Below are 57,671 nucleotides of genomic sequence, written 5' to 3' on the forward strand. Positions count from 1 at the left end.
GGGGCGTGCTCATGCGCCTTTCCTGGGCTTCCGGGTTGGGCGGGTCGTTGGGCCGGGGGCCGATCGCACCGCCCCATCCGGAAGCCGGCGCGATCTCGCGCTGTGGTCGCCTCGGCAGGGTGAGTTGGGGGAGGGGACGCGCAGTTGGGTCGGGGGCGAGCAAAGGTGAGTGACCAGGAGGTGGCGAGCAGGAGGGGGTGAGCGAGGGATAGGCGAAGTAGCCGGGCGGTGGGTTATCCGCCACCGCGATGCGACCAGGCGCCGATCTCGGCGCGGTCGGCCAGGTCCAGCGAGGCCAGCAAGCGGCGAGCAGCAGGTGGGCGAAGTGACCGGGCGGTGGGTTACCCGCCACCGCGATGCGACCAGGCGGCGATCTCGGCGCGGTCGGCCAGGTCCAGCGAGGCCAGCAAGCGGCGAGCAGCAGATAGGCGAAGTAGCCGGGCGGTGGGTTACCCGCCACCGCGATGCGACCAGGCGGCGATCTCGGCGCGGTCGGCCAGGTCCAGCGAGGCCAGCAAGCGGCGAGCAGCAGATAGGCGAAGTAGCCGGGCGGTGGGTTACCCGCCACCGCGATGCGACCAGGCGCCGATCTCGGCGCGGTCGGCCAGGTCCAGCGAGGCCGGCAAGCGGCGAGTAGCAGGTGGGCGAAGTGTCCGGGCGGGTGAGTTACCCGCCGCCGCGGTGGGACCAGGCGGCGATCTCGGTGCGGTTGGCCAGGTCCAGCTTGGCCAGGATGCTGCGGACGTGGCTCTCCACTGTGCGTTCGGAGACCACGAGCCGCTCGGCGATCGCGCGGTTCGCCAGCCCGTCGGCGACGAGGCTGGCGATCTCGCGTTCACGCGGCGTCAGCGGTCCGGTCGTGCTCAGCCGGCCCAACAGCGCCTGGGCCTCGGCCGCGGCGCCCGGCATCACGAGCCGGCGCGCTTCGTCGAGGGCCTGACGCGCCAGGGAGCGGGCCTTGCCGGTGTCGCCGAGGGTCGCGAGCACCGCGGCCAGCCGCAGGCGGTTCTGCGCGACGAACGGCCGCGCGCCGACCCGCACGTTCGCCGCGATCGTGGCCTCGAACAGCCGCGCGGCCTCCTCGGCCCGGCCGAGCACCACGGCGAGGCGCGCCAGCCAGCTCGTGCCGCAGTCGCTGCAGTACACGCCCGCGCCGCTTGACAGCACCCGCTCGGCGGCCCGCAGCACGGGCTCGAGCAAGCGGGCCGTCTCGACGTCGCCGAAGGCCTCCACCAGCACCATCAGGTTCGGCGCCACCCCGCTGGACCGCAGGTCGAAGCCTTCTTGCCGCGCGAGGTGGCGCACGGCCTCGTACCCCGCGAGCGCCGCCTCGTCCTCCCCGAGGACGACGTGCACGAGCGGCCGGGACACCACGGCGATGGGCAGGGTCGGCACGGTGGCGAGCACCTCGTCGTAGTGCTCGTCGATCTCGGAGACGTCGCCGGTCACGAGCGCGAGCTGCAGGCTGAACGCGGACGACATGCCGAGCGCCGAGCGGTCGTCCGCCAGCTCGGCCACCGCCAGCTCCCTGGCCTGCCGGTTCAGCTCACGCGCCTCGGCGAACGCGCCGCGGAACGCGAGCAGCGACGTGCGCAGCCGCAGGTCGTGCCAGCGCACCAGGGGCAGCCGGCTCGTCGCCGCGAGTGCCGTCACGGCCGTGATCTCGTGGTCGACCACGGCCATCGCCCCGGTCTCGAACGCGGCGTCGATGCGCCACTTGTGGCCCCACAGCGCGGAAAGCGGCTGCCGGTTGCCGAAGCGCACGGCCAGGGAGCCGAGCCGAAGGCGGTCGTCGAGCGGCAGCTCGATCGGGAGGACCTTGAACCGCGCACGCACGGCGTCGAGCAGGGCCTCGTCGTCGGTGCCGCGTTCGGCGAGCGCGCGCGCTTCGTCGGCCAGCCGGCGGGCCTCCTCGGTGTGCCCGACGTCGGCGGCGACCGACGCGGCCTGCGCGAGCAGCCGGGCGCGCAGGGCATCGGGCACTTGCGCGCCGAGCGCCGTGTCGGCGAGTTTGCCCAGCCGGGGCAACAGTTCCGGTGCGGACAGGTCTCGCACGACGAGTGCCGCGGCGGCGAGCGTCTCGGGAGTCTCCGCGCGTTCGGCCGCCTGTTCCGCGTGGTCGAGGGACGGGCCGAAGCGGCCCGAGCGGTACTCGGCCGTGGCGAGGTCCACGAGCAGCTCGGCAAGCCCGTCGGTCCGGCCCGCTCGCCGTCGCGCGTCCACGGCGAAGGTCAGAAACCTTGCTGCCTCGGCGAAAGCCAGCGTCCGCGTCGCCTCGCGCGCGGCGACCACGGCCCAGCCGGCGGCGCGGCCCAGCGTCGCCGGGTCGGCGGCCGACCGCAGCCAGTGCACCGCGACGACCCCGGCGTGGGCGGAATCGGCTTCGGCTCGCGGGGTCAGCGCCAGCGCCGCCTGGGCGTGCAGGGCCTCGCGCACGCCCTGGTCGAGGTCCTCGTAGACGCCGTCGCGCACCACGGCGTGCGCGAACCGGCGCCGCCCGGCCGCGACGGGCACGAGCACACCCGCGCGCACGACCTCGTCCAGCAACGGCACGACCTCGGCGACCGGCCGGCCCGCGACGTCGGCGACCACGCCGCAGTCCACCTCCTCCCCCAGCACCGCCGCCACCGCGACCAGCTCGCGCACCTCCGGCGCGAGCCCGGCCACCGACGTCCGCACGAGGTGGCGCAGCTCGGCGCGCCCGCCGCCGGACCCGGCCGAGCGCGCGACCGCCCGCAGGTACAGGGGGTTGCCACCGGAGCGGCGCAGTGCGTCGCACACCTCGGCGTCGCCGACGGCCGCGCCCGCGACCTCGGTGAGGTACCTCCGCACGTCGGGCTCGGCCAGCGGCGCGACCGTGACCGCGTGCGTCGCGGGGCCGCCGAGCAGCTCGGGCAGTGTTTCGTCGAGCGTGGGGCCGGTGTCGCGGTAGGTCGCGAGCACCACCAGCCGCGAGCGGCGCAGCTCGCCGGCGAGGTGGCGCAGCAGCCGCAGCGACGCTTCGTCGGCCCAGTGCAGGTCCTCCAGCACCACCACGAGACCGCCGGGCTCGGCCGCGGCGACGAGGGCGTCGGCCGCGGTGGCGACGAGCCGGAACCGCGCCGCGACGAGGTCCGTACCAGCGCGTCCGTCCAGGTCGGCGACGGCGCGGGCGACCTCGGCACCGGCCGTGGGCAGGGCCGACAGCACACGACGCCACGGCCACAGCGGTGGCGCGCCGGGATCGTCCACGCAGCGGCCCCACACCGTGGCGAGGCCGACGGTGGCGGCCTCGGCGAGCGTGGTCTTGCCGATGCCGGCGGGCCCGCCGAGCAGCACCAGGGCACCCGTGCCCGCCGCGCCGGCGGCGAACCGGCCGCGCAGGTCGGCGAGCACCCCGGCCCGGCCGACGAACGGCACGGAGCCTGTCACGCAGGCAAGTATGCGCCCGGTTTCAGTGGTCCGTCTGCGTACTGGCACTGATGTCCGCAACGTCCGCGCGGCCGAAGGTGGACCTCGTCGAACTTCCCACCCCAGGCCGAAGGAGCAGCATGTACGCCACCGTCCACCAGTTCCGGCGGAACACCGCCACCGAGAGCGGCGACTGGGGCCGGGCCCTCGCCGCGGAGCTGCACCCCGGCCCGGCGGCCCTCGGCGGGTGCGTGCTCGGCCAGGTCGCCGGCGTGCTCGGCGCGGCCGTCGCGTTCTGGCCCGACGTCGTGTCGGCGGACGAAGCCGCCGCGCACACCCGTCCCGGCACCACGTGGCTCGACACCGACGTCTACGAGGTCGTCTCCGCCGAGTTCGCCCCGGGTGCGCCGAACTACGCCCAGGCCAGCCGGTTCGCCGGGCCGCGCGACGAGGCGCAGGTCCGCGCCGAGGACTTCGCGGGCCGCGAGCGCATCTGGCCCGCGGCCCGGCAGGTGCCGGGCATCGGCCCAGTGTTCGTACTGCGCGCCGAAGACGGCGCCGGGCTCGTGCTCGGGTTCGCCGAGTCCGTCGCCGCGATCGAAGCCGTCCAGAAGGCGGTGCTGAGCACCGAGCTGCTGCCGGACGAGGACCCGGCCCTGCTCACCGGTCCCGAGCGGATCGACCTGCACCGCGTTTTCCACCACACCCTGCCCGCATCCGTCACCACCGGAGGTACCCGATGAGCACCCCCACCACCACCCGTCTGCGTCCCGGCACCTGGACCGTCCACACCGGACGGACGTCGGCCACGTTCACCGTGCGCAAGCTCGGTTTCCACCTCGTGCACGGCTCGATCCCCGTCCGGTCCGCGACGGTGCACGTGAACACCGCCGGCACGCCGACCGCCCTGCGCGCGGAGCTCGACCTGTCCGCGATCGACACGGGGAACCGCCGCCGCGACCGCGACCTGCAGAAGTCCCAGTGGCTCGACTGCGGCACTGAACCGACGCTGACCTTCGCGTCCGGCGACATCACCACCTGCCCGGAAGGCTGGGCGGCGCAAGGGTTCCTGAGCCTGCGCGGCACCACGTGCCCGCTCACGCTCACCGTCGAACGGCCCGCCGACACCGGCCGCGGCTCGGTGCGCCTCCAGGCCCGCGCGACGCTCGACCGGGCACCGCTCGGCATGAGCGCGCCGCGCGCGATCGTGGGGCGCTACCTGGAAATCGGCATCGACGCGGTGCTCGTGGCGCCGCGCTGAGCACTCAGGCGGTCGCCTCGATCACGCGGCTCAAGACGGCATGGAGGGCCTCCAGTTCGGAGACCTCCATGCCGAGCGTCTCGACCACGCGGTACGGGATCTTCTCGGCCTCGGCCCGCAGCGCGAGGCCCTTCTCCGTGAGCTCGACGGTGAGCTGCCGCTCGTCGGAAGCCTTGCGGCCGCGGGTGACGTAGCCCATCGCTTCGAGCCGCTTCAGCAACGGAGACAGCGTCGCGGGTTCGTGCCGCAGCGTGGCCCCGAGGTCCTTCACCGACCGCGGGGCTTTCTCCCACAGCGCGAGCATCACGAGGTACTGCGGGTGCGTCAGCCCGTACGGCTCCAGCAGGGGCCGGTAGACCGCGATGACGCTGCGCGAGGCGACTGACAGCGCGAAGCACACCTGGCGGTCGAGCTTCAGCGGGTCGTCGCCCAAGTCGATCTCTGCCACGGGGTCCTCCTCCTGATCCGGGCCACCTTAACGGCTTCGGGTGTGGCCTCGGCTACCTTATCGATTAGCGCACTAATGATTAGTGTACCCTGAGGACAGCCGACAAGGAGGCGTGATGGACCGTCCGGGAGTCTTCCTCTGGTTCTGGTACGCAGTAGGCGGGCGTCTGCCCGAACGCTACCGGGACTGGATCCTGCACGACACGACGTCGAAGCACTGGAAGGCGCGGCACGTGCTGCGCAGTTCCGTGGGCCTCATCCCGCTGTGCCTCGTGTGGCTGCTGTTGCCGGGCCCGCTGGCGCTGCGGCTCGCGATCGTGCTCATGGCGGCGCTGGTCGCGTACTTCTACTCGTCGGTGTACATGGAGGAAAGCATCGAGCACCGCCTCTCGCGCAACGGCTTCCCTCCCGGCACGGGCAAGCGCCTCCGCCGCGAGGCCGCCGAAGCCGCAGACGCCGACGCAAAGGCCCGCTACATCGCGATCTACCGCCAGAACACCGGCGAGTGACCGCTCCCGGCAGCGGTGCCGCCGGCCACGACTAGAGTCGGCGTCCGATGAGACGCAAGCTTCGCGGCCCGCTGCCGCCGCGCCACGGGCTGGACCCGGCGCGGCTGAGGATGCCCGACGAGGGCCCGTGGGGCACGTTGCTGGAGCACCTCGTGGAGCGGCTGCCGCGGGTGGACCCGGCGCGGATCGAACAGATGCTGCGCGAGGAGCGCATCTTCGGCCTCGACGGGCCGCTCGGGGTCGACGCGGCGTTCGTGCCCGGCTCGTTCATCTGGTTCCACCGCGACCTGCCCGACGAGGTGGCGGTGCCGTTCGACATCAGGGTCGTGCACCGCGACGAACACCTGCTGGTGGTCGACAAACCCCACTTCCTCGCCACGATCCCGCGGGGCAAGCACATCCTCGAAACCGCGTTGGTGCGATTGCGGCGCGACCTGGACCTGCCGGCGTTGTCGCCCGCGCACCGCCTCGACCGCGTGACCGCGGGGCTGGTGATGTTCGTGATCACACCCGAAGTGCGCGGAAAGTACCAAACGATGTTCCGCGACCGACGCGTGAAGAAAGAATACGAAGCGATCGCACCGTACGATCCTTCACTGGAGCTGCCGCGCACAGTCCGCAGCCACATCGTCAAGGAACGCGGAGTGCTTGCGGCACAGGAGATCGAGGGTCCGGTGAACGCCGAGACCCGCGTGGAACTGATCGAACACCGCGACGGGCTCGGCCGCTACCGCCTGCTGCCCGCCACCGGCCGCACACACCAGCTGCGCGTGCACCTGTCCGGCCTCGGCATCCCGATCCTCGGCGACGACTTCTACCCCGTGCTGACGGAAAAACCGCTCGACGATTTCACGAAACCGTTGCAGCTGCTGGCCAAGGTGCTGGAGTTCGACGATCCCGTGAGCGGCGAGCACCGCCGGTTCACGAGTTCCCTGCGCTTGACGGCGTGGGACTCACCGGACGAGTGGGCGGCGCCCCCGGCGCACTGAGCCCGAGGACGCCGCGCCGAACTCACTTCGTCCAGAACTTCACACCGCTCCACTGCACGGTGATCGGTCCCGCACCACTGCTGGTGCGGTACGAACCGAACTTGTCGTAATAACTACCGCTCGGGCTGTCGATGGTCTGCTTGAGCGAACCGTTGATGTACACCTTGTGCGTGCTGCCCACCTGGTTGATGGTGTTGACCCGCACGGAAGTGCCCACGGTGGCGCCGCTGGCGAGCGTCTGACCGCCCTCCACCGCGTACATCCGGCCGCCCTTTTCCACCGCCAGCAGGAAGTACGGTCCGGCGTTCGACCCGTCGCGGAAGGTCTGCTTCACGCTGATGCGCGTGCCGCTCATGCTGGTGACCTTGAAGGAGCCCTCGAACTGGTGCGTGCCGCCGGTGTAAGTGTCGTACCGGCGCTCGGCGCGCTGGTCACCGCTGCCCGTGGAGCAGGTGAGCTGGAACGTGAGCCCGTTGATCTGCCCGCACCCGCGCTCCTGCTCGGAGAACCCCGGCGACCACGACTTCCACGGACCGGTACCGACCTGAGCATCGGCCACCGGAGCCACCACCGCGAGCCCGCACACGACCCCCGCGAGCACCCCGCCGAGGCGTAGTCTTCCTCGCACTTGCCAACCTCCGTACAACTCAGGGCGGCGGTAGGGGGACAGGTCCAGACCACTACGTCGAACCTGGATGATCACTGTACGAGCACGGACGAAAACAGACAAGAGCCGGATTCACGACTCTTGACAGCTTTGTTTGTCAATGCTTGGCTCGGACCGTGCGGGACGTCGAGGTGATCGAGGACCCGGCTGTCGCGGCAGCCGCGCTGGACCCGGTCCGTGCGCGCCTGCTGGCGGCGCTGGCCGAACCCGCGTCGGCGGCCTCGCTCGCCACGCGCGTCGGACTCACGCGCCAGAAGGTGAACTACCACCTGCGCGCGCTGGAGTCCCACGGTCTCGTCGAGCCCGCGGGCGAGCGCCAGTGGGGCGGGCTGACCGAACGCCTCTTCGCCGCCACGGCCGCGTCGTACCAGGTCTCCCCCGCCGCGCTCGGCGACGCCGGCACGTCGGCGATGCAGCCAGACCGGCTCTCCTCGGCGTACCTGCTGGCGGTCGCCGGCCGGACCGTGCGCGAGGTCGCCGGTCTCGTGCGTCGAGCGGCGCGCGCCGGCAAACCGCTGCCGACTCTGGCGCTGGACACGGAAATCGCGTTCCGCTCGGCGCGCGAGCGGGCGGCGTTCACCGACGAGCTGACCACGCTCGTGGCCGGGCTCGTCTCGCGCTACCACGACGAATCGGCTCCGGGTGCGCGAACGCACCGGCTGGTGGTCACCGCGCACCCGAAGCCGGCCGATCCGCCTACGCCGGCTGGATGATCACCTTCAGCGCCTGGTGGTCGGCGGCGTTGCCGAACACGTCGTAGGCCTGGTCGAGCTGGTCGAAGGTGAACGTGTGCGTGCCCATCTTCTCCGCGGGGATGCGGCCGCTCGCGACCATCTTCAGCAGCGTCGGGATCGACACGGTGTCGACAAGCCCCATCGTGAGCGTGATGTTGCGGATCCACAGGTCCTGCATGGGGAGTTCCACGCCCACGCCGTGCACGCCGATGTTCGCGACGTGCCCGCCGGGCCGCACTAGCGCGGCGGCGGTCTGCAGGGTCTCGGGGTAGCCGACGGCTTCGATGGCGACGTCGACACCGAGCCCGTCGGTGTGCGCGAGGACCTCCGCGACGGTGTCGGGCCCGGCGGCGACCGTGTCCGTCGCGCCGAACTCGAGAGCCTTCTCGAGCCGGAACTTGTTGGCGTCGATGGCGATCACCTTCGACGCGCCCCACAGGCCCGTGGTCAGGATCGCGGCGAGCCCGACCGCGCCGGAACCGACGACGGCGACCGTGTCGCCCGGCCGCACCTCGCCGGCGAGCACGCCGACCTCGTAGCCGGTGGGCAGGGAGTCGGCGAGGAAGATGGCCTGCTCGTCGGTGACTTCGGCGGGCACGTGGTAGAGCGAGGTGTCCGCGAAGGGCACGCGGACGTACTCGGCCTGGGTGCCGTCGATGAGGTGCCCGAAAATCCAGCCGACGCCACCGACCGTGCGGCAGTGCGAGGGCATGCCCCGCTGGCAGTAGTCACAGCGGCCGCAGCGCGTGACGGCCGGCACGAGCACCCGGTCGCCGACTTTGAAGCTGCCGACGGCGTCGCCCACCGCCGTGACCGTGCCGACGGCTTCGTGGCCGAGGATGCGGCCGTCGGTGACCGCGGCGACGTCGCCGTGGAGGATGTGGAGATCGGTGCCGCAGATCGTGGTGGTGTCGACTTTCACCACGACGTCGGTCACCTCTTGGATCGTCGCGTCGGGAACGTCTTCCCACGCCTTGTTTCCGGGTCCGTGGTACACCAGTGCCTTCATCGCCACCTCCGGGTCGGGACCGACTCTCGACGCTACGACGGGTCCGCGGCGTCGCCGGTCTCAAAATCAGACACCCGAACAGGTGTTCGATCCTCGTGTACGGTGGGGGCATGAGTCACGCACTTCAGGGATCGCTCTTCGGGTCCGGCTTCGAAGGCGCTGCTTTGGGTTCCCTCAACGGGATCCGGCGCACCGACCTCGGCCGCGGCGCGTGGGTCGACGTGCTGCCGGGCTGGCTGTCGGGGTCCGACGAGATTTTCACGCGCCTGGTCGCCGACGTCCCGTGGCACGCCGAGCAGCGGCAGATGTACGACCGTGTCGTCGCTGTGCCGCGCCTGCTCTGCTTCTACCGCGAAGACGAGACGCTGCCGCACCCGTTGCTGACCTCGGCGCGCGACGCGCTCTCCGCGCACTACGCGGCCGAACTCGGCGAGCCCTTCCGCACCTCCGGCCTGTGTTACTACCGCGACGGCCGCGACAGCGTCGCCTGGCACGGCGACACCATCGGCCGCGGCAGCTCCGAAGACACGATGGTCGCGATCCTCTCGGTGGGCACCGCGCGCCACCTCGCCCTCCGCCCCCGCGGCGGCGGGGAGTCCCACCGCTACCCGCTGGGCCACGGCGACCTGATCGTGATGGGCGGTTCCTGCCAGCGCACGTGGGAACACGCGATCCCCAAGACGGGCAAGGGGGTGGGACCGCGGATCAGCATCCAGTTCCGGCCGAAAGGGGTGCGTTAGCCGGTCGGCGTCGGGGAAAGCCACGACGAAGCGCGCCACGGGAGTTCCCGGCGATGTCGATCGCCGCGAACGGTCCGCCGACGACACCGACCCTGCGCGAGAGGTCCGGTGAAGCCGGCGGCCAGAAGCCCGGAGGCACCGGGCGTCGCGGAGGTCGGTAGCCCTGCTGCCGCGCAGAGTCCGGCGAACTCGTGCGCGTGAAACGGTCGCCGGTCAGCCGAGGCGGCGGAAAAGTCCCGCCCGGAGCCGTTCTTCGCCGAATCCTCCGTCTCGTGAGCCCGGCGTCAGCGGACCAGCACCGGCAGTGAGTCGAGGCCGTAGACGATCGAGACCTTGCGGAACGCCAGTTCGTCCGGCTCGACGGCCAGCCGCAGGTCCGGGAACCGCTTCACCAGAGCCGGGTAGGCCGTGCGCAGCTCCATGCGCGCGAGCTCCGCGCCGATGCAGCGGTGGATGCCGTACCCGAAGGCCAGGTGGGAAGACGGGTCGCGTTGGGGGTCGAAGCGCTCCATGTCGGTGCCCAGCACCGCGTCGCGGTTGGCGACGGAGAGGGACACCAGCACGATGTCGCCCTCGCCGATGTGGACGCCCGCGATGTCGATGTCTTCCTTGGCGAAGCGCGGGAACGCCATCTGCACCACGGTGAGGTAGCGCAGCAGCTCCTCCACGAACCGGTGCACGGAGTCGTCGTCGCCGCGGACCGCGTCGAACGCGGCGGGGTCGCGGAGCAGCACCAGGGCGCCGAGGGCGAGCATGCTGGCGGTGGTTTCGAGGCCACCGGTGAGCACGCCGTCGGCGAGGCCCGCGAGCTCGAGGTCGTCGATCTCGTCGCCGTGTTCCTTGATGAGCATGCCGAGCAGGCCATCGCCCGGTTCTTCGCGCTGCTTCTTGACGATGTCGAGCAGGTAGGTCAGCGACTCCGAGATCGCGCCCAGCGACGCGCCCGCGCCGCCGAACAGGTCGAAGCGCGCGGTGCTCAGGCGCTGGAAGTCGGCGCGGTCCTCATAGGACACCCCGAGCAGCTCGCAGATCGTGAGCGACGGGATCGGGAGCGCGAACGCCTCCCACAGGTCCACGGGCCCCTCGGCGGCGGCCATCGCGTCGAGCTGCTCGTTCACGATCTCGTCGATCCGCGGCGTGAGGCGGTTGAGCCGACGCATGGTGAACTCCGGCGTGAGCAGCTTGCGCAGCCGCGAGTGCACCGGCGGGTCGGCGAAGCCCAGCCCGCCCGGGTTCTGGTCCTCGGTCACGCCCGCGTTGCCGACGAGGTTCGTGAAGTCGTTGCTGAACTCCGAGACCTTGCCGAGAACGGCCTTGGACTCCTCGTAGCCGGTCACAAGCCACGCGTTCATGCCGAACGGCAGGTCGATCTTGCTGATGGGCTCCTCGGCCCGGCGCTGCCCCAGCGACGGCACGGGGTCCAGCCCCACGCGCCGAAGCGGTTCCAGCGCGGAGTCGGGAAGGAACGCCATCTTCTCGAGGTCGAAACCTCGCTTCTGCTGCCTCGCGATGTACCGGCGACCGGCCCAGGCGAGGATTCGCGAGCGGAGACTCCCCATGACAGCGACACTACCTCACGCCGCCGTTCGGGTGATCGGCGCGGAGACAGCCGTCACCTGCGGTTCGGGATCATGACATGCGCCGTGACCCGGCCGTGACCAGCGGTGCGGGAGCGGGGACGCGGCACCGGCTCAGGTCCGGCGAGCGCCGATTGCGCCGACGCATCCACAGTGGACACCGCGGTCTCCATCGGAGGGCGGAAAGCCCCGGCGTTCTCAGGTCGCCGGGGCCTCCGAGCGTGTTTCGGACGCGCCGACCCTTCCGGGTGAACGTGACGATTCGCACGCCCCGCACGAAAAGAAGTCAGGCGCGGTTGTTCACCCAGCCCTTCACCGCGCCGGCGCACTGGTAGCGGACGACCACGTGTGACTTGCTGGCGTAGGCCCCGCTGGCCCCGGCGAGATCCCACGGCCCCGGCCGGTCCGCGTCGACCTTTCCGCCGGCCTGGACGGTGACCACGTCCCGGCCCGCGACACCGGGGGTGTCCCCCACGAGCGAGATGCCGTCGAGGGTGATCGGCTGGTCGTAGCTCGACGCCAGCCGCAGGTACCGGCCGCCGTTCACCGGAATGTGGAGCTTGCCCCACTCGCCCGGCTCGGTCGCCTCTCCGCGGTCACTGCTCATGTCCTCGTCCTCCTCTTCTCCCGGGGTCTTGAGTGCGCCGAAGTGCGCCGTCGTGTAGCTCTCGTCGAGATCGACTCCGGCCGCCGAGATGCCCGGGATGGTCCCGGACGAGCTGTACTGGTGGATGTCGTAGCGGCCGGCGGCGGCGTCGGGCCGTGCGCCGTAGCGGGCGATCCAGATCACGAGACCGGGGATGCCCCAGCGGTCCGGGCGCAGCAGCGTCGCGAGCGCGTTGTTCATGTACACGCCGGGCCGGAACCCACGAGCGTCGATCCGTTGGCAGAACGCCCTGCCGAACGCGGCTTTCTGGCTGTCCGGGATGTTCTGCGCCTCCGAACCGGGCGGGTTGTCCTCCAGGTCCAGCATCGGGACGCAGCCGGTGGCGCCGAGCCGGATCACCTCGCCGAGGAGGACGTCGGCCTGCGCCGCGGCGCCGGGACTCGCCTGGACGAAGTGGTAGCCGCCGACCGGGATGCCGACGGACCTGGCGCCGTTCACCTCGTTGTCGGCGCGGCCGCCGGCGGGGGTACCGCCACCGTCGGAGAGCTTGACGTAGACGAACGTGACGCCGGCCCGCTTGACCGCGGGCCAGCTGGTGACGGTCTGGAACCTGCGGTAGATGTCGATGCCGAGCGCCATCAGGAACCGCCTTCCGTGACGTAGGTGGGCGCCGGGTAAGTGCCGCCGAGCTCGCGAACGGCGTCGACCACGCGGTGGTTCCACCATCGGCGCGTCGTGCCGCACGGATGTCGGCCACGCCGGGCCCGCCGCGGCGGCCGCGTTTCCGCGCGCAGCGCAGCGACCCGGTCGGCGCCGGTGGCGGTGGCCGTGTTCGTCGGCACGACTGCTCCCCCAGTTGCTCAGCTTGGGGACGACTTGTCCGTTTCGCGAGTTGGAGCCGCCTCGTAACCTGCCACCCGCGCCGCGCGGACGACACCGCCAGCATGGGTATTCGTCTCCCCCGAACGTTGGAGACCGGGAACCTCGGTGCAGTACCACGACGGCGAGTGCGTCGGTCCGCTTTCGCCTGTCGCACAGCGGGTTCACCACGAAATCGTCAGAGTCGGGCCGTGCCGGGCGCCGGTTCGGCACCACCGGTTGCCCGAAGCAGGTTCGGATGTCGGGCCGACGCGGGCGCGACCGGATTGTCGGTGTCGTCATCCAGAATGGGGTCGGCCGAGGAGAGGACCCTGGCGAGGAGCTCTCCTCCCGGCGTGCACGTGTCGTCACACCGAAGCCCGCCCGGAATGGGCGCGACGGACGGTGGGGAGGCGTGAGAGGCTCGGATCCGGAACGGGAGGAAACGGACATGACTGCGGCGCTCATCGGACGGGAGCACCCCGCCTCGGTGTTGCGCGCGGAGCTGGCGCGCGCGACCGCGAGCCACGGCGGCCTGGTGCTGGTCACGGGTGAGGCCGGCATCGGCAAGACCACGCTCGTCACGGGCCTGGCCGACGAGGCCCGCGAACGCGGGGCGCTCGTGCTGGCCGGCACGTGCTGGGAGTCGGGCAGCGCGCCCGGTTACTGGCCGTGGGTGCAGGTCGTGCGCGCGCTGCGCCGGGCCGCTGAACCGCACGAGTGGGCTGCCGCGGATTCCGCGACGCTGTCGGCGCTGCTCGGCGAATCACCCGAGCCCGGCGACGCGTTCCGCCTGCACGACGCCGTCACGAGCGCGCTCATCACGCTCTCGCACGACCGGCCCGTGGTCGTGGTGCTCGACGACCTGCACTGGGCCGACCCCGCGTCGCTGCGACTGCTCGACTTCGCGGCGCGCCACACGTGGTTCGAGCGGCTGCTGCTGATCGGCACGTACCGGGACGTCGAGGTCGACGCGCCCGGCCACCCGCTGCACCAGCTCGTGCTGCCGCTCGTCGCGAAGGCCACCACGGTCACGCTCACCGGCCTCGACCCCACGCAGGTCGCCGAGCTGATGGGCCGCACCGCGGGCACGGACCCCGGGGCCGAGCTGGCCGCCGACGTGCACCGCCGCACCGGTGGCAACCCGTTTTTCGTCGAGGAGACCGCGCGGCTCTGGCGCAGCGGCAGCCCCGTCTCGGCCGTCGCGCCGGGCGTGGCCGACGCGTTGCAGCGGCGGCTTTCGCTGCTGCCGGCCCAGGTGGCGGACCTGCTGAGCGACGCCGCCGTGCTCGGCCGGGAGTTCTCGCTGCACCTGCTCGCCGCGGTCGCCGGCGCACCCGTGCCGCAGGTCGACCACCTGCTCGGCCGGGCCGTCGCGACGCGGCTCGTGGTCGCGCTCGGCGAAGGCCGCTTCGCGTTCGCCCACGACCTGGTCCGCGAATCGCGCTACGCCGGCCTCGGTGCCGAAGGCGCGGCCCGCCGGCACGCGGCCGTCGCCGACTCCGACCTGGTCGGCCCCGCCGAACGCGCCCGGCACGCCTACCTGGCGGGCGCCCTCGTCGAGCCGGCCCGCACCGTCGAGCTGCTCTTGGCGGCCGCCCGGGATGCCAGTGCGCGCCTCGCCATCGAGGAGTCCATCGGCCACCTGCGGCGCGCGCTGGAACGTGCACCGACCATCCGCACGCGTGCGGTCGTGGAGCTGGAACTGGGCACGCTGCTCTGGCGCGTCGACGACAAGGACGAGGCCTGGGCGCACTTCGAAGGCGCCGTCGCGAGCGTGCGCGAACTCGACGACGCCGAGCTGCTCGCGCGCGCCGGCCTCACCCTCGCCCGCGTCGACCCGGGCGGCGCGCGCCACGAGCTCGTGTCCGGCCTCCTGCTCGAAGCCCACCGCCGCCTGTGCGCGGGCACGCCGGCCGAACAGCTGTCCCTCGACCGCGTCACGCTCGAGCTCACGGCCCGCGCCGCCATGCTCGCCCGCGACGACGAGGACGACCACGCGCTCGCGTTCTCCCTTTGGGCACGCCACGACGCCATCTGGGGCCCCGGCAGCGGCGCCGAACGCGAACGGCTGACGGACGAACTCGCGGCCATCGCCCGGCGCACCGGCGACCGCGAGAACGAATACTTCGCGTCGTCGCTGAAATGGGTCGCACTCCTCGAACAGGGCGACCCGCGCTACCTCGACCAGTTTCGCTCGTTCCAGGGCTTGACGGAAAACAGCGGCCTGCGCGGTGCCGAACTGGCCGCGAAAATCGACCGCAGCATCATCTGCGCGCTGCACGGCCGCTTCGCCGACTCGGACGTCGCCTTGCAGCAGGCGCTCGACGCGCACCTCGGCCTGAGCGAACGCGAGTTCGGCTTCATGGGTGACCAGTTGCGCTGGAGCGCCCTGCTGCTGCAAGGCCGCTTCGCCGAGCTGGCCGACCTGCCCGCCCGCATGAGCGACGCGGGGCACTCCCACCCGGGCCTCCTGCGCGCCCTCGCCGCCGCCCACGCCGGCGACGCCGCCGCCACCCGCGAGCTGCTCGCCGAGGCCACCGCGGAAGCCCCGTACTCCCGCGAGTTCACCCCGCTGTGGCTGCGCTGCCAGGCCCAGGCCGCCGCCGTACTGGGCGACCGCCCGGCCGCCGAACGCCTCCTGGCCGAGCTCGCGCCGTACTCCGGCGAATGGCTGGTTTCCTTGTACGGCTGCGATCTGAGCGGCCCCGTCGACCTCTGGACCGGCCTGCTCGCCGCGACCCTCGGCGACCACGACCTCGCCGTCGACCTCTTCACCTCCGCCGCCCGCTCCGCCGGCCGCCTGCGCGCACGCCCGTGGTCGATCGAAGCCCGCAGCCACCTCGCCACCGCCTACCAGAACCTGGGCGACACCCGCCGCGCGGCGGAACTCTTCGACACCGTCACCGCGGAAGCCACGTCACTGGGCATGCACCACATCCCCGCCCGCGCCCGAGCGGCCCGTACAGAACCGTTGCCCCTCAACGAGTTCCGCCGCACCGACGCCGTCTGGTACCTCCGCTACGCCGGCCACGAAACCCGCGTCCCCGACTCCAAAGGCCTGCGCGACCTCCACTTCCTCCTCGGCCGTCCCGGCACCGACGTCCCCGCCGTCCGCCTCCTCGCCCCCGAGGCCGACGTCGCCCCCACCTTCACCGGCACCCCCATCCTCGACGACGCGGCCAAAGCCGCCTACCGTCACCGCCTCACCGAACTCGACGCCGCCATCGACCACGCCACCACCCTCGGCGACGACACCCGCGCCGCCACCCTCGACACGGAACGCGCCGCGCTCCTCACCGAGCTCCGCACCTCCTCCGGCCTCGCCGGCCGCACCCGTCGCCTGGGCGACGAATCCGAACGCGCGCGCAAAGCCGTCACCGCCCGCATCCGCGACGCCATCCGCAAACTGGCCGACCTCCACCCCACCCTGGCCGACCACCTCCACGCGACCATCACCACCGGGTCGAGCTGCTCCTACCACCCACCCACCCCCACTACCTGGCGCCTGTAACCGCACAGCAACCGGCAACAGAACGCACGCACCATGGGCGGGTGGGGGAAGTGGCCCGCCGCATTCTCTCCAGCGAGCCGAGCACTCACTTCCTGTTGTACAACCTCATAGTCCACGTCCCGAACACCAACGTCAGCACGCCGGCCGCGATCAACGTCCACATGATCGCTCCGAAGTCCCATGCCCCGGCCATCATCGACCGAACCCCGCTCACCAGCTGCGTAATCGGGTTCAACTCGACGAACACCTGCAACCACCCCGGCATCGTCGACGGATCCACGTACACGTTCGACAGAAAAGTCAGGGGCATGATCACCATCATGCTCACCCCCATCACCGACTTCTCCGACCTGAGCAGCAGCCCGAACATCGTCCACACCCACGACAGCCCGAACGAGAACACCAGCAGCAGCACGACCCCAGCCACCACACCCCCGAAACCACCTGGCGGCCGGAACCCCAGAATCAACCCCACGACCATGATCACCACAGACGCGATCACGTACCGCAACGCGTCCCCCAGCAAGTACCCCACCATCGCCGAGGGCCGCCAAATCGGCAGCGTCCTGAACCGGTCGAACACCCCCTTCTCGATATCCGTATTGACAGCCAACCCCGTGTACATCGTGATCATCACAACGCTGGACGCCAAAATACCCGGCAAGAAAAACTGCAAATACTGCGAAGGCGACCCCGCCAACGCCCCGCCGAACAAATACGTGAACATCAACGTCATCATGATCGGAAACGCCGTGACATCGAACAACTGCTCCGGCACATGCTTGATCTTCAACACCGCCCGCCGGCCGAACGTGATCGACGTCGACAGCGCACTGGGCCTGGGCGGCCGTTCCACCGCCACCAGCAACGCGGCCAAATCCTCGACCTTCGGCGCCGCCAGCTCGACATCAGCCTCGCGTACAGTCGTCACACCGCCACCTCCTCATTTGCCGGACGATCAGTCAGAGCCAAGAACACCTCGTCAAGACTCGGCTGACCCAACGAAAACGTGTCAACAGTGATGCCGGCCCGCGCCAGCTCCGCGAGGGCCCGCGAGGCGCGATCGGCCGAGCCGAGGTGCTCGTCGGCCGACAACCGCGCCGTCAACGCCACCGGATCCGGCTCCAACTGCACCGTCGCTTCAAGCGTCCGCCCCAGTACCTCCGCCGCAGCCTCGCGCTGGCCGGCATCACGCAACCGCAAATGCACAGCCCCGACGCCGACGGAAGCCTTCAACTCCCCTTTCGTCCCCTCCGCGATCACCTTTCCGTGGTCGATCACCGCGATCCGCGACGCCAACTGATCCGCCTCGTCGAGATACTGCGTAGTCAGCAACACCGTGGTCCCCTGCGCGACGATCGCCCGCACGATGTCCCACACCTGGTTGCGGCTTCGGGGATCCAGCCCCGTCGTCGGCTCGTCGAGGAACAACAGATCGGGCGTGTTGAGAATGCTGGCCGCGATGTCCAACCGCCGCCGCATGCCACCCGAGTAGTTCTTCACCTGTCGCGCCGCCGCGTCGGTCAACCCGAACGCCTCCAGTAACTGCGCCGCACGCGACCGGGCCGCGGGCTTGCGATGCCCGAGCAGCCGCGCAAGCATCACGAGGTTCTCGGTGCCGGTGAGGTCCTCGTCGACCGACGCGTACTGCCCCGTGAGGCTCACGCGGCTGCGCACGGCGTCGGCTTCGCGCACCACGTCCTTGCCGAACACGCGCGCCTCACCGCCGTCGGGCCTGGTCAGCGTCGCCAGCATGCGCACGACCGTGGTCTTGCCCGCGCCGTTGGGGCCGAGGACGCCGTAGACGGTGCCCGCGGGCACCACGAGATCGATGCCGTCGACCGCCCGGGTCTCCCCGAACACCTTGACGAGCCCGGCGGTCACGATCGCCGGCTCGGCGGTGGCACTGCTCATGTCTGTCCTTCCCCGTTCTTGTTCGGCCACAGTCGGTCGGCCACAGTCGGTTCACGCGCAGTAGGGCCGCGCGCGCCGCCCGTCGCGCAGGGCGAGCCCCCACCAGACGAGCTCGTCGAGCAACGTCGTCACGGCGGGCGCGTAGCGCTCCGGATCGGGGCGGAAACCGCCGTCAGCCACACGGGCTTCGAGCAGGTCGAGGCACACCGCGTCGCGCAAGGTCGCCGTGTGCAGCTCGGTGAACACCCCACGAAGCTGCTCCACCGCGTACCGGCCCGCGGCGCGGTAGCCGTAGGAGACGAACCCGACCGGTTTCGCCCGCCACTCGTCGTACGCGCAGTCGATGGCCTGCTTGAGCGACGCCGGGAAGCTGCGGTTGTACTCCGGCGTGACGACCACGTACGCCTCGGCCGCCGCGATCCGCCGCGCGAACCCGGCCATCGCCGGGGTCGGCCGCGCGGGGTAACACGCCGGGATCGCGAAGTCGGCGAGGTCGACCACGTCGAGGTCCAGCCCGGTGCGCGCACCGGCCCGCTCGACGAACCACCGGCCGACGCCGCCGCCCACCCGGCCCTCCCGGGTGCTGGCGACGACCACGGCCACCCGCAGCTTCTCCTGCACACCCTCAGGGCGCCAGATGCGCGCGAGCCGCCGCCAGATTCGATCTGGCGGCGCGCGTCAGGCGTAGAACGGGTACGGCCACGCCCGCAGCACGGCGAGCGCCACGAGCAGGAACCCGAACACCCAGGTGGTCCCGCCGCCGTAGTGGAAAACGCGGTCGAGCACGACGGTCGTGACGAGCAGGACCACGGCCGCCGCCGGCACGACCCACCGCGCGTGCAGCACGTCGAGCACCGGTGAAACGAGCGCCGCGGCGCCGACCAGCATCACGACGCCGGCGGTGAAGCCCTCCCCGCGCGTGAACAAGGGCTTGCCCGTCAGCACGCTCCCCCGGCGGTACCGGGCGAGCGAATCCTGGAGGCGCACACACGCCGAGAAGAGGAACACGACCGCGAGCGCCCACTGGACGCACCACAACACGACGTTCACGGCGCCGACGCCAATGTGCTCCCACCGGGACCGGTCCCCATGCCGACAGCGCCCGATGAAACGTTTCATCACCGTGTTAGGCTGGCCGCCCCAAGGGCGAGGGGAGGGCCGTGGTCGGCATCAAGGACGTCGCGAAGCGCGCGGGCGTTTCGATCGGCACTGTGTCCAATGTGGTCAATCGACCCCACGTCGTCGCGACGGCCACGCGCAACCGGGTGCTGTCGGTCATCCAGGAGCTCGGGTACGTGCGCGACGAGTCCGCGCGGCAGCTGCGCGCCGGGCGGTCGCGGATCATGGCGCTGCTCGTGCTCGACCTCGGGAACCCGTTTTTCGTCGACGTCGCTCGCGGCGCCGAGGAAGCCGCCCACGCGCAGGGGATCAACATCATCACGTGCAACAGCGGGCAGCGGGTGGAGACCGAGGCGTCGTACCTCGCGATGCTCGCCGAGCAGCGCGTGCGCGGCGTGCTGCTGAGCCCGGTCGACACCGCCGGCGACGCGATGCAGGCGTTCCGCCGTAGTGGGATTCCGTACGTGTTCGTGGACCGCAAGGTGCCGGCGGACGAGGCGAGCTCCGTGTCGGTCGACGACGTCGCGGGCGGTGCGCTCGCCGCCCGGCACCTGCTGGAGACCGGGCACCGCCACATCGGGTTCGTGAACGGTCCCACCATCCTCACGCAGTGCCGCGACCGCGACGCCGGCGTGCGCTCCGTGCTCACCGGCTCGCGAGCGCAGCTGTCGGCGGTGGAGGCGATCGGCCTCGACGTCGCGTCGGGCCGCGACGCGGGCGCGCGCCTGCTCGGCATGAGCCCCCGGCCGACGGCCGTGTTCTGCGCCAACGACCTGCTCGCGCTCGGCGTGCTGCAGGCGATGGTCGGCGCCGGCGTGCGCGTGCCGGACGAGATGGCCATCGTCGGCTACGACGACATCGAGTTCGCGGGCGCGGCGGCCGTCCCGCTCACGTCCGTGCGCCAGCCCGCGTTCCGGCTCGGGCGCACGGCCGCCGAGCAGCTGCTCGCGGAAACCGAGGAGAACCCGCCGCCGCACCGCGAAGAGGTCTTCACGCCGGAGCTGGTGGTGCGGGAGTCGACGCGCGTTCGCCGGTAACTGTTTACACCGGGGTGTACAGAGCGCTATAAACACTTTCGTGGACACCGGCCGCAAGCTCCTGCCCCGCGCCGAACGCCGCGCGCAGATCCTCGCCGCGGCACGGACGGCCTTCGCCCGCGACGGCTACGCGGCCACCACGATCGAGCAGGTCGCCCGCGAGTCCGGCGTGACGGCGACGATCATCTACCGCCACTTCGCCGGCAAGCCCGACCTGTACCGCGCCGTGCTCGACGACGTCCGCGACCGCCTGCGGGTGGCCACGTCGGGCCGTCCTGACCTGGTGCGTGCGGCGGTCGCCGCCGCGGCCTCCGATCCGGACGGCTTCCGGCTGCTGTTCCGCCACGTCGCGCGTGAACCGGAGTTCGACTCGTGGGCGGCCGACTTCCGCTCGCGGAGCTCCCTGGTGGCCGAATCGGCGCTGCCGGCGGAAATCCCCGATCCTGAGCGCCGGGCTTGGGCCGCGACCTTGCTGACCACCCTCTCGGTGGAAACGATCCTCACCTGGCTCGACGCCGGCCGTCCCGCTTCCGAGGAGACGGTCGCCACCGCCATCGACGCCGCCTCCGCCGCCCTCATCGCGACGATCGGAGCACCATGACCTACCACGACGTCGGCCGCTTCGACGCCCGCGCCGACACCTACGACAAGCCGACCCTGCAGGGCTTCTTCGGCGCCGTCCACCGCGCGACGCTCTCCTTCGCCGCAGCTGCCCCGCCCCACTCGGTCCTCGACGTGGGCGCCGGCACCGGCGAGCTCCTCGCCCTGGTCCACGCCCGCTTCCCGGATGCCGCCTTGTCCGGTGTGGACCCCGCGTCCCGCATGCTCGCGCGGGCGCGCGAAAAGCCTTTCCCTGCCGCGCTTTCCGTCGGTTCCGTGGAGTCTCTCCCCTACCCTGCCGGGCACTTCGACCTGGTGCTGTCCACGATGTCGTTCCACCACTGGGCCAATCCCGCCCGGGGCCTCGCGGAAATCCACCGCGTCCTCACGCCGGGTGGCACCGCGGTCGTGGCCGAACACTTCACCCGCGGGTGGCTGCGTTTTGCTTCCCGGGTCCTGCCCCGCCGCAACCGCACGGAGACTGTGCAGGAAGTAGTCGCAATGGCTCGCAATGCGGGCCTCGACTTCGCCGGCCAAGCCACCGTCTTCCGCTTGGCTGGGCTGCCTTTCATCACCGCCGTGCGGCTGCGCAAGCCACAAGCTCCCGAGTAACAACACAAGAACCATGTGCGGGCCACCAGCCGCCGGGAGACAGGCCCCCGCCCTCCCTGGGGGGCGTGCCCTTGTCCATTCTATCGGCCACCCCCGACAAAAACGGGGCCCACGCCGAAAAGGGGCCGAGCTGTCCACAACTCGGGCCCGCTGTGGACAAACGTCTGAGGGGCGGCACCGAAAACGGCACCGCCCCTCAGAACGTGGGTACCCGAAGCTGTGCCGGGTCGGGGCACCGGCACACCTTCGGGCAGCTATCCCCCGGTACCCAGCCGCATGGCCAGAGCCACCGCGCCGAGCAACGACGCGTCCTGGTCGAACCGGGCCGCCACCAGCTCCGGCGGGAACGGCACCGCGCCCGCCAGCCGATCGCGCAGAGCCGGCAGCAACACGTCGGCCGACCGGACGAGTCCGCCACCCACGGCGATCCGCGAGGGATCGAACGCGATCGCCAGGTTGGCGACGTGCATGGACAACTCGTCCAGCGCCGACGTGACCAGTTCCTTCGCCTGCGTGTTCTCCCGAGCCAGCGCGAACAGCGATGCAGCCGTCACCGGGCGACCGAGCAGCTCCGCGGCCCGGCGGCCCAGCCCCCGCCCACCCACGGCTTCCTCCAGCGGCGCGGAGCCGCTGGCGAAGCCATCGGTGTCCTGGGGCGCGAGCAGGTTGTAGCCGATCTCGCCCGCGGCCCCGTTTGCGCCCGACAGCACGACACCGCCGATGAGGACCGCGGCGGCGATGCCGGTGCCGAGGGACAGGAAGACCGCCGGGTCGGCGCCGGCGAGGGTGCCGAACTCCCATTCCGCCAGGGCGGCCGCCTTGGCGTCCGTGCCGGTGGCGATGGGGATGCCGCCGAACTCGGCCGCGACCAGCGACCGCAGGTGCAGCTGTTCCCACCCGGGCACGTTGGGCGCGAGCAGGATCCGGTCCTCGAGGACGATCCCGGGGCTGACGACACCGACCGAGTCGACGCGCGCGCCCTCGTCCGCCACCAGGGCCTTGGCCCCGGCGAGGGCACGCGTCACCACCTGCTCGGCCCCCGCCTCGGCGTCGGTGTCCAGCCGGCGCGTTGCCAGCAGGGTTCCGGCGTCATCGGCGAGCCCCAGCGCCACTTTCGTGCCGCCGAAGTCGATACCCAGGATCACTCGCGAGTCCCCTCGATCGCCGGCGGGCGGACGGCGTGGCCACCGTGGTGGCCGTAACCGCGGGCGGCGGGCACGACCACGTTGCCGGTGTTGAACCCGTCGACGCTGATCACGGCGGGAGCGCCGTGCAGGTCGGCGGAGCGGTAGGTCACCGTCAGCGTCTGCGACTCGCCGGGCCACAGCGTGATGTCGTTGTCGTTCCACGTCGCGGCGGCGAGCTGGCTGTCGCCGGACGCCACGCCACCGGAAGCGGTGCCCCGGCGGACGTCGGCGCGCAGGAAGAACCCGACGGACGGCGTCTTCGACGTGTTGGTCACCGTCACCGTGGTCGCCGTGTCGGCCCCGTCCGGACCCGCCATGTGCTTCGTCGAGCTCTCGACGCCGATCTGCGCCTTCGGCAGGTCGCGCAGCGCGGACATGTCGCTGTACTGGCTGAGCGTGGCCTGCGGCTCGCCCAGGGTCTTGTTCCAGTCGACGACGTCCTTCTGCGTGGAGAGCCAGTAGACGTTGCGGTCCACGACCTTCCCGCCCTGGGTCACCTGCAGCTCCACGAAGTACACCTGCGCCTTGGCCGGCGCCTTCGTCTCGGCCGGCACCTTCGGCTTGAGCAGACCGGTGACGACGCCCTGCGAGTTCAGCGACACGTTCTTCGCCGTCTGGTCGTCGAGCACCTTGCCCGCCGTGTCGTAGACCTTGGCCTGCACCGAAACGCCCGCCTGCGCGCCGCCGCCGAGGTTGGCCACGGTCACGGAACCGTTGTCGTACCCGTAGATCGCGTGCAGCGGTTCGTTGGCCTTCTTGGCCCCGAAGAACGCGCCCGGCTGGTCACCGTCGTCGTTGTAGAGCGACCACAGCAGCGTCGGCCAGCCCTTGTTCAGCTGCCAGTACACGACACCGGTCGACGGGTTGTCCTTGTCGGTCGAGTGCGCGATGAAGGACTCGAACTGCGAACGGGTGTTCTCGTAGTTCGCGACCTGCGCGGACTCCACATAGGACTCCAGCGAGTCCCACTTGCCGTAGCGCTGGGTGATGGAGTTGTCCAACGTGTACAGCGTGCCGAAGGCGTAACCGCCGTGGTCGGGCTCGAAGTTCGCGTGGTACTGGTTGTACGCCGGGTCCTGCCACAGCTTCGCCTGCTCCTCGGGCGAGAGGAACCGCTTGATGGAGTCCAAAGTGGGCACGGTGTGCCCGGCGCTCTGCTCGCTCGCGAAGCCCCACGAGCCACCGGCGTTGGTGCGGCTGGAGTCACCGGAGTCGAAGTGCGACGTGTCGTACCAGTAGGCCGGCGGGACCCAGTCGTACGGGCCTTCCTTCTCACCGGAGACACCGAGCGTCGGGGTGCTCTTGTACTCCGCCGAGGCGATCACCGGCACCTGGAAATCGGCTTCCTTGAACGCATTCAGCGTCTCGGACTCCTGACGTGCGACGGGTTCGTTGTCGCTCCAGCCGGAGTTGAACACGCTCGGGTGGTTGCGCTCGCGCTGCGCGATCGAGTACGCGGAGTCGTGCATGATCCGGTAGTCGCGATCGGTGAGCTTCGAGGCGTCCTCGGGCTGCCACGCGTCGCAGCACAGGAAGCCGCCGATCACCAGCAGGCCCGCGCGGTCGGCCTGGTCGTAGAAGTCCTGCGGCATGTCGTGGCCCTCGAGCCGCACGCCGGACAGGCCCATGTTCTTGATCAGCGCGATCTGGTGCGCGGTGTCGGCCTTGTCGTAGCGCAGGAACAGGTCCGGGGCGAAACCGCCGCCGCGGAACACGAAGTCCTTGCCGTTCACGGCGAACAGCCGCGAGCCCTGCGGCAGCGGCGCCGATTTGCCGACGAGCTTCGAGGTCACCGTGCGGATTCCGAAGGTGTCCGAAGAGGACGTCGAGACGACGCCACCCTGGGCCACCGAGGTGTCCAAGGTGTACAGCGGCTGCGCACCCAGCGAGTACGGCCACCACACCTGCGGCTTGCGGATCTTCAGCGCGGCGAACTTCGCCGGCGTGAACGTCACCGTCTGCTTGGCGCGTGCCGGGACCTTCACGCTCTGCTTGACCACGATCGGCGCGCCCGACGGCGGGTTCACCGTGGCCGTGACGTCACCGGTCTGCGCCGAGTCGGCGTTGTTGGTGACGTCGACCTTCACCGTCAGCGAGGAGGTGGACAGGTCGGCGGCGTTGTCCTGCACCACGTGGGCGTTGTCGCCGGTGAGCGCGTCGGACAGCTGCAGCGTGGGCGGGTACTGGATGCCGGTGTTGTTGTCCGGCGGGATCTGGCCCCAGTCGACCTGGTCGAGCGTGTACATCGTGAGCGGGTTGTTCGGGTAGACCTTGATCGCCAGCGTGTTCTTGCCCGGCTTCAGCAGCTTGGTCACGTCGAAGGTGTGGCCGGCGAACGCGCCACTCACCACGTCCTTGCCCGCCACCAGCGTGCCGTTGACCCACACGTCGCCCTCGCCGACGATGCCCGGGATCGTGAGCTTGCCGTTCTTGCCCTTGGCGAAACCGGGGTCGAAGTCCGTGCGGTACCACCACGGGTCGGCGAACGGCTTCGTGGTCACGGGGCCGAGCTTGTCGACGTACCCGAAGCACTTGCGCATGTTGTCGGAGTAGAAGACGTCGGGGCACTTGCCGTTCTGCACCAACGCGTTGATCTCGGTGCCCGGCGCGCCCGCGTCGTCGGACTTGACCGGCAACCAGCCCTTCGTGGCGTACCCGGGCTGCGAGACGCGGTCACCGCCGTCCTTCACGCTCGCGGTGGTGAGCACCTGCCAGCCGGAGGTGCCGATCGTGGACAGCCCCTGCTCACGCGGAGCGTGGTGCTGGGGCGACGCGGCGGGCGCCTGGGCCGACGCCGTCGCGCTCACCACCCCGGGGACCAGGATCAGCGCGGCGGCCGCCGCGATCCCGGCGACGAGCGGTTTCCTCATGCCTCAAGCCCCTCTTCGGTCGGCTGCTGCTGCTGCTGCGCGAGGACGAACTCCTCGCGGATCTCCTTCGGGCCGAACGGCCACGTCTTCTCCGCCGCCGCGTAGATCAAGAACGCGACGACGCCGAGCACGATCCACGCCACCGAGAGGATGATCGAGAGCGTCGTGGCGGAGATGTAGATGTACACCCAGCCGGCGAGCGCGATGATCGTCGGGATCGGGTAGAGGAACTGGCGGTACGGCCGCTTCAGCGCGGGCTGGCGCCGGCGCAGCACCCAGATCGCGGCGACCTGCGCCAGCGACTGGATGATCACGAGCACGGTCACGGCAGCGTTGATCACGTCGGTCAGCGTGAACAGCGAACCGATCGCGGTGATCACGCCCATCGTCAGCACGCCGGCGGTGGGCAGGTTCAGCTTCGGGTGCAGCTTGGCGAACACCGGCAGGAACACCTTGTCGCGCGCGGCTTCGAACGGCACGCGCGAGCCGCCGAGCAGGCCCGCGAAGACCGACCCGATGGCCGCGATGATGATGAAGACGGTGATCACCTTCGCGGTGACCGTGCCCCACGCCTGCTCCAGCACGGTGGAGGCGACCGACGTGGCGTTCTTCAGCTCGTCGAGCGGGATCGAGCCGAGCACGCCGACCTGCAGCAGGAAGTAGAGCGCCATGATGCCGAGGATCGAGAAGATGATCGACCGCGGGATCGTGCGGCCCGGGTTGCGGACCTCACCGCCGAGGTAGGCGCTGGTGTTGTAGCCGAGGTAGTCGTAGATGGCGATCACGAGGCCCGCGCCGAGGCCGCCCCAGAACGCGCCGCCCGAGCCGAACGCGCCGGGCGTGAAGGCGAACGCCTGGCCGCCGCTGAAGTGTGAGAAGGCCGCGACGATCACGGTCAGCACGGCGAACAGCATGATCACGAACAGCACGGTGGTGAGCTTGCTGATCTGGCCGATGCGCCGGAACAGCGCCAGCACGATCACGGCGATGATCACGATGCCGATGATCTTGCCGAGCGGTGTCACGCCGCCGTCGTCGACCACGCCCGGGATGAGGTACCCGAGGTACTGGACCAGGCCGATGATGCCCGTGGACATGATCAGCGGGATGAACAGCACGGCGCTCCAGGCGAACAGGAACGGCATCAGCCGCCCGGTGCGGTACTGGAAAGCTTCGCGGAGGTAGATGTAGGTGCCGCCGGCGCCGGGCAGCGCCGCGCCGAGCTCGGCCCACACTAGGCCGTCGGCCAACGCGATGATGGCGCCGATGATCCAGCCGAACATCGCCTGCGGGCCACCCATCGTGGCGACCATCGCCGGGATGGTCACGAACGGGCCGATCCCGCACATCTGCGTCATGTTGATCGCGGTCGCCTGCAGCGGCCCGATCTTGCGTTCGAGACCGGTCCGTGGAAGATCCGCCGTTCCGGAACCCCCCGAACGGGTGGGTGAGCTCACGTCGTGCCTCCATCCAATAGTTAGTAAAGCTTCTTAACATAAGATTTGCGGGGTCGGAAGAGCCGCGTTCGTAAAGTTGTGGAAACGGCGGGGAGCATGGCAGGGCCGCGGGTGGGCACACCGGCGAACATGCGCGAGCTGAACCAGCGGCTGGTGCTGGACCGGTTGCGCACCGGCGGTGAGGCCACCCGGCCCAGGATCGCCGCGGACACAGGGCTTTCGAAGCCGACCGTAGGCCAGGCACTGCTCGACCTGGAGCAGTGCGGATTGGTCCGGGCCACCGGCCACAGCCCGGAGGGGCCGGGGCGCGCCGCCGTCGTCTACCGCGTGGCGCCCGAGGCCGGACACGTGGTGGGCGTGGACATCGGCCGGCGTTCGATCCGCGTAGCCGTCGCCGATCTGGACGGGAGCGTCGTCGCGCGGTTCGACGAGCCGAACCGGTGCCGTTCGGGCAGTGCGCTCGCCGAGACGGTCGGCGACGCGGTGGGCCGCGCGGTCGCGTCGGCCGGACTCGAGCCGGCCGACGTCGTGGCCACCGTGGTCGGCACGCCGGGCATTCCGGACGCGCGCACCGGAACCGTGCACCGGGCGCCGAACCTGCCGGGGTGGGAGCGCAAGGGGCAGCTGCACACGCTGGCCGAACGGCTGTGCGCGCACGGTTCGGACCTCGTGGTGGAGAACGACGCGAACCTGTGCGCGGTCGGCGAGCACGCGCTGGGGGCTGCGCTGGGCGTGGACGTGCTGGTGTGCCTCACGGTGGGCACCGGCATCGGGATGGGCGTACTGGTCGGCGGGAGGCTGTTCCGGGGCGCCCACGGCGCGGCGGGTGAGATCGCGGACCTGCCCGCGGGCGCCCGTGTTTCCGGGGCGCGTGCTCACCGGCCCGTGCCGATGGAGGACGTCGCTTCGGCGCACGCGATCGTCGCGCGCGCCCGGGCACTGGGCTTGACCGCTCGAAGCGCTCGGGAGGTCTTCCTGTCGGCCGCGGACGGGGATCCGCGCGCGCTGCGCGTGGTCGAGGAGGAGGCCGCGCACCTGGCGCACGTGGTGGCCGCGGTGACGGCGGTGCTCGACCCCCGGCTCATCGTTCTCGGCGGCGGCATCGGGAGCAACGCGGCGCTGCTCGCCGGGCCGATGCGACGCGCGCTGGCCGCGACGACACCGTTCGCCCCGGAGATCGTCGCCGGGCAGCTGGGGTCCGACGCCGTGCTGGCGGGCGCCGTGACGACGGCCCTGGGCACGGCGCGGGACCTGGTGTTCGAGCGCCGCGAACCGCGGCGGACGGCCGCGCAAGCCTGAGCGTCACTTCGCGGCGGCCTCGACGATCGTCAGCAGGTCTTCGAGGTCTTTCGCGAACTCGGCGTCGCAGTCGACGTGGTGCGGCAGCGGGCCGAGGCGGTGGTGGGCGGGCAGGTCGGCGGGGCCGAGCCCGACGCGGCGCGAGCGGGCGAGGCGGGTGCTCGCGGCGAAGCGGCCTTCGACCTCCGAGAGGACGTAGCCGAGGACGAACGTGGACAGCAGGCGTTCCAGGCGCGGGACTTCGGCCTCGGGCACGCCCGCGTCCAGCAGGGCTTGGTAAACGCGTTCGGCCGGGAGGAGGGACTGCTCGCTCGCCGCCGGACGGGTGAACAGGAGACCGGCCACGGCGGGATGCTCGCGCGCGACCGCCCGCAGTCCCCCGGCCAGTTCACGCAACCGGGTGAAGGGGTCGAGGTCCGCGGCGGGCGCGGGCAGCAGGGTGAGCAGCTGGGCGGCGATGCCGTCGAGAAGGTCGTTCTTACTGCGGAAGTAGCCGTACAGCGCCATGGGCGTGAGGCCGAGCCGGGCGGCGACGCCGCGCATGGACAGGGCGGGCAGACCGCGTTCGGCCGCCAGCTCCCAGGCCGCGCCCACGATCTCGGACCGCCGGGCGGTCTTGAGTCTGCGCACCCCGCGGAGTCTGCACCGTAGACCCGCGAGTCTACGGCGTAGATCACACCGGGGCCACCCGATCGATCACGCATCGGAACCCGATCGAGCGACACCGCGCAGCCAGGCCGTGGTCCGCACTGTCCACTGTGGTCACTGGCGCCCGGCGATGAACGGGGTTCACCCCGGCGTGCCGCGGAGGCGGTTGCCGAGGGCGATCACCGACCCCATATCGTTGCGCGGCAGCCATTCGGAGGTGGAACGCGAACGTGCCCGAAGTCGACTACTACGCGGTGCTCGGCGTGGGGAAGACGGCGTCGCCCACGGAGATCAAGGCTGCCTACCGCAGGCTGGCGAAGACGCTGCACCCCGACGCGGGCGGCACTGTCGGCACGTTCCAGCTGCTGCGCGAGGCCTACGACACGCTGAGTGATCCCCGCGCTCGCGCTGCGTACGACGCCGGCGTCCCGACCGTGCACGCGCGCCCGCCGGCGAAGCCGAAGCGCCGCCGGTTCAGCGAGGAGCCCGGGTTCGTGCCCGAGCCGCTGGACCTGGAGCCGGACGAGCTCGAGTGGTGGGAGTTCGCGGCGCAGGACCCGCGCGTACGCCACGGGCGGCGCCGCGGCCCCGGGCACACGCCCGGGGCCGCGGCCGTCGCCGGGATGGTGCTGGTGCTGGCGCCGCTGGTCCTGGGCGTGGACTTCACGCCGCCGGTGCTCATCGTGTGGCTGGTGCTCACGGCCGGCACGGCACTGCTGGTGCAGCGCCTGGCCCGCGGCTACCTCGCCGCGCGGCGCGCCCGCAGCGAGTTCGCCGCGGAGTTCGGCGGCGGCGCGGTGTTCGGCAGCCCCGGCGTCGAGGCCGACGAGCTCGCCGAACGCCTCACGGCCGACCTCCTCGAGCGCTACCTGACGCAGCTGCCCGCCGCCCGCATCTTCCACGGCCTCGCCTGGCCGGGCTCCGTCTTCGCCGACGTCGACCACGCCGTGCTGTGCGGCAAACGCCTCGTGCTCATCGAGTCGAAACAATGGCTCCCCGGCCACTACGAAACCGCCGACGACGGCCGCCTGCTCCGCAACGGCCGCCCCTTCCGCGGCGGCGGCTCCCGCCTGGCCGAAAGCCTCGACTCCTACCGCGACCTGCTGCCCGGCATCGCCCTGCGCGGCGCCATGATCGTCTACCCGAGCCACGCGGGCGCCATCACCACCGCCGACGACGCCGACTACGCCGACGGCGCCCCGCCCATGACGCCGGAACAGTTCCTGCACGAAATCGGCGGCTGGCTGTCGGCCGAACCGTCTACTGTGGACCACAATGCGCTGCGGACGCTGCGGGGGCAGGTCGTGGGGAGTGGTCGGGCCGCCTGACCGCGCCGTCGGTTGCGGGTGACGCGGGATCATGCCCGCTCCTCGCAGGGTCGCGCGGCAGTGCCCGGGCACGGGCACCGCCGAAATTCGCCACCGGGACGTCCCCGCCACCCGGCGCGCACGCGCGAAGCAGCAAAGCTCGACCTGACGGCCCCGGACCCGCTCCGCGTTCAGCCACCGCGAGTGCCCCGGCCGAACTCGGCACGGCAGTCCCCCGCCCTCCGGCAGCCAGGGCAGTCCGCGAGAGGATGGCGGTGTGAATACCGCAGCGACTCTCGGCACGGTGCTGCTCGTCTACGCGCCCGCGGCGGTGACGCCAGGGCCGAACTTCGTGCTCATCGCGCACACCGCGGCGGCCGGGTCGCGCAGGGCGGCGGTGGCCGTGGCGGCCGGGGTGGTGGTAGCGGGTGGGCTGCTGGCGGCGGTCGCCGTGTTCGGGCTGGGGGCGTTGCTCGCGGCGACGCCGTGGCTGGCGACCACGTTGCGGATCGTCTGCGGGCTTTACCTGGCGTGGCTGGGGATCAGGCTCTGGTCGAAAGCGCGAGCACCCGACCGAGAGCCGCTGCCGGAGCGCAGGAGTGCGTTCGGGCAGGGGATGCTGAGCAACGTCACCAACCCCAAGGCCGCCGTGTTCTTCGGGAGCGTGCTGACGGCCACGCTGCCGCCGACGGAGCCCACGACGACGAAGGTGGCGGCGATCGCGCTCATCGTCCTGGCGTCGGCGACGTGGCACCTGTCCGTGGCGCTGCTGTTCTCCTCCCCCGCCACGCAACGCTGGTACGACCGGGCGCGGCCGGTGCTCAACCGGGTCGTCGGGGCGGTGCTTGTCGTGCTCGGCGTCGCGTTGGCCGTGACCGGCTGAGCAGGTCCGTGAAGGGCCCCGAGGCGGAGCCCTTCACGGACCGAAACCTCAGCCGTGCGAGCGGTTCTTCGCCGCGCGCGCCGAGTTGGTGCAGATCTCGCCGACGTCGATGGTCTGGCCGCGGTCGAGGTACACGTCCGCGATGCCCGCCAGCTTGCCCTTCGCGTTGGTGCAGGTCAGCTGGTAGGCCTCCTTCGGTCCGTACGTCGGGGGCACCGGCGACGCGAACGACACACCACCGGTCCAGTCGTCCACCTGCGCCGGGTCGGCCTGGGCGTAGTTCACCAGCACCGCGCGGTAGTCACCGGCGGGCGGGTCGAACAGCACGGCGTGCTCCGAGGTGGTGCCGCCGTTGGCCGACGACGTCACGGCGTTGCCCGCGGCGTCGTACACGTACAGGTCCCAGTCGGTGTCCGGGTTGGCCCAGTTGACGTCGACGCTGAACTTCCCGTTGTCCACCTTCGGCAACCCGTCGACGTGGAACGTGAAGCTCTCCGACGCCGGGTTGTCCGGGTACGACTCGTTCACCGGCGGCACGCCCGCCGGGTTCGTCACGGCGTACCCGGCCTGCGCCGGCCCCTGCGGGTCACGCCCGTAGCGGCCCGCGACGTACGGCCGCGTCGACGGGTTCACCGACCACGCGAACCGGCCACCGGTCGAGGTGTAGGTGGAGTTGAGGTTGTCGGTCACGTACACGGGCGGCTTGGTGGAGCCGTCCGGCTGCAGCACGGGGGACGTCGGGGTCTGGAACGTCTTGTGCAGCCTGAGCTGGTAGCCCTTCGGCGCGGTGCCGATGAGCGTCGAGTGCGCGGCCGGGTCGGCGGTGTTGCGCAGCATCTCCAGCAGCGCGCCGCTGTTGCCGCCCTTGCCCGCGCCGGTCGACGGGGCCAGGCCCGCGTACTCGGCGACCACACCGACCTCGTACGGAGTGTGGAAACCGGCGCCGCCGATCTCGATCGTGAAGCCCCAGCCCCCGGTGGCCCAGTACGACCAGTCCTCCGTGGTGCCGGTGGTGTCGTAGAGCGCCCAGCTCGGTTCGTTCGTGTAACCGTTGTGGGAGGCCAGTTTGTCGCCCAGCGCCCGGTACACGGGGTCCTCGAGCGGCGGGCGCACGTCGGCGACGCCCGGCGGACGCAGCACGAGCGCCGCGTTGGTGTGGAAGGTGATCAGGTTCGTCACCTGCCGCGACGACACGACCGAACGGATGTTGCGCGACTCCGGCTCGCTGAACGGCGCCGAACCGCGGAACGTCTCACTGCTCCACGACAGGCCCGCTCCCCCGCCGCCCCAGAAGCCGGCGTAGTTGCGGTTCGGGTCGGTGCCGCGCTGCGCGCCGCCCGGGTTCGCCTTGCAGACGCCGGTGGCGAACTGCGGCGGCGAGTCGGCGGAGTTGCAGTTCTTGCGTTTCATCTCGTAGTCGAACCTCGTGAAATCCCCACGGGGTTCGGCTTCGCGGGAGATCGAGAAGCCGTCGGGGTTCACGATCGGCACGATGATGTTGCGCGTCTTGCCGACCAGCCCCCGGATCGTGGTGTCGTGGGCGTAGCCGTTGATCAGCTGGTACGCCCACTCCATCGTGGTCTCACCGGCCGGCCATTCGCGCGCGTGGTGCACGCCCATGGTGAAGTCGACGGGCTTGCCGTCGGCGGTGTTCGCGACGTCCGTGGCGATCTCGAGCCCGACGACGTCGCGACCCTCCCACGTCGGCTCCGGCAGCGTGAACGCCTTGACCAGCTTGGGGTTCTTGCGCGCGAGCTCCTTCATCTCGTACTCGTAGTCGTACAGATGGCGGTAGCTGGTACGGCCGGACGGCAGCACCGAGGAGGTCGTTTTCGCCGCGTACTCGCGGTCGGTTTTCGCGTCGCGGATCGACTTCGCCGACAGATCCGGCTCGACGACGGTGGATTTCAGCCCGCTCGCCGCGAGCGTGCGGCGGTCGGCGTCGCCGGCGAGCACGACCTCGACGCCGGTCGCATCACCCTTTTCGGTGACGTCGAGGCCGAGTCCGAGGAGCTTGTTCTTGTCCGCGCGCGAAGGCGTGTGCACGCGCACCAGCTCGGCACGCTGGGCCGGCGCGGCGGATCCGGTCGGGGTGCCCTGCGGAGTCAGCGCGAGGAAGTCGACACCCAGCTTCGCCTCCTTCGCGTTGCCCGCGTACCGGCAGCCCTGGATCACGAGCTGCTGGCCCTTCTTCACGAAGCTCTCGGCGAGCTCATGGCTGCGCAAGGCCGCCGAGGCCGCGACGAGCGCCCCAGTGGCCTTGTCGAAAACGGCGAGGTCCCAGTCGCCCTCGGCGCCGGCACCCGGCGTCAGGCGGGCCTGGACCAGGCCATCGACCGTCGAGGCGACCTCGCGACGGTCGGTGCCGGGCGCACCGGCCGGCTGGAGCGCGGCGAAACACGACCGCACCACGGCGCGGTCGGCGTGCACCACGTTCTGCGCGGCCGTGGCCGACGTCGGCAGGGCGACGAACGTCCCCGCCAGGACGCCGGCCGTGGCCAGCAGAACCCATGGTCTGGATCTTCTGAGTGACAGTCGTTGTGAAAGAGGTGAATTCCCCACGTTCCCGGACCTCCCAGAGCCGAGCCGAAGCTGGGACGCTTCGGCAGCGAACGACCATATCGATGCAAAACGCCCCGGGTAACCTTCGGAAGTACGGGATCATCCGCTCACAGCGGGCACATACCCGTCCTGGCTAATCTCGAAGGATGACCGCCCTCGCCGTGGACCGCCGCCCCGCTCTGCTGTCGATCGCCGGCATCGCCGCGTTCGCGATCGGCGCCGCACTGGTCCTGCTCCTCCAACTGGTGCCGCCCACCGACGAGATCAGCGTGACCAGCCGGACCATCAGCGAGTACGGCCTCTCGGACAACAAGTGGGTGTTCGACCTCGCGGTGGTCCTCGTGGCCGTGGGCTCCGCCGTGACGCTCGCCGTGCTGCGGCTGCAACGGCGGCTGCCTGTGGTTTCCGCCTTGTTCGGTGCACTGTGGACGATCGGCTTGCTCGTGATCGTGGCGTTCCCGAAGACCAACTGGGCCACCGCCACCGGTGGTGCCGCGGGCGGCACGCTGCACCGGGTCGCGAGCGTGGTCGCGTTCGTCTGCCTGCCGCTGGCGATCCTGGTCGCCGCGCGTACGACGTTCCCGCACTCGCCGCGCCGCCGGTTCGCCGCGCGGCTGCTCGCCGTGCTGTCGCTGGGCTGGCTGGCGATCATCGTCGGCGCCGTGGCGGTCGCCGCGGTGAACGACGAACGCTGGTGGCTGCTCATCCCGCTCGGCCTCGTCGAACGCGGGATGGCGCTCACGGAGCTGGTCGCGTTGGCAGTGCTGGCGGCGCCGGTGGGCGCGAAGAAACGGGCCCGCGTTTCGAGCTGAAGCTCAGTGCGCGCTGCCGGCCTGCGATCAGAACTCGTCGCCCTGCCCGAGGTCGTGTTCGAGCTGGTCGGCGCGGTCCACCAGGGCGCGCAACGGCCGGTCCAGCTCGTCCTCGATGTCCAGCGACGCGAGCGGCACGGCGTGCTTGATCAGCGCCACGCCGTCGACCACGGCCGCACCGCCGACGCCGGACTCGCCGACGAGCTCCAGCAGCCGGCGCAGATCGACGCGGTCGGCCCAGCCGACGGGCGAGGACAGCTCGGCCCAGGCCACCCCACCGTGGTCGGGCAGCAGGTGGACGGTCGCCTGCTGGCTGCGGCCGTCCTCGGTGGGCAGGCGGAAGCGCAGCCAGCCGTCGTGGTCCTCGAGCACCTCGTAACGCAGGCGCACGAAACTGATCACGTCGTTCCAGATCGTCACGGTCGACACCTCTCGCCCCTCGGCCACGGCGCCAGCTTATCGGGCAGCGACGCCACCCCGCCCGGCGCACGCTGCCGGCGAACCGGACGCGCCACCGGTACGGGCCGACGGCTCCGAAAGGCGGGGAAGGTCAGCGGGCCGCGGACACCGCCGTCAGCACCGCGTCCAGGGCACCGGGGTCCTCCATGGCGCTGGTGTCGCCGCGCGGAGCGCCCTCGACGAGGACGTCGCGCAGCAGGCGCCGCATGGTCTTGCCCGTGCGGGTCTTGGGCAGCGCCGTGACGGGATAGACCTTGGCCAGCCGCGCGTAGCCGCCGAGTTCCTCGCCCACGCGGCGGATCAGCTCGGCCGACACCGAGTCGGCGTCGGCTCCGGCCAGGAGCGTGACGAAGGCGATCGGGACCGTGCCCTTCGTCGGGTCGGGCACGCCGACCACGGCGGCCTCCGCGACGCGCTCGTGGGCGGTCACGACGCCTTCGATCTCCATCGTGGAGATGCGGTGAGCGGCGACGTTGATGACGTCGTCCGCGCGGCCGAGCACCCACAGGTGGCCGTCGGCGTCGAGGACGGCCTCGTCCTTGGTGTTGTATTTGCCGGGGTACTGGCTGAAGTACGCCGACAGGTACCGCTCGTGATCACCCCACACCGTGCGGGCCAGGGTGGGAAACGGGCGGGTGATCACCAGATTTCCCTTGGTACCGGCGGGAACCGGCACGCCGTCGTCGTCCACGACCTCGCAGTGGTGGCCGGGCAGGGGGCGGCCGGCGGAGCCCGCCTTCAGCGCGTCGACGCCGGTGACCGGGTAGGTCCAGGTCGAGCCGGTCTCGGTCTGGCCGTAGGCGTTCACGATCGGGACGTCGAGGTGCGCGCCGCCCCACGTGAACGTCTCGGCGTCGAGCGGCTCGCCCTGCACGGTGATCAGCTTGAGGTGCGGCAGCGGGTGCGCGGCACACAGGTCCTCGCCGAACGAGCGCAGCATCCGCAGCACGGTCGGCGCGGCCAGCACCTGCGTGACCTCGTGGCGTTCGCAGAACTCGTAGAAGCGTTCCTTCGTCGGGGTGTCGAGCGCGCCCTCGTAACACGCGATCGTGGTCCCGCACGCCAGCCCGCCGATCACGGCCTGGATCGGGAAGGTCAGCCAGCCGACGTCGGCGGCCACCCAGTAGACGTCGCCCTGCTCGAGGCCGGCCTGCCAGTAGGCGTTGGCCCACGTGCCGACCAGGAACCCGGCGACCGAGTGCACCACACCCTTCGGCGTCGACTCCGTGCCGCTGGTGAAGATCAGAAACGCCGGGTCGTTGGCCTCCAGCGGCACGGCCGGCGTGCCTTCGGGGTGGCGGGCGACGAGGTCGGCGTAGGAGACCTCGCCCGCTTCGAGCGGCAGGTCGCGGCCGGTGCGGTCGAGCACCACGACGTGGCCGAGGTCGGGCAGGCCCGGCCGGGCGGTGCGCAGGGTCTCCAGCAGCGGCACCAGCTTCCCGCGCCGGTAGGACGCGTCGGCGACCACCACGGCCTTCGCGCCGGAGACCTTGAGCCGCGCGGCCACGGCGTCCTTGCCGAAGCCGGAGAACAGCACCGTGTAGATCGCGCCGATCCGGTTGCACGCGTGGATGGCCGTGAACGCCTCGACGAGGTTCGGCAGGTAGATCGCGACCACGTCGCCCTTGCCGACGCCCAGCTCCAGCAGCCCCGCCGCCAGCGCCGAGGTCTCCCGGGCGAGCTCGGCGTAGGTCACCGTGCGGGTGTCCCCCGGCTCGCCCTCCCACACCACGGCGGCGCGGTCGGCCGTCGCGGGGTCCTCGGCCCAGCGGTCGACGCAGTTGTCGGCGACGTTGAGCAGGCCGCCCGTGAAGTAGCGGAACTCGGGCAGGTCACCGCTGCGCACCTCGTCCCACGGCCGCATCCAGCGCTGCTTGCCCGCGGCCCACGCCCAGTACTCGTCCGGGTCGCGATCGTGCAGTGCCCGCGCGCCCGCGATCTCCTCGGCCCGGCTCGCCGAGCGCCACCGTTCCGGAAGTTCCTGCAACGGGACGGAGATCAGCTGTTCCACACTGTCTGCCACGGGCACACTCCCTTGTGTGTTCGATCGATCGGCACCTGCTCAGACGGCCAGCCCCAGTGAACGCGCGATCAGCATCCGCTGCACTTCGGACGTGCCCTCGCCGATGGTGAGGATGCGGGCGTCCTGGTGGTGGCGGGTCGCGGCCGTCTCTTCGATGAAGCCGTAGCCTCCCTGCAGCTGGGTCGCCAGGTAGGCGGCCTTGTTCGCGGCTTCCGACGCGACCAGCTTCGCCGTGGCGGCGGCCTCCCTGATCGACAAGCCGTGATCGTACTTCCACGCGCCGTCGTACGTCAGCGTGCGGGCGGTGGCGGCGAGCGCGGCGATGTCCGCGGTCTGGAACGCCACCGCCTGGTGGTGGCCCAGCGGCTTGCCGAAGGACGAGCGTTCGGTGACGAAGCGCAGCGTGTCGGTCAGGCAGCCGCGGGCGAGCCCGGCGCTCATCGCGGCGATCGGCAGCCGCGCCCACGTGAGGAACTCGAGCGCGTCGCGGTAGCCGCGGCCCGGTTCGGACAGCAACGCGTCGCCCGGCACGCGGACGTCGTCGAAGAACAGCGGATGCGTGTCGGAGGAGCGCCAGCCCAGCTTCGGGTACCCCTTGCCGACGGTGACGCCCGGCGCGTCGAGCGGCACGAGGAACGCCGAGACCGGCGGCCGGCCGCGCTCGTCGTCGCCGACCGCGGCGAGCAGGATGACGTAGCGCGAGAACGGGGTGCCGGAGTTGGTGATGAACTGCTTGGCGCCATTGATGATCCAGCCGTCGCCGTCCTGGCGCGCGACGGTGGTGATGTTGCCGGCGTCCGACCCGCCCGACGGCTCGGTGAGGCCGATGGAGATGAACGTCTCGCCGGTGGCGGCCGAGGGCAGGATCTCGTGGCACAGCTCGGGCCGGTCCTGGGCCAAGTGGGCCAGCAGGGCGGCGCAGATCGCCTGGACGTGCACCGTGACCGCCAGCGAAGAGTCCACTGTGGCCAGTTCCTCGATCGTGAGGCACAGCGTGCGCAGGTCCGCGCCGGCGCCGCCGAACTCGGCCGGCACCATCAGGCCGAAGACCCCGAGCCGGCCCGCCGCGCGGACCAGGTCCGCGTCGAACCTCGACTCGATGCTGCGCCGGCCGGCCTCGGGCGCCACCACCTCGGCGGTGAACTCCCGCACGGTGTCGCGCCACTGCAGGTGCTCGGGGGTGAAGGCCCAGGGCAGCTCGTACCCGTGGTCGGCGTGCTGGCCACCCCGCACGGAGTTCGTGGTGGTCGCGGTCATGGTGCATCACCTGTTCTCGGGGTTCCCCGCCTCGGGGCGGCGGGAGCAAGGGATCGTCGGGCCCGGCCGGAGACTGGGCCATCCGGACCAACGGTAGGCGCGGCGGGGTCGCGCAGATACCCACGAGTGGGGGTGGTCAGTCGTCCTGGCGAAGGAACGGCGCGACGAGCAGTTCGGCGAGCTCGTCGGCCAGCTCGTCAGGGCTCACGTCACCGGCCGGGTCGTACCAGTCGGGCAGGTAGGCCAGGGTGCCGTAGGCGATCTCCAGGCACAGCCGGGCTTTGCGTGGGTCCGTGCCGAGCTCGCGCGCAGTCTCCTCGAACACGGTCGCGTGCTCGCGTCGCAGCCCCAGCACGGCTTCCTGCAGCGCGGGCACGCTCACCCGGGCCTTGAAGAACAGCGGCACGTACTCGGGGTAGTCGCGGACCTCGATCAGCACCTGTTCGCGGAAGAGTCGCCGTAGCCGTTCGCGTGGCTCGGGTTCGGCCTCGGCGATCGCCCGCAGCCGGGCGGACACGTCGGCCGCCGACTGGCGCAGGCAGCGCAGGAACAGCTCTTCCTTCGAGGAGACGTAGTAGTAGAGGCTGGCGCCGCGCAGGTCGAGCTCGGCCGCGATGAGGTCGAAGTTCGCGCCCTCGTAGCCGTGGTCGGCGAACACGCGCGCCGCGGCGCGTTCGATGCGCGCCACCCGCTCGGCCCGCTTGCGCTGGGCCCGGGTCACCGGTGCGGCAGTCACCGGTGCCTCGTCGGACCCGCCGGCCGTCAGGCTCCCCACCGCGGTCACGGTAGCAAGCCGGCCCTCCGGGCGCGGTACACGGCTTCGCCGCGGGTGTGACTGTCCAATTTGGCCATCGCGCTCTTCAGGTACGACTTCACGGTCTGCACGGTGAGGCCGAGCCGCCGGGCGACGTCCACGTTCGAGTGGCCCATCGCGACGGCCGTGAGAACGTCCAGCTCACGCGGCGAGAGCCGGATCGGCAGGTCGTCTTCCGCCGGTTTCCCGGTCAGGCTCGACAGGCTCGCGCTCAGTTCGGTGAGCCGGTGGCGCACCGCGGGATCGGGCACCGCGGCCGCGATCTCGGCCAGCTCCGCGGCGATGTCGCCGGCCGAGCGCGGCGGCGGGCTCGGCGGCTCCGGCACGGGCGGGCGGTTCACGAGGTCCACGGCCTGGTCGATCAGGCCCTCACCGAACTCCACCGACGTGCGCGCCGCGCCGTAGACGACGTCGCGCACCACGCCGTCGGTCTTCACCGGCACGGCGAACATCGCGCTCAGGCCTTCGCCCGCCACGGCGCCGTCGAAGCGGTGCGTGATGCCCTTGGCCGCCACGTAGTCGCGGACGAACACCGGCCGTTCCAGCGCGATGCAGCGGCCGCCGACCCCCTCGCCCATGGGGATGACCAGGTCCCGCAGCAGGTCGGTGCGCGCGCCGTCGAACCGGTCGAGCACGAACGTGCCCGTGGCGCGGTCTACGGAAGCCGCGAACGCGATGTCGACGGGACCGAGCGCCCGCACGGCGCGCAGCACCCTGCCGACGCGTGCGCGCTCTTCGCGCGGCGTCACCGTCGACATCCGCGCCTCCTTCCACCGCGAACGGACAGCAGCTGAGACGCAGGTCACTTTACGCAGGGGATCCTGGAATTTCTAGTCGAGCCTAGAAATCCGAGAGCCAGGAATCCCGCCCTGACCGGCGCGGGTCGAGGCGAAGGTGATGTCGGTCACAGTGGGCTGCCGAGAGCGCTCAGCGCCCGCCGACCAGCCCTGAGGCCACGCGGTTGAGGGCCGGTCAGTAGTGGCTGACGTACTTGGCGACCAGCCGGCGCAGATAGTCCTCGTCGGCCCGTACCCAGGACAAGTCCGGTGCGAGGCGTCGGAGCTTTTCGTTCGACACCAGCGTTTTCATCGGTTTCGTGTCGACCGTTTCGCGGTGCGCGCGCACGCCGAGCTCCGCCTCGATCGCCGCCGCGAGCCGCTCGACCGGGTAAGGGGAGCCGGACGCCACGTTGACCACCTCGTCGGTGCAGTGCGCGGCCAGCAGCGCGTCCACCGCCGCGACCACGTCGTCGATGTCGAGCAGGTCGCGGTGGCTGTCGCGGAACACGCGGACGCTGCCTGAGCGCACCGCCCGCACCAGGTACGGGAACAGCTGGTGCGCACGCTGGTTGCCGCCGACCGCGTGGCTGAGCCGGATGCCCAGCCAACGAACCCCGCTGGCAGCGACGGTGTCTTCCAGCTTCTTCTTGTGCACACCGAACACGCTCGCCGGTGTCGAGGGGCCGGACTCGGTCGCGGGCGCGTCGGTGTGTCCGTACATCGCGTGCGAGGCCGTGGAGAAGAAGACGACCTGCCGGTCATCACGTTTGGCCCGGGCCAGCACTCCGTCCATCAGCTCGAACTCGCGCTCGAACTCCGCGGGTTCGCAACTCTGCGTACTCGAGGGGCCGGCCGCGACCAGGATCACGTCCGGGTGCTTCGCCGCGAGCGGAAGGTGGCTCTGGGCCAGGAATCCTCGTCCGATGATCTCCATCGCCGGCCCCGTCAGCCCGCGACCCGGACGGAGGCGTCGAAGATCTTGTCCAGTCGTTGCGACAGTTCGTCGGACACGTGGAGATCCAGGGCCCGCACCGCGTCATCCAGATGCGCCATGGTGCGCGGTCCGATCACCGCCGCGGTGACGCCTCGGGACAGCACCCAGGCGAGCGCGACCCCGGCGGGCGGGACGTCGAGCTCGTCGCAGTAGGACTCGAATTCGGTGAGCCGCGCGCGCAACCGGGGCAGCGCGACCTGTGCCCGGCCCTGTGCCGATTTGACCGCGGTGCCCTCGGCCAGCTTGCGCAGCGCGCCACCGAGCAACCCGCCGTGCAGTGGCGACCACGCGAGTACCGCAACCCCGTAGGCGTTGGCGGCGGGCAGCACCTCGGCCTCGGCCTCGCGCGAGACGAGGTTGTACACGCACTGCTCGGAGATCAGGCCGAAGTAACCCCGGCGATCGGCCCGTTCCTGGGCCGCCGCGATGTTCCACCCGGCGAAGTTGGACGAGCCGGCGTAGCGGATCTTTCCTTGCGTGGTCAACGTTTCCATCGCCTGCCAGATCTCGTCCCACGTGGCGTGCTCGTCGACGTGGTGCATCTGGTACAGGTCGATCCAATCAGTGCGCATGCGCCGCAGGGACTGCTCGCAGGAGGCGATGATGTTGCGAGCGGACAGTCCCTGGTCATTGGGCCAGTCCGTCATCGGGTTGAACACCTTCGTGCCCAGCACAACCTTGTCGCGACGCCCGCTCCCCAGTGAAAACCACTCGCCGAGCAGCTCCTCGGTGAACCCGCGGTGAACCTGCCAGCCGTAATCGTTCGCGGTGTCGAAGAAGTTGATCCCGCGCTCCAGGGCGGCGTCCATGATCGCGAAACTCTCGTCTTGCGGAGTCCGGTGGCCGAAGTTGAGCGTGCCGAGGTTGAGCCTGCTGACCTTCTGCCCACTTCGCCCGAGGTAGGCGTACTGCATGAGCGTTACGTCCTTTCCACTCCTACGCTCAGGTTGGTCGACCGCACTGGCGGCACCTACCCCTAGCGCACCCCTCAGACCAGCCTCCGACCCCGGCATCGCCGAGGCGGTGCCGGGTTGCTCGGCGGCGCCGGCCGGGTACCGGCGCTAGGCGGCCTGGGCCGCGCAGCGCTTCTCCAGTTCCGCGACGACCTCACCCGGGCTCGGCTGGGACAACACCTCTTCGTCGCGCAGGCGCGCCGCCGCCGCGGCGACCGACGGGTCGGCGAGCATCCCGGCGAGGGCCGCAGGCAGTTCTGACAGGTCGGAGACACAGGCGCCGGCGCCCGTCGCGGCCAGGTGCTTCGCCTTGTGCAGCACCTCCCAGTTGCTCGCGATCACGAGCTGGGGCACGCCGGCTTGCAGCGCCGTGCTCCACGTCCCGCCGTTGCCGAAGTGCACGATGGCCGAGCAACTGGGCAGAAGCGCGTGCATGGGGACGAAGTCGACGACCCGGACGTTGTCCGGAATGGACGCCCGGTCGACGTCGGCACCGAGCTTGATCGTCGCGACGAGTTCGATGTCCAGTTCGGCGAACGCGGCCAGGTCGGCGATCCCCAGCGCGTCCCGGCCGGTCTGCTCGCGCAAGGACATCCCGCTCGTCAGGCAGACCCTCGGCTTGACCGGGTCGGCGTTGAGCCACGACGGCACGACCGCGGGCCCGTTGTAGGGCACGTAGCGCATGGGCAGGAGGTCGAGCCCGAGCGGGACGCGCACACCGGCCGGGCACGGGTCGATCGTCCACTGGCCGGTCGCCACGTCCGGGCCGAACTCGGCGCCGCTGCGCTCGAGGAACGGCTTCAGCCAGGTCTCGAGCGGATCGGCGGCCAGCTCGCTCGGCTGGTCCGCGCGGGTGCGCAGGAACACCTGCCGCATCTGGAGCAGGAGATCGGGGCCCCAGACCAGGCGCGCGTGCGCGGCGCCGACCGCCTTGGCCGCGACCGGCCCGGCGAAGGTGAACGGTTCCCAGATCACCAGGTCCGGCCGGTAGTACCGGGCGAAGTCGACCAACCCGTCGACGTAGGAGTCGTTGTTGACGCCCCTCATGTAGTACTCGACGAACGCCCGGTACAACACGCCCTGGCCCGCCCAGGTCGCGTCCGGTTCGATCCGGCCGTCGTGGGTGAGGGCCGACGAGCTGTCGGTGAGCCCGGAGGACCAGTCGGCCGTGTTGAGCTCCTTGAGGATCTCCGCCATCCGGTGGTCGGTCCCGACCGGCACGGCGGTCAGGCCCGCCGCGGTGATGTCGCCGGACAACGCCGGCTGCGACACGACACGCACCTCGTGTCCGGCCGCGCGCAGCGCCCAGGCCAGCGGAACCATGCTGTAGAAGTGCGATCTCTCGGCGTGGGTTGCGAATAGGACGCGCATCGACTCTCCTGGATCGCGGTTGCACTGGAGGACAAGGCTGATCAACACGTGGTCGTCGAACCGTCAGCGTGCTCCCGCGCCGGGCCGGCGCGTACCCCTGGTGCACCCCTGCGTCCGGCGCACGCGGGCAGGCCGCCGGCGGCGTGCCGAGGGCGCCACGGTTAGGGGTTCTCCGGCCCCGCGACGGTGATTTTCACTGGCCCGTATGAATACCGAGTCGCCCACGTCGAGCACGTATTCGCCGGAGTTCGCCGAACTGTTGGACTGGTGCACGCAGCAGCGGGCATCGGGCACGGTCAACCCCGATCTCGTGCCGGGCCAGTGGAACGTCTTCGGGTTCGCGGAAGCCACGCGGGTGCTGTCGGACCCGGCCACGTTCTCCAGCGACTTCACCGGGCTGCTGTCGTCGGACCCCGAGCTGATGCTGTTCACCAAAGGCAACTTCGTCGGCGTCGATCCCCCCGAGCACAAGCGGCTGCGCACGTTGGCGGGCAAGGCGTTCTCCCCGCGCCTGGCCCATTCGCTGCTGCCCCGGATCGAGGAGATGACGGCGGAGCTGATGGATTCCGTGCGCGACCACGACACCATCGAACTGGTCGGGAACCTCAGCTATCCGTTGCCCGTCACCGTGATCGCCGAACTGCTGGGCATCCCGCCGGAGAAGCGCGGCATGTTCCGCGACTGGGCGGACAAGCTGATCCAGACCGGTGGTCAGGACGGCGCGCTGCCGACCGAGGAACAGCTCGAAGACTTCAAGCCGATGGCCAAGCAGATGAACCAGTTCATGCTGGACCACATCGCCGAACGCCGGGCGAAGTCCCGCGAAGACCTCATCAGCCAGCTGGTCCTGGTCGAGGAGGAAGGCGACCGGCTGGCCGACGAGGAGATCGTCGGGTTCGCCGCGCTGCTGCTCATCGCCGGGCACATCACCACCACCGCGCTGCTGGGCAACGCCGTGCTGGCCATGCAGGAGAACCCCGCCGCGGCCGACGCGATCAGGGCCGACCGCGCACTGGTTCCGTCGTTCATCGAGGAGACCATGCGGATGCGGCCTCCGGTGGTCCGGCTGCCGCGGATCGCCAAGCGCGAAGTCGAACTGGGCGGGGTCGTCGTGCCCGCCGGCAGTATCGTCGCGGCCTGGGTGCTGGCGGCCAACCGTGATCCCGGCGAGTTCGCCGACCCGTCGGAGTTCGTGCTGGGCCGCACACCCAACCGCCACCTCGGGTTCGGCTACGGCATCCACTTCTGCCTCGGCGCACCACTGAGCCGCCTCGAGGCCAAGGTCGCGCTGAACACCCTGATGGACCGCTACAGCACCATCCGCGTCGACCCGGCCGACCGGATCGAGTTCTACAACCCCAAGAGCCTGGTCTCGGTCAAGCGGCTGCCGCTGGCGGTCGAAGCCGCGCGGTGAACCGCCGGCCGTTCGTCGCCGGGAACACAGGACGCGAGATGAGCGTGAGGTAATGAATGGGCGTCGACTCGGTCACCACGTTGCCGGACAGTCACCTCGCCACGCAGCCTGACCGGTTCGCCGGCCGCGTGTGCCCGCCGCGGTGATGGCGAACCCCGGCGGAGGGCGCCTGCGGCTCGGTGTTCTCGGCTGTTCCGGTATCGCCTGGCGCCGCACCTTGCCCGCGGTGGCGGAGGAGCCGAGGCTGGCACTCGTCGCCGTGGCAAGCCGTGACGCGGCGCGGGCCGCGGAGTTCGCCGCGCGGTTCGGCGGTGAACCGGTGCAGGGCTACCAGCGGCTGCTCGACCGCTCCGACGTGGACGCCGTGTACGTGCCGCTGCCGGCCGCGCTGCACGCGCACTGGGTGCTGCGCGCCCTTGACGCCGGCAAGCACGTGCTGGTGGAAAAGCCGTTCGCGACCAGCCGAGCCGAGGTCGCGGCCATCCTCGACCTGGCGAGCGCACGGGGCTTGCGGGTCATGGAGAACTTCATGTTCCTCTACCACGGCCAGCACGAATCCGTGCGCAGGCTGGTGGCCGACGGCGAAATCGGCGAGCTGCACACGTTCTCCAGCGCGTTCGGCATCCCCTCGCTGCCCGATTCCGACGTGCGCTACCGCAAGGACCTCGGCGGAGGCGCGCTGCTCGACGTCGGCGTCTACCCGCTCCGGGCCGCCCAGCTGTTCCTGGGGCCCGAACTGGTCCCCGTCGCCTCGATCCTGCACGTCGACCCGGTCCGGGAGATCGACGTGCGAGGCCACGTGCTGCTGCGCTCACCCTCGGGCCGCAGCGCCGAGCTGACCTTCGGGTTCGGGCTGTCCTACCGGTGCACGTACTCGCTGTGGGGCAGTGCGGGCCGCATCGTCGTCGACCGCGCCTACACCCCGCCGGCCACCTGGCAGCCGGTGCACCGCATCGAACGGCAGGACGAGGTCCGTGAGCTGACCCGTCCCGCCGAGGACCACTTCGCCGCCGCGCTGCGCGCGTTCGCCGCGGTCGTCCTGGACGGGGTCGCCCCGCCCTTCGGCCCAGAGGACCTACTGAGGCAGGCGGCACTCGTCGACCGGGTGCGTGCCGTCGCGACCGAGGTGCCCGGATGAACGCGAGGCACGCGAGTGCGGGCCGGGTTGCCGACCACACCCCAGGAAGAGGAAGGCGACCCCGATGCGCGTGGCACTGCTGAGCATCGGTACCCGCGGTGACGTCCAGCCCTTCGTCGTGCTCGGCAAGGCGCTGCTGGCCAGGGGCCACGACGTCGTGGTGGCGACCGGCGCCGAGTTCGAGCCCATGGTCATCGGGGCCGGGCTGGGCTTCGTCCCGTTCACCAGCCTCGGCACCGACACCACCGCCGACATGCTGGCCAGCCCGAAGGTCAGGGCCGCGCTGCGCAAAGGACCGTCGCTCTTCCGGATGTCCCTCGCCGCGCCCCGGCGCAGCGCCGCGGACATGGACGCGTTCGTCGAGGAGATGGTCGCCGCCGCCGACGGCGCGGACGTGATCGTGAACACGACGTTGACCCGCATCGGCGCGCTGGTGCGTGAAGACACGCCCTGGTGTTCGGTGGACGGCTGGCCCACGACACCGACTGCCGCGTGGCCCGCGCTCGGCGCGCCCGAATTCCCCTGGCCCGGGCGGCTGGCCGGCCGCTACAACCGGGTCACGCACGCCAACCGCGACTACCTCGAATGGCTGATCTACCGCGTCAGCATCAACAACCGGCGCCGGGCCGGAGGCCTCACGCGGCTCGGTCTCCGGTCGCGGCTGCGCGAATCCGGGGTGCTGCGCCCGCTGCTCTACCAGTTCAGCCCGAGCCTCTTCCCGCCTCCTCCGGACTGGCCGCAGCGCTGCTACGTCACCGGCAACTGGGGAACCAACGATGCCGGCAACCGGCCACCGGCCCTGGCCCGGTTCCTCGCCGACGGAGACAGCCCGGTGGTCGCCGCGTTCGGCAGCGCCTGGTCGGTCGGGAAAGACGAACTATGGGAAGCGTCGGTGGACATGGGCCGCCGGCTGGGCAAGCGGCTGGTGTTCGTCGGCGGACCCGACCGCGAACTCCCCGGCGATCTCGACGCGATCCGGGTCGAGACCGCCGAGTACGGCTGGCTGCTGCCGGCCGCGGCCGCCGTGATGCACCACGGCGGCCAGGGCACCACGGCCGAAGTGGCCAAGGCAGGACGACCACAGGTCGTCGTGCCCTGCTACGCCGACCAGCCGATGTGGGCCCGGCAGCTGGCTGCTCTCGGCGTCGCCCCGCGTCCGGTCCCGTTCGCGAAGCTGACCGGAGACCTCCTCACCGCGGCCGTGCGAACCGCGGTGACCGATCCGTCGATCACCGCGCGGGCGCAGCGACTCGCAAAGGCTGCCGGTCAGGATCCGGGTGTGGAGCTGGCCGCGCAGGTCGTCGAGGACTGGGCCGCGGGGGTTTCGACGCCGCAGATGTCTTGACAACCCCTGGCGGGACGGGCGCGCGCCCGCACCCCGCTCAGCAGCTCCTCGGCGCCGTCGGTGCAGGGTCCATTAGGGGTAGAGGGCCCCACCGGCGCCGGGAATCCTGAATTGACAGTCGCTGGCGCGATCATCTGAGCGTCCAGCCACCGCGCGACAAACCCGAGGCGGTCTGAGCATGTTCGCGGATCTGACGGAATTCCACGACTGGTTTCTCGAACGCAGGCGAGCACACGAGTACCAGGTGACACCGCGGCCACTCGACCAGCTCGACGGGTGGTCGGCCGACGGCGAAACCGGCGACATCACCCACCGTTCCGGGAAGTTCTTCGCCGTTCGCGGTATCCACGTCGAAACCAACCGGCGAGCGATCGGCAGCTGGTCGCAACCGATCATCCTGCAGCCGGAAATCGGCCTGCTCGGGATCATGGTGACCGTTGTGGACGGTGAGGTGCATTGCCTCATGCAGGCCAAGATGGAGCCGGGGAACATCAACCTGCTCCAGCTCTCCCCCACCGTCCAGGCGACCCGCAGCAACTACACGCAGGTGCACGGTGGCAGCCGGGTGCCTTACCTCGACTACTTCATGCGCCCCCGCGCCGACCGGACGGTGTTCGACGCGCTCCAGTCGGAACAGGGGTCCTGGTTCCTGGCCAAGCGCAATCGCAACGTGATCGTGCAGATCGAAAGCCCCATCACGCCCGGCGAGGAATTCTGCTGGTTGAGCCTGCCCCAGATCGCGGACCTCCTGGCCGAGCCGAACCTGGTGAACATGGACGCGCGGACGGTGCTTTCCGGCATGCCGTTCATCGGCGTCGCCACCCGCAACGGTCGCGACGGCGCGCGCGGCAGCCGGTACTCCGACGAGGAAGTGCTGAGCTGGTTCACCGAGGTGAAGACCAACGCGCACCTGGACCGCCGGTTGCTGCCCCTCGCGCAGATCCCCGGCTGGCAGCTGCGCGACGGCATCATCAACCGCCCGGACGGCAAGCACTTCACCGTGCTCGGGGTGCACGTCAGGGCCAGCAGCCGCGAGGTCGCGGAATGGTCCCAGCCCATGATCAAACCGGTCAACCGCGGCATCATCGCCTTCCTCGGCCGGTTCATCGACGGCGTCTTCCACGTCCTCGTGTGCGCGCGGACGGAGGCGGGAACCAGTGACCTGGTCGAGATGGCCCCGACCGTCTCCTGCATCCCGGACAGCTTCCACGACGAGCCGCCCGAACGCCGTCCGCGTTACCTGGACCTGGTGCAGAGCGCGGCGCCCGATCGGATCCTGGTCGACGCGGTGCACTCCGAGGAGGGTGGCCGGTTCTACCACGCGGAGAACCGCTACCTGGTCATCGACGTCGGCGAGGAGTTCGACCTCGACGCGCCGCCCGACTACTGCTGGACGACCCCCGAGCAGCTCACGGGATTCGTCCGGTACGGCAACCACGTCAACGTCGCCGCGCGCTGCCTGCTGAGCTGCATGGTCGGGGAACGGGGCGCGTTCCAGTCGCGCGACGTGGTCGCCGATCCCGTCCTCTGAACCGACCGAACCACTCGTCCCCGATTGCGCCCAGGAGATCACCTTGACCACGGACCAGCAGCACACCACGCAGGTACGCCTGCCCGACGGCCGCGAGGTGGCCTGCGACCACGCCGAAGAGGTGCCGGCGCTGTGGGACGAGATCGTCCGCAACTCGCCGTTCCCGGCCGCGCTCGACGCCATCCGGCCCGGCGACACGATCATCGACGTCGGGGCGCACATCGGTCTGGTGTCGATGTTCCTGGCCGACCGGCTTCCCGACACCCGCATCCTGGCCTTCGAGCCCGCGTCACGGACGCACGCCTGCCTGCTGCGCAACTTCGCCGCGCACGTGCCCAACGGGATCGCCTCGGCCACCGCGCTGAGCGACCGCACGGGCAACCAGGAGTTCCACTATTACCCGGACAACCCGTCGATGTCCACGTTGTACGTAGACCACGACGACGACGCGCACAACCTCGGCACCTACCTGACGAACCTGGGAGTGCCCGAGATCAAGCCGGCGGAAGTGCGGGCAGTCACCGAGAAGCGCGCCGCCCTGTCCGACACCGTCGGCACAAGCACGCTGACGACGGTCATCGAGGAGCAGGGTGTCACCGACATCGGCCTGCTCAAGATCGACGTCGAACGGGCCGAACTCACGGTGCTGGACGGCATGCGAGCGGACCTGTGGCCGCGCGTGCGCCAGGTCGTCGTCGAGGTGCACGACCTCGACGGGCGCCTCGGCGTCGTGGTGGCCCGGTTGGCAACACTGGGCTACGAGGTTCGCGTGTCCCAGGCACCCGCGTTCCGCGGCGCCAGCGTGTACCTGCTGTTCGCCGGTCGCTGACCCGACAGCGACGACGGTGCGTCGCGTCCGCGATCACCCCTAACGCACCCCGCCGACGGGCCCCGGCCGGCGCGGTGCACGGGACACCACCCGCGCCGCGAGCGCAAGGCCCGCCGGACCGGTTAGGGGTTCCAGCTGCCTGATCGGACTCGCTTGACTGAAGGCCGCGGCAGAGCGCGCTGACGCGCCCGATGCCCCGCCGGCGGTCAAGGCCCGGTGAGCCGAACGCGCCGTGCCCTGTGCGCAGCGCTTCCCCTGTTACCCCAGCCAGTGAAGGGCACGCAGTTGACCGAGGAATCGCAGCTCGTCGACTATCTCCGGCGGATGACTTCGGACTTGCGGCAGGCGAACCGCAGGATCAAGAAGCTCGAGGACGACGCCGTCGAGCCGATCGCGGTCATCGGCATGGGCTGCCGCCTGCCCGGCGGAGTGTCCAACCCGGACGAACTGTGGACCCTCGTATCCCAAGGCGTCGACGCCATCACCCCCTTCCCCACCGACCGCGGCTGGGACCTCGACGCGCTGTATGACCCCGACCCCGACAACCCCCGTACGACCTACGTCCGCCACGGCGGTTTCCTCCACAACGCCGCCTACTTCGACAACGACTTCTTCGGGATCTCCCCCCGCGAAGCCCTCGCCATGGACCCCCAGCAACGACTTCTGCTCGAAACCGCCTGGGAAACCCTCGAACACGCCAACATCGACCCGAACACACTCCGCGGCACCCGCACCGGCGTCTTCACCGGCGTCATGTACCACGACTACGCGGGTGGTGAGCGGTCCCGGCTGCCGGACGAGGTCGAGGGGTTCCTGGCCACCGGCATGGCCGGCAGTGTCGCGTCCGGACGGATCGCCTACACGCTCGGGTTGGAAGGCCCCGCGATCACGCTCGACACCGCCTGCTCGTCCTCCTTGGTCGCGATCCACCTGGCGATCCAGGCGCTGCGCAACGGAGAATGCGACTACGCCATCGCAGGCGGCGCGACCGTGATGGCGACGCCCACGACGTTCGTCGAACAGGGACGCCAACGGGGTCTGGCACCCGACGGGCGGTGCAAAGCCTTCTCCGACAACGCCGACGGCACCGGCTGGGCCGAAGGCACCGCACTCATCCTCCTCACCCGCACCACCACCGCCACCCACCACAACCACACCACCCACTCCCTCATCCGAGCCACCGCCACCAACCAAGACGGCGCCAGCAACGGACTCACCGCACCCAACGGCCCCTCCCAACAACGCGTCATCACCCAAGCCCTCGCCAACGCCCACCTCACCCCCCACGACATCCACGTCGTCGAAGCGCACGGCACTGGCACCACCCTCGGCGACCCCATCGAAGCCCAAGCCCTGCACAACACCTACGGACCCGACCGCACCACTCCCCTCTACCTCGGCACGCTCAAATCCAACATCGGGCACACCCAAGCCGCCGCCGGCGCCGCGGCCCTCATCAAGATGACGGCCGCCCTCCACCAGGACACTCTCCCGCCGACCCTCCACACCACACCCAGCACCACCGAGAACTGGCCCCACCACCACCTCGCCCTGCTCACCGAACCCCGGCCGTGGCCCACCACCACGACCAGACGCGCCGCCATCAGCAGCTTCGGCGTCAGCGGCACCAACGCCCACCTCGTCCTCGAACAACCACCCACGCCCGAACCCGCCGCAGACGACCGCGAACGGCCGCTCGGCGCGGCGACCCTGCCGTGGGTCCTGTCCGCCCACACCGGCACCGCCCTGCGCGCCCAGGCCGCCAGGCTGCGCGACCACCTGGCCGGACACCCCGATCTCCCGCCCGGCGACGTCGCCCGCACCCTCGCGACCGGACGCGCCCACCTCGACCACCGGGCCGTCGTCCTCGATCCCGCCGCGGCCGACCCCGCGTTGGCCGCGCTCGCCGAGAGCGGCGCGGACGGGCTCCCCGCGAGCACGGTCGCCGGGAGCGTCGTTCCCGACCCCCGGGTGGTGTTCGTCTTCCCCGGCCAGGGCTCGCAGTGGGCCGGGATGGCCGTGGAGCTGCTCGACTCGGCACCGGTCTTCCGCGCCGCTTTCCGCGACTGCGAAGCGGCCTTGGCGCCGTACGTCGACTGGTCGCCGACCGCCGTTCTGCGCGAGGAACCGGGCGCCCCGGAACTCACCCGGGTGGACGTGGTGCAGCCGCTCCTGTTCGCGGTGATCGTCGCGCTGGCGGCGCAGTGGCAGGCGGCCGGCGTGCACCCGGCGATGGTGGTGGGACACTCGCAGGGCGAGATCGCCGCGGCGTACGTGTGCGGAGCGCTCAGCCTCGCCGACGCGGCGAAGGTCGTCGCGCTGCGGAGCAAGGCCATCGGCGAGCTGATGGCCGGCCGCGGTGACATGGTGTCGATCCCCTTGCCGGTGGAGCAGGTGCGGGAGCTCGTGGCGGAGTACCCGGACAAGCTCGCGGTCGCGGTGGTGAACGGACCGTCGTCCACCGCGGTGTCGGGTGACCTCGACGCGCTGGACGCGATCGTCGCGACCTGCGAGGCGGCCGGGGTGCGCGCTCGCCGCCTCGCCATCGGCTACGCGTCGCACTGCCCGCAGGTTTCCGTGGTCCGCGAACGGCTTCTGGCGGAGCTGGCGGAAATCACGCCCCGCCGCTCGGAGCTGCCGTTCGTCTCGGCGGTCACCGGAGCGGTGTTCGACACCAGCGGGCTCGACGCCGAGTATTGGTACCGCAACCTGCACGAGCCGGTCGAGTTCACGCGGGCGACGACCGCCGCGCTCGACCAGGGACTCGGAGTGTTCGTGGAGGTCAGCCCCCACCCCGTGCTCGTGCCGGTGGTGCAGCAGATCCTCGACGCCGCCGACGCGGACGCCGCGGTGACCGGCACGCTCCGCCGCGGCGAAGGCGGTCCGGCACGGTTCCTCCGTTCCGTGGCCGAGATGTGGGTCCGCGGCGCGACGGTGGACTGGCCCGCGCTGTTCGCCGGTTCCGGCACCACCATGGTGCAGCTGCCGACGTACGCGTTCCAACGCACGCGCTACTGGCTGGAGCAGCTGCCGACGACCGGCGACCCGGCCTCGGCCGGTCTTCTGCCGGCCGGGCACCCGCTGCTCGGCGCGAGCGTGACGCTCGCCGACGGAGACGGCCTCTTGCTCACCGGACGGCTCTCGCGCAAAGACCAGCCCTGGCTTGCCGACCACGAGGTCGCCGGATCGACTTTGCTGCCGGGCACGGCTTTCGTGGAGCTGGCAGTGCGAGCGGGCGACCAGGTCGGCCGGTCCTGCGTCGAGGAGCTCACGCTGCGCCGGCCGCTGGTCCTGCCCGCCGACGACTCACCGGTGCAGGTGCAGATCCGCGTCGGCACTGCTGGTGCCGACGGCCGCAGCCCCCTCGGCGTGCACTCGTCGCGGGACGGGCACACGTGGGACCTGCACGCCACCGGCACGCTGGCCGAGCGGCCCGCGCAGCACGTCGCCGCCCTCGGCACGTGGCCGCCGCCGGGCGCCGAGGAGATCGGCACAACCGACGTGTACGCGGATCTCGCCGGATCCGGGCTGCGGTACGGGCCGGCTTTCCAGGGCCTGCACCGCGCGTGGCGGCTCGGGACCGACTTGTTCGCCGAAGTGCGCCTCCCCGAGCCCGCCCGGCCCGACGGGTTCGGCATCCACCCGGCCCTGCTCGACGCCGGCCTGCACGTCATGGCCCTCGGCGCACCCGCGGGCGGGCAGCGCGTGGTCCGGCTGCCCTTCAGCTGGGCCGGGGCGACGCTGCACGCGAGCGGCGCGACTTCCGTCCGGGTCCGGCTGACGCGCACCGGCGAAGAGGCCGTGGCTCTCGACGTGTTCGACGACGCCGGCGCACCGGTGGCGTCCGTCGCCGAGCTGACGCTGCGGCCACTGCCCGCCGGCGGTGCTGCCGTCCCGCCGCCACCGTCCACTTCGGACAATGACCTCCTCCACCTCGACTGGCGGCCCGTCCCGGTCACCGGCGGGGCCGGGTGTGCGCTCTGGGGCACCGACCCGTTCGGTCTCGGGCTGCCGGCTGTCCCCGACCTCGCGGCGCTGCCGGACGACGGCGCCGCGGTGGTGCGCTGCTTCACCACCGACGATGACCCGGATCTCGCCGGCGCGTTGGCTCGAGCCGCGGAACTGGTGCGCGCGTGGCTCATCGCCCCGGAGGCCGCGGGCCGCCGGCTGGTCGTCGTCACGCGCGGCGCACTGTCCTGTTCGGACTCCGAGGACGTCACCGACCTGGGCGCCGCGGCAGCGCTGGGCCTGCTGCGGTCGGCCCAGAACGAGAACCCGGACCGGTTCGTGCTGGTGGACCTCGACGCCGACGAACGATCGGCCGCGCTCGTCCCGGCCGCGGTTGCCACGGCCGAGCCGACCCTCGCGATCCGCGCCGGCGAGCTGCTGACTCCTCGGCTCGCACCGCTGTCCGGGCACGGCGCCCTGCTCCCGCCCGTGGACGCACCCGCCTGGCGCCTCGACAGCACCGGCCACGGCACCCTCGAGAACCTGCAGCTGGTCCCCACCCCCGAAGCGACCGAGCCGCTCGGACCCGGCGAGGTCCGGATCTCCGTGCGCGCCGCCGGGCTGAATTTCCGCGACGTGGTCGTCGCCCTCGACCTCGTCCCCGGGATGGCGAACCTGGGCGGTGAGGTCTCGGGCGTGGTCCTCGACGTCGGCTCCGAGGTGACCGACCTCGTCCCCGGAGACCGCGTGATGGGGTTGTGCGCCCGTGCGTTCGGCCCGATCGCCACGTCCGACCAGCGCTGGCTGGTCCGCATGCCCGAGGAATGGAGTTTCGAGCTCGCCGCCGCCGTGCCGGTCATCTACCTCACGGCCTACTACGGCCTGGTCGATCTCGGCGGACTGCGCGCGGGCGAGTCGGTGCTGGTGCACGCGGCCGCCGGCGGCGTCGGTGTCGCCGCGACGCAGCTCGCCCGGCACCTGGGGGCCGAGGTGTTCGGCACCGCCAGCACGGGCAAGTGGGACACCCTGCGCGCCAACGGCTTCGCCGACACGCACATAGCCAACTCCCGGACCCTGGATTTCGAGCCCGAGTTCCTCGCCGTGACCGGCGGCGAGGGGATCGACCTGGTGCTCGACTGCCTGGCCGACGAGTTCGTCGACGCCGGGCTACGCCTGCTGCCCCGGGGCGGACGGTTCCTGGAGATGGGCAAAACCGACCGGCGGGACCCGGCCGAGGTCGCCGAGCGGCATCCCGGCGTGCGGTACCAGGCCTACGACGTGCTGGAGGCGGGGCCGGAACGCACACAGGAGATGCTGCGGGAGATCCTCGCGCTCTTCGAGCAAGGCGTACTGACCCCGCCGCCGATCACCACGTGGGACGTGCGCCGCGGGCGGGAGGCGTTCCGCGCGCTGAGCCAGGCCCGGTTGGTCGGCAAGGTGGTGCTGACGATGCCGCGGCCACTGCCGGCCGGCGGGACCGTGCTGATCACCGGCGCGAGCGGCATGCTCGGGTCCCGGGTCGCCCGGCACCTCGCCGACCGGCACGGGGTGCGGCACCTGCTGCTGCTCAGCCGGCGCGGAGCCGACGCGCCGGGCGCGGCCGAGCTGGCCGCGGAACTGGCCGGGCTCGGCTGTTCGGTCACGTTCGCGGCGGCCGACGTCGCCGACCGCGACGGGGTCGCTGCCGCACTGGCGACGATCCCCGCGGCGCACCCGCTGTCCGCGGTGGTCCACACGGCCGGGGTGCTCGACGACGGGCTTGTGGAGACGCTCACCGAGGAGCAGATCTCCCGGGTGCTGCGGCCGAAGGCCGGTGGAGCCCTGGTGCTGCACGAGCTGACCCGCGACCTCGACCTCACGGCGTTCGTGCTGTTCTCGTCCCTTTCCGGGGTCCAGGGCGGCGCGGGACAGGGCAACTACGCGGCCGCCAACGCGTTCCTCGACGCGCTCGCCCAGCACCGCCGGGCGCACGGCCTGCCGGGCCAGTCCCTCGCGTGGGGGTTCTGGCGCGAACGCGGCGGGATGACCGCCCACCTCAGCGACGCCGACGTGACCCGCCTGGAGAGGTCCGGCGCCCGCCCGATCGAGACCGACGAGGGCCTGGCCCTGTTCGACCGGGCGCTGTCGGCCGACCTCGCGTTCGTCGCACCGGCGGGGCTGGACTTCGCCGCGCTGCGCAGCGGCCCCGTCGGCCCGCTGCTGCGCGACCTGGTGGGTACCGTCGTCCGGCCGTCCGCCGGGGCCGCGAAGCCGGCAACGGCCGGTGAGCCGGAGCTGCCGGCCCGGCTGCGCGGGCTGACCGGCCAGGAACAGCGCCGGCTGCTCGTGGACCTGGTGCGCACCAATGCCGCGACCGTGCTCGGCCACGGTTCGGTGGAGTCGGTGCAGCCCAACCGGGCGTTCCGCGACGCGGGTTTCGACTCCCTCACGGCGGTGGAGCTGCGCAACCGGCTGACCACCCTGACCGGGCTGCGGCTGCCGGCCACCCTGGTCTTCGACTACCCGAGCGCGCGAGTCCTCGCCGACTACCTGATCGATCAGCTCGCCACGCCGGACGAGCGCGCGGCGGCGGCGACCACGACAACGCGGACCCCGGACCCGGTCGCGCCGGCGGACGAGCCCATCGCGGTCATCGGGATGGCGTGCCGCCTGCCCGGCGGAGTGTCCAACCCGGACGAACTGTGGGACCTCGTATCCCAAGGGATCGACGCCATCACCCCCTTCCCGGTGGATCGGGGCTGGGACCTCGACGCGCTGTACGACCCCGACCCCGACAACCCCGGCACCACCTACGTCCGCCACGGCGGCTTCCTCCACGAGGCGGCTTATTTCGACAACGACTTCTTCGGCATCTCCCCCCGCGAAGCCCTCGCCATGGACCCCCAGCAACGACTTCTGCTCGAAACCGCCTGGGAAACCCTCGAACACGCCAACATCGACCCGAACACACTCCGCGGCACCCGCACCGGCGTCTTCACCGGCGTGATCTACCACGACTACGGCTCCTGGGTGGCCCCAGGCTCACCGGAAACCGAGGACTACATCGGCACGGGCGTGTCCGGCAGTGTCGCGTCCGGACGGATCGCCTACACGCTCGGGCTCGAAGGCCCCGCGATCACCCTCGACACCGCCTGCTCGTCTTCCCTGGTCGCCATCCACCTCGCGATCCAAGCCCTGCGCAACGGAGAATGCGACTACGCCATCGCAGGCGGCGCGACCGTGATGTCCAACCCGACGCCCTTCGTGGGCTTCAGCCGCCAGCGCGGTCTGGCGCCGGACGGGCGGTGCAAAGCCTTCTCCGACAACGCCGACGGCACCGGCTGGGCCGAAGGCACCGCACTCATCCTCCTCACCCGCACCACCACCGCCACCCACCACAACCACACCACCCACTCCCTCATCCGAGCCACCGCCACCAACCAAGACGGCGCCAGCAACGGACTCACCGCACCCAACGGCCCCTCCCAACAACGCGTCATCCGCGACGCACTGGCCGCGGCCGGGCTCGAACCGTCCGAAGTGGACGCTGTCGAAGCCCACGGCACCGGTACGACGCTCGGCGACCCCATCGAAGCGAACGCCTTGCTCGCGACCTACGGCCGCGACCGCGCCACCCCGCTCCTGCTCGGATCGTTGAAATCCAACATCGGGCACGCGCAAGCCGCCGCAGGAGTCGCCGGCGTGATCAAGATGGCGCAGTCGGTGCGGCACGGGGTGCTCCCGGCAACGTTGCACGCCGACGAGGCGTCGCGGAAGATCGAGTGGTCGGCGGGCACGGTGGAGCTGCTCACCCGGGCCAGGCCCTGGCCCGCCACCGGCACCCGACGGGCCGCCGTCAGCAGTTTCGGCGTCAGCGGCACCAACGCCCACCTCATCCTCGAACAACCACCCACGCCCACACGGCCGGTGGCCGAGGCCACGCCACCGTCGGTGCTGCCGGTACCGCTCTCGGCGCGGTCAGGGGAAGCCCTGCGGGCTCAGGCAAACCGTCTTCGTGAGTACCTCGGCGCGCACCCGGACCTCGAGCTCGGCGACGTCGCCCACACCCTCGCCACCGGACGCGCAAACCTGAGCCACCGCGCGGTGCTCGTCGCGGCGGACCGCGACGAGCTGCTCGCCGGGCTCGACGCGATCGAGCACGACCGGCCGATCGCCCACGGCAGCACCGCGACGGCCGGCGAACGCCGGTGTGCGATGGTGTTCACCG

At 71.3% G+C, this 57,671-nt stretch carries 44 protein-coding genes (1 of these 44 running past the window's edge); 20 read left to right on the forward strand and 24 right to left on the reverse strand.

The genetic code is table 11. The features are described 5' to 3' along the window. Window positions 1-666: 666 nt before the first annotated feature. Complete coding sequence (locus AB0H62_RS47850; RefSeq protein ID WP_360592652.1) at window positions 667-3,411, reverse strand: AAA family ATPase; 2,745 nt, start codon at window positions 3,409-3,411, stop codon at window positions 667-669. Between the two features lie 119 nt (window positions 3,412-3,530). On the opposite strand from AB0H62_RS47850, the gene AB0H62_RS47855 reads away from it, so the two are divergent. Continuing rightward, on the forward strand, window positions 3,531-4,133 hold the full coding sequence (locus tag AB0H62_RS47855; RefSeq protein WP_360592653.1) for a hypothetical protein: 603 nt from the start codon (window positions 3,531-3,533) through the stop codon (window positions 4,131-4,133). Then, window positions 4,130-4,651: a YceI family protein gene (locus tag AB0H62_RS47860; RefSeq protein WP_360592654.1), complete on the forward strand. Its 522-nt coding sequence runs from the start codon at window positions 4,130-4,132 to the stop codon at window positions 4,649-4,651. Before AB0H62_RS47855 ends, AB0H62_RS47860 begins: the two co-directional genes overlap by 4 nt. A 4-nt stretch (window positions 4,652-4,655) precedes the next feature. Here AB0H62_RS47860 and AB0H62_RS47865 read toward each other — a convergent pair whose 3' ends face one another. After that, complete coding sequence (locus tag AB0H62_RS47865; RefSeq protein ID WP_360592655.1) at window positions 4,656-5,099, reverse strand: MarR family transcriptional regulator; 444 nt, start codon at window positions 5,097-5,099, stop codon at window positions 4,656-4,658. Window positions 5,100-5,214: 115 nt separating this feature from the next. On the opposite strand from AB0H62_RS47865, the gene AB0H62_RS47870 reads away from it, so the two are divergent. Next, on the forward strand, window positions 5,215-5,607 hold the full coding sequence (locus AB0H62_RS47870) for a DUF5313 domain-containing protein (RefSeq protein ID WP_220238876.1): 393 nt from the start codon (window positions 5,215-5,217) through the stop codon (window positions 5,605-5,607). Between the two features lie 47 nt (window positions 5,608-5,654). After that, window positions 5,655-6,596: an RluA family pseudouridine synthase gene (locus AB0H62_RS47875; protein WP_360592656.1), complete on the forward strand. Its 942-nt coding sequence runs from the start codon at window positions 5,655-5,657 to the stop codon at window positions 6,594-6,596. A gap of 22 nt (window positions 6,597-6,618) precedes the next feature. Here the strand turns inward: AB0H62_RS47875 and AB0H62_RS47880 are convergent, their stop codons facing one another. Beyond that, complete coding sequence (locus AB0H62_RS47880; protein WP_266118377.1) at window positions 6,619-7,224, reverse strand: hypothetical protein; 606 nt, start codon at window positions 7,222-7,224, stop codon at window positions 6,619-6,621. Between the two features lie 155 nt (window positions 7,225-7,379). Here AB0H62_RS47880 and AB0H62_RS47885 point away from each other — a divergent pair, with 155 nt between their 5' ends. Further along, window positions 7,380-7,976, forward strand: a complete 597-nt coding sequence (locus tag AB0H62_RS47885) for a helix-turn-helix domain-containing protein (protein ID WP_360592657.1) — start codon at window positions 7,380-7,382, stop codon at window positions 7,974-7,976. Here AB0H62_RS47885 and AB0H62_RS47890 read toward each other — a convergent pair. Continuing rightward, window positions 7,960-9,006: an alcohol dehydrogenase catalytic domain-containing protein gene (locus AB0H62_RS47890; RefSeq protein WP_220238872.1), complete on the reverse strand. Its 1,047-nt coding sequence runs from the start codon at window positions 9,004-9,006 to the stop codon at window positions 7,960-7,962. The two genes, AB0H62_RS47885 and AB0H62_RS47890, sit on opposite strands and share 17 nt — an antisense overlap. A gap of 110 nt (window positions 9,007-9,116) precedes the next feature. On the opposite strand from AB0H62_RS47890, the gene AB0H62_RS47895 reads away from it, so the two are divergent. Continuing rightward, a complete protein-coding gene (locus tag AB0H62_RS47895; RefSeq protein WP_220238871.1) occupies window positions 9,117-9,746 on the forward strand; it encodes an alpha-ketoglutarate-dependent dioxygenase AlkB in 630 nt (209 codons plus the stop codon). A gap of 284 nt (window positions 9,747-10,030) precedes the next feature. On the opposite strand, the gene AB0H62_RS47900 is transcribed toward AB0H62_RS47895, so the two are convergent. The 3 genes from AB0H62_RS47900 to AB0H62_RS47910 form a co-directional block, all read right to left on the reverse strand. Further along, window positions 10,031-11,305 carry a cytochrome P450 gene (locus AB0H62_RS47900; protein ID WP_220238870.1) on the reverse strand — a complete coding sequence of 425 codons (1,275 nt, stop codon included), beginning with the start codon at window positions 11,303-11,305 and terminating at the stop codon, window positions 10,031-10,033. 304 nt (window positions 11,306-11,609) lie between these two features. Then, window positions 11,610-12,569 carry a GH25 family lysozyme gene (locus AB0H62_RS47905; protein ID WP_220238869.1) on the reverse strand — a complete coding sequence of 320 codons (960 nt, stop codon included), beginning with the start codon at window positions 12,567-12,569 and terminating at the stop codon, window positions 11,610-11,612. After that, window positions 12,569-12,772, reverse strand: a complete 204-nt coding sequence (locus AB0H62_RS47910) for a hypothetical protein (protein ID WP_220238868.1) — start codon at window positions 12,770-12,772, stop codon at window positions 12,569-12,571. The genes AB0H62_RS47905 and AB0H62_RS47910 overlap by 1 nt, the downstream gene beginning before the upstream one ends. Window positions 12,773-13,239: 467 nt before the next feature. Here AB0H62_RS47910 and AB0H62_RS47915 point away from each other — a divergent pair, with 467 nt between their 5' ends. After that, the gene (locus AB0H62_RS47915; protein WP_360592658.1) at window positions 13,240-16,302 is read left to right on the forward strand and encodes an AAA family ATPase; all 3,063 of its coding nucleotides are present in this window, start codon (window positions 13,240-13,242) and stop codon (window positions 16,300-16,302) included. An 85-nt stretch (window positions 16,303-16,387) separates the two neighbouring features. Here the strand turns inward: AB0H62_RS47915 and AB0H62_RS47920 are convergent, their stop codons facing one another. Genes AB0H62_RS47920 through AB0H62_RS47935 form a run of 4 tightly spaced genes read right to left on the reverse strand, consistent with a single transcriptional unit; the run spans window position 16,388 to window position 19,266 of the window. Next, window positions 16,388-17,233, reverse strand: a complete 846-nt coding sequence (locus AB0H62_RS47920; RefSeq protein ID WP_220238866.1) for an ABC transporter permease — start codon at window positions 17,231-17,233, stop codon at window positions 16,388-16,390. Beyond that, entirely contained in the window at window positions 17,230-18,216 is a 987-nt protein-coding gene (locus AB0H62_RS47925; protein ID WP_220247549.1) for an ATP-binding cassette domain-containing protein, read from the reverse strand. Before AB0H62_RS47925 ends, AB0H62_RS47920 begins: the two co-directional genes overlap by 4 nt. 51 nt (window positions 18,217-18,267) lie before the next feature. After that, window positions 18,268-18,837: an NAD(P)H-dependent oxidoreductase gene (locus AB0H62_RS47930; protein WP_220238865.1), complete on the reverse strand. Its 570-nt coding sequence runs from the start codon at window positions 18,835-18,837 to the stop codon at window positions 18,268-18,270. A gap of 57 nt (window positions 18,838-18,894) precedes the next feature. Next, the gene (locus tag AB0H62_RS47935) at window positions 18,895-19,266 is read right to left on the reverse strand and encodes a hypothetical protein (protein ID WP_360592659.1); all 372 of its coding nucleotides are present in this window, start codon (window positions 19,264-19,266) and stop codon (window positions 18,895-18,897) included. 110 nt (window positions 19,267-19,376) lie between these two features. Between AB0H62_RS47935 and AB0H62_RS47940 the strand changes: the two genes are divergently transcribed. From AB0H62_RS47940 to AB0H62_RS47950, 3 genes are read left to right on the forward strand one after another with little or no spacing between them, the layout of a single operon-like run. Then, a complete protein-coding gene (locus AB0H62_RS47940; RefSeq protein WP_220238863.1) occupies window positions 19,377-20,372 on the forward strand; it encodes a LacI family DNA-binding transcriptional regulator in 996 nt (331 codons plus the stop codon). Between the two features lie 40 nt (window positions 20,373-20,412). Continuing rightward, entirely contained in the window at window positions 20,413-20,973 is a 561-nt protein-coding gene (locus AB0H62_RS47945) for a helix-turn-helix domain-containing protein (protein ID WP_360592660.1), read from the forward strand. After that, complete coding sequence (locus tag AB0H62_RS47950; RefSeq protein ID WP_220238862.1) at window positions 20,970-21,584, forward strand: class I SAM-dependent methyltransferase; 615 nt, start codon at window positions 20,970-20,972, stop codon at window positions 21,582-21,584. The genes AB0H62_RS47945 and AB0H62_RS47950 overlap by 4 nt, the downstream gene beginning before the upstream one ends. A gap of 254 nt (window positions 21,585-21,838) precedes the next feature. Here the strand turns inward: AB0H62_RS47950 and AB0H62_RS47955 are convergent, their stop codons facing one another. Genes AB0H62_RS47955 through AB0H62_RS47965 form a run of 3 tightly spaced genes read right to left on the reverse strand, consistent with a single transcriptional unit; the run spans window position 21,839 to window position 27,098 of the window. Then, on the reverse strand, window positions 21,839-22,729 hold the full coding sequence (locus AB0H62_RS47955; RefSeq protein WP_220238860.1) for an ROK family protein: 891 nt from the start codon (window positions 22,727-22,729) through the stop codon (window positions 21,839-21,841). Continuing rightward, on the reverse strand, window positions 22,726-25,641 hold the full coding sequence (locus AB0H62_RS47960; protein ID WP_360592661.1) for a glycoside hydrolase family 2 TIM barrel-domain containing protein: 2,916 nt from the start codon (window positions 25,639-25,641) through the stop codon (window positions 22,726-22,728). The genes AB0H62_RS47955 and AB0H62_RS47960 overlap by 4 nt, the downstream gene beginning before the upstream one ends. Then, window positions 25,638-27,098: an APC family permease gene (locus AB0H62_RS47965; RefSeq protein ID WP_360592662.1), complete on the reverse strand. Its 1,461-nt coding sequence runs from the start codon at window positions 27,096-27,098 to the stop codon at window positions 25,638-25,640. The genes AB0H62_RS47960 and AB0H62_RS47965 overlap by 4 nt, the downstream gene beginning before the upstream one ends. A gap of 96 nt (window positions 27,099-27,194) precedes the next feature. Here AB0H62_RS47965 and AB0H62_RS47970 point away from each other — a divergent pair, with 96 nt between their 5' ends. Then, window positions 27,195-28,397, forward strand: coding sequence for an ROK family protein (locus AB0H62_RS47970; protein WP_360592663.1), 1,203 nt, complete (start codon window positions 27,195-27,197; stop codon window positions 28,395-28,397). 3 nt (window positions 28,398-28,400) lie between these two features. Here AB0H62_RS47970 and AB0H62_RS47975 read toward each other — a convergent pair whose 3' ends face one another. Then, window positions 28,401-29,027, reverse strand: coding sequence for a TetR/AcrR family transcriptional regulator (locus AB0H62_RS47975; RefSeq protein WP_360592664.1), 627 nt, complete (start codon window positions 29,025-29,027; stop codon window positions 28,401-28,403). 248 nt (window positions 29,028-29,275) lie between these two features. Between AB0H62_RS47975 and AB0H62_RS47980 the strand changes: the two genes are divergently transcribed. Together AB0H62_RS47980 and AB0H62_RS47985 are read left to right on the forward strand one after the other, a co-directional pair. After that, the gene (locus AB0H62_RS47980; protein WP_360592665.1) at window positions 29,276-30,373 is read left to right on the forward strand and encodes a DnaJ domain-containing protein; all 1,098 of its coding nucleotides are present in this window, start codon (window positions 29,276-29,278) and stop codon (window positions 30,371-30,373) included. A 256-nt stretch (window positions 30,374-30,629) separates the two neighbouring features. Then, window positions 30,630-31,235, forward strand: coding sequence for a LysE family transporter (locus AB0H62_RS47985; protein WP_360592666.1), 606 nt, complete (start codon window positions 30,630-30,632; stop codon window positions 31,233-31,235). A 48-nt stretch (window positions 31,236-31,283) separates the two neighbouring features. On the opposite strand, the gene AB0H62_RS47990 is transcribed toward AB0H62_RS47985, so the two are convergent. Next, window positions 31,284-33,740, reverse strand: coding sequence for a M14 family zinc carboxypeptidase (locus AB0H62_RS47990; RefSeq protein ID WP_360592667.1), 2,457 nt, complete (start codon window positions 33,738-33,740; stop codon window positions 31,284-31,286). A 203-nt stretch (window positions 33,741-33,943) separates the two neighbouring features. Here AB0H62_RS47990 and AB0H62_RS47995 point away from each other — a divergent pair, with 203 nt between their 5' ends. Beyond that, window positions 33,944-34,609 (forward strand): DUF998 domain-containing protein, encoded by a 666-nt coding sequence (locus tag AB0H62_RS47995; RefSeq protein WP_220238854.1) that lies wholly within the window; start codon window positions 33,944-33,946, stop codon window positions 34,607-34,609. A 27-nt stretch (window positions 34,610-34,636) separates the two neighbouring features. Here the strand turns inward: AB0H62_RS47995 and AB0H62_RS48000 are convergent, their stop codons facing one another. The 8 genes from AB0H62_RS48000 to AB0H62_RS48035 form a co-directional block, all read right to left on the reverse strand. Beyond that, window positions 34,637-35,029, reverse strand: a complete 393-nt coding sequence (locus AB0H62_RS48000) for a hypothetical protein (RefSeq protein ID WP_220238853.1) — start codon at window positions 35,027-35,029, stop codon at window positions 34,637-34,639. Window positions 35,030-35,159: 130 nt separating this feature from the next. Continuing rightward, a complete protein-coding gene (locus AB0H62_RS48005) occupies window positions 35,160-37,091 on the reverse strand; it encodes an AMP-binding protein (protein ID WP_220238852.1) in 1,932 nt (643 codons plus the stop codon). A 39-nt stretch (window positions 37,092-37,130) separates the two neighbouring features. Continuing rightward, the gene (locus AB0H62_RS48010; RefSeq protein ID WP_220238851.1) at window positions 37,131-38,348 is read right to left on the reverse strand and encodes an acyl-CoA dehydrogenase family protein; all 1,218 of its coding nucleotides are present in this window, start codon (window positions 38,346-38,348) and stop codon (window positions 37,131-37,133) included. 136 nt (window positions 38,349-38,484) lie between these two features. Beyond that, window positions 38,485-39,123 (reverse strand): TetR/AcrR family transcriptional regulator, encoded by a 639-nt coding sequence (locus AB0H62_RS48015; protein ID WP_220238850.1) that lies wholly within the window; start codon window positions 39,121-39,123, stop codon window positions 38,485-38,487. 5 nt (window positions 39,124-39,128) lie between these two features. Next, a complete protein-coding gene (locus AB0H62_RS48020) occupies window positions 39,129-39,920 on the reverse strand; it encodes a LuxR C-terminal-related transcriptional regulator (RefSeq protein WP_220238849.1) in 792 nt (263 codons plus the stop codon). Between the two features lie 214 nt (window positions 39,921-40,134). After that, entirely contained in the window at window positions 40,135-40,875 is a 741-nt protein-coding gene (locus AB0H62_RS48025) for an NAD-dependent epimerase/dehydratase family protein (RefSeq protein ID WP_220238848.1), read from the reverse strand. Window positions 40,876-40,886: 11 nt separating this feature from the next. Continuing rightward, window positions 40,887-41,849: an aldo/keto reductase gene (locus tag AB0H62_RS48030; RefSeq protein WP_220238847.1), complete on the reverse strand. Its 963-nt coding sequence runs from the start codon at window positions 41,847-41,849 to the stop codon at window positions 40,887-40,889. A 147-nt stretch (window positions 41,850-41,996) separates the two neighbouring features. Continuing rightward, window positions 41,997-43,259, reverse strand: a complete 1,263-nt coding sequence (locus tag AB0H62_RS48035) for an activator-dependent family glycosyltransferase (protein ID WP_220238846.1) — start codon at window positions 43,257-43,259, stop codon at window positions 41,997-41,999. A gap of 205 nt (window positions 43,260-43,464) precedes the next feature. Between AB0H62_RS48035 and AB0H62_RS48040 the strand changes: the two genes are divergently transcribed. The 6 genes from AB0H62_RS48040 to AB0H62_RS48065 form a co-directional block, all read left to right on the forward strand. Next, window positions 43,465-44,673 (forward strand): cytochrome P450, encoded by a 1,209-nt coding sequence (locus AB0H62_RS48040; protein ID WP_220238845.1) that lies wholly within the window; start codon window positions 43,465-43,467, stop codon window positions 44,671-44,673. Between the two features lie 145 nt (window positions 44,674-44,818). Continuing rightward, window positions 44,819-45,811 carry a Gfo/Idh/MocA family oxidoreductase gene (locus AB0H62_RS48045; RefSeq protein ID WP_220238844.1) on the forward strand — a complete coding sequence of 331 codons (993 nt, stop codon included), beginning with the start codon at window positions 44,819-44,821 and terminating at the stop codon, window positions 45,809-45,811. A 64-nt stretch (window positions 45,812-45,875) separates the two neighbouring features. Then, complete coding sequence (locus AB0H62_RS48050) at window positions 45,876-47,156, forward strand: glycosyltransferase (RefSeq protein WP_220238843.1); 1,281 nt, start codon at window positions 45,876-45,878, stop codon at window positions 47,154-47,156. 178 nt (window positions 47,157-47,334) lie between these two features. After that, window positions 47,335-48,687, forward strand: a complete 1,353-nt coding sequence (locus AB0H62_RS48055; RefSeq protein WP_220238842.1) for an NDP-hexose 2,3-dehydratase family protein — start codon at window positions 47,335-47,337, stop codon at window positions 48,685-48,687. A gap of 43 nt (window positions 48,688-48,730) precedes the next feature. Beyond that, complete coding sequence (locus tag AB0H62_RS48060) at window positions 48,731-49,516, forward strand: FkbM family methyltransferase (RefSeq protein WP_220238841.1); 786 nt, start codon at window positions 48,731-48,733, stop codon at window positions 49,514-49,516. A gap of 285 nt (window positions 49,517-49,801) precedes the next feature. Then, window positions 49,802-57,671 carry the 5' portion of a type I polyketide synthase gene (locus tag AB0H62_RS48065; RefSeq protein ID WP_220238840.1) on the forward strand. It continues 4,739 nt past the right edge of the window, so only the first 7,870 of its 12,609 coding nucleotides appear in the window; it begins with the start codon at window positions 49,802-49,804; its stop codon lies beyond the right edge, outside the window.

The organism is Amycolatopsis sp. NPDC050768 (assembly GCF_040654155.1).
In the GTDB taxonomy this organism is placed as follows: Bacteria; Actinomycetota; Actinomycetes; order Mycobacteriales; family Pseudonocardiaceae; genus Amycolatopsis.

What these genes read in the sequence shown, in the direction of transcription:
- AB0H62_RS48025 (WP_220238848.1), bottom strand. Translation starts at nt 40,875, where the DNA reads ATGGAGATCATCGGACGAGGATTCCTGGCCCAGAGCCACCTTCCGCTC.
- AB0H62_RS47970 (WP_360592663.1), top strand. Translation starts at nt 27,195, where the DNA reads ATGGCAGGGCCGCGGGTGGGCACACCGGCGAACATGCGCGAGCTGAAC.
- AB0H62_RS47855 (WP_360592653.1), top strand. Translation starts at nt 3,531, where the DNA reads ATGTACGCCACCGTCCACCAGTTCCGGCGGAACACCGCCACCGAGAGC.
- AB0H62_RS48045 (WP_220238844.1), top strand. Translation starts at nt 44,819, where the DNA reads ATGGCGAACCCCGGCGGAGGGCGCCTGCGGCTCGGTGTTCTCGGCTGT.
- AB0H62_RS47895 (WP_220238871.1), top strand. Translation starts at nt 9,117, where the DNA reads ATGAGTCACGCACTTCAGGGATCGCTCTTCGGGTCCGGCTTCGAAGGC.
- AB0H62_RS47875 (WP_360592656.1), top strand. Translation starts at nt 5,655, where the DNA reads ATGAGACGCAAGCTTCGCGGCCCGCTGCCGCCGCGCCACGGGCTGGAC.
- AB0H62_RS48035 (WP_220238846.1), bottom strand. Translation starts at nt 43,259, where the DNA reads ATGCGCGTCCTATTCGCAACCCACGCCGAGAGATCGCACTTCTACAGC.
- AB0H62_RS47890 (WP_220238872.1), bottom strand. Translation starts at nt 9,006, where the DNA reads ATGAAGGCACTGGTGTACCACGGACCCGGAAACAAGGCGTGGGAAGAC.
- AB0H62_RS48030 (WP_220238847.1), bottom strand. Translation starts at nt 41,849, where the DNA reads ATGCAGTACGCCTACCTCGGGCGAAGTGGGCAGAAGGTCAGCAGGCTC.
- AB0H62_RS48020 (WP_220238849.1), bottom strand. Translation starts at nt 39,920, where the DNA reads ATGTCGACGGTGACGCCGCGCGAAGAGCGCGCACGCGTCGGCAGGGTG.
- AB0H62_RS47915 (WP_360592658.1), top strand. Translation starts at nt 13,240, where the DNA reads ATGACTGCGGCGCTCATCGGACGGGAGCACCCCGCCTCGGTGTTGCGC.
- AB0H62_RS48040 (WP_220238845.1), top strand. Translation starts at nt 43,465, where the DNA reads ATGAATACCGAGTCGCCCACGTCGAGCACGTATTCGCCGGAGTTCGCC.
- AB0H62_RS47905 (WP_220238869.1), bottom strand. Translation starts at nt 12,569, where the DNA reads ATGGCGCTCGGCATCGACATCTACCGCAGGTTCCAGACCGTCACCAGC.
- AB0H62_RS47900 (WP_220238870.1), bottom strand. Translation starts at nt 11,305, where the DNA reads ATGGGGAGTCTCCGCTCGCGAATCCTCGCCTGGGCCGGTCGCCGGTAC.
- AB0H62_RS48055 (WP_220238842.1), top strand. Translation starts at nt 47,335, where the DNA reads ATGTTCGCGGATCTGACGGAATTCCACGACTGGTTTCTCGAACGCAGG.
- AB0H62_RS48050 (WP_220238843.1), top strand. Translation starts at nt 45,876, where the DNA reads ATGCGCGTGGCACTGCTGAGCATCGGTACCCGCGGTGACGTCCAGCCC.
- AB0H62_RS48010 (WP_220238851.1), bottom strand. Translation starts at nt 38,348, where the DNA reads ATGACCGCGACCACCACGAACTCCGTGCGGGGTGGCCAGCACGCCGAC.
- AB0H62_RS47870 (WP_220238876.1), top strand. Translation starts at nt 5,215, where the DNA reads ATGGACCGTCCGGGAGTCTTCCTCTGGTTCTGGTACGCAGTAGGCGGG.
- AB0H62_RS47925 (WP_220247549.1), bottom strand. Translation starts at nt 18,216, where the DNA reads ATGAGCAGTGCCACCGCCGAGCCGGCGATCGTGACCGCCGGGCTCGTC.
- AB0H62_RS47860 (WP_360592654.1), top strand. Translation starts at nt 4,130, where the DNA reads ATGAGCACCCCCACCACCACCCGTCTGCGTCCCGGCACCTGGACCGTC.
- AB0H62_RS47995 (WP_220238854.1), top strand. Translation starts at nt 33,944, where the DNA reads ATGACCGCCCTCGCCGTGGACCGCCGCCCCGCTCTGCTGTCGATCGCC.
- AB0H62_RS47960 (WP_360592661.1), bottom strand. Translation starts at nt 25,641, where the DNA reads ATGAGGAAACCGCTCGTCGCCGGGATCGCGGCGGCCGCCGCGCTGATC.
- AB0H62_RS47950 (WP_220238862.1), top strand. Translation starts at nt 20,970, where the DNA reads ATGACCTACCACGACGTCGGCCGCTTCGACGCCCGCGCCGACACCTAC.